Below are 56,925 nucleotides of genomic sequence, written 5' to 3'. Positions count from 1 at the left end.
CTACGCGGGGCGTGACCTGCGGGACGGCGTGACCCGCGACCTGTAGTCCGCGACACGGTCAGTCACACAGGCGCCAGGTCTCGCCGGACTGCTCGACGATGCCCTCACTGGCGAGCCACTCCAGGGCTTCCTCGACGAACTCGGGGTGGGCCTCGACGTCGCGACTGATCGTCCGGACGTCGCGGTCACCGGTGGCGAGCGCGCCGATGACGGCCGCGTAGAGGCGGCCGTCGTCGGTGCCGTCCTCGACGGCCTCGTCGATGTTCTCCCGGACCTCCGAGAGACTGCCCTGGACCCACCGCTGGGCCAGCGAGAGCTCGTTTTCGAGCTGTTTGAGTCGCTCGAGTTCCCTGGCGTGCCGTTTCAACGCCTCCGTATCGGCGTCGACGTCCTCACCGGCATCGTCGCCGGCGTCGTCGACGCTCGTCGCGCCATCGGTGCCGTCCCCGTCGGTGCTGTCCCCGTCAGCGCCGTCGACTTCGATGCTGACGTAACGACAGGAACTCACGTCGAAGCCCGGGTTCGCGGGGTAGGCGCTCTTCGCACCGAACTCGTGAGGCGAGACCTGGACCTCGAGGCGGAGGTTCCGTGCGATAGAGAAGTACTTGCGCCGCCGGTCGTCGGTGCGACTCTCGACCAGGCCGGCGTCGTCGAGTTTCCCGAGGTGGTCGATGACCGCCTTCGGACTGACGCCCAGGTACTCACTGATCTCGGTCACGTAACAGGGTTTGTGCGCGAGCAACCTGAGAATGCGACGGCGGTTCGCGTTCCCGAGCAAGTCGAGCAACTCGGCGGAGTCCATTCACCTGAGGATAGTGTCCCAGGACGGAAAAGCGTGTCTCCTCCGGCGCGCCGGTAGCCGACGCCGTCCCGCCGTCGTCTACTGGTTGGTTCGGATGTCGCGAATCGGTCGTCGAAACGGACCAGGCGCCGTCGGATCAGGCGCCGGCGGACCGGGGGTCGCTCGTCTAGAGACCGAGGAGGTCCCCGACGAGACCGTTGCCGGTACCGTTTCCACCGGCTCCGTTATCGGTGTCGCCGGTGTCGCTCCCGCTACTGTCCCCGTTTCCGTTTCTGTCACCGTTCCCGGAAGCGTCGTCGCCGTCGTCACCGGAGTCGGGATCGGCGGCGTCACCAGTGCCAGATCCCGCGTTCCCATTTCCCGGAACGTCACCGCTGTTTCCGGACCCGGTCACGTCGTCGGAGTCGCCGTCAGCACCGGTGCCGTCGGAACTACCGTTCCCGCTATTCGAGGCGTCACCGGATCCCGTACCGTCTGACCCGGTGCCCACACCCCTGTCGCTAGGGTTTGCGTTCCCACCCCCTTTCGAACTGCCAGTGGTATTCGTCACGTTCAGGTCGCCGTTCCCGAGACTCACGTTCCCGGTCAGGTTGCCGGCGTCGGTACCGTTCCCGCTGCCGGGGACGTCGGGACCGTTCCCGCGCTCACCTGGCAGGCCGCGGTCGGCCGGTGGGCCCTGCCCCCCGGCGACGACGTCACGGGCGACGCCCGCAGTCTCCGGGCCGGTCATGTTCCTAGCCTCGGTGCGGAGCGTGTCGAGCCGAGTGTCGTTGATCCCCGCCCGTTCGGCGGCCCGGTCGGTCTCGTCGACGCTCGTGCGGAGCGCCGCGATGCGGCCGGAGAGCTGACTGGACTGGGCGACGTACGCCGCCCGGTCGAGCGAGCCGTTCTCGTATCGCTCCGTGAGGGTCTGGTTCCGCTCCCGGAGACGCTCGAGTCGCTGTTCGAGCGAGCCCGCTCGCCGTTCGGCCATCTGGGCCTGTTTCGACTCGTTCGCACGCTCGAACCCGGCCGTCCACATGCCTGATTCGACCGTGTCGTTCGCTTCCGAAGCGCTACTCTGCATAAACGCCGTCATCTGGGTACCGAACGCGGCCGGCTCGTCGCCACTCCCTCTGTCGGTGGCGTTCGCCTCCGTGGCCGTCTCGTTCGGTTCCTCGACCTGTGCCGCGGAGTCCGCCGTCGTCGCCGCGACGGTGGGGAGCGCTGCACCGGCAACGCCCACCAGGACGACGACTGCGACCACCGCTACCTCCCGAGTGTTCATACTCGATTCATTCTATACCAGACACCTATAAAACGACAGTCACTGTTCTCACCGTTCAGCCCGCCCTCCGTCTCCGTTCGAACCGTTCACCGAGGGGGTGAAACGCCGCCAGGAGTTCGAAGAGCGTTTATCGACGTATTTCAGTCGCTCTGGTCCGCGACGCCGGCCCCCAGCGAGTACATCGCATCTCGCAGTTACGTTCGTCCTTCGACAGCGCCGACCCGGCCCGCCTGTCGACCGGTCGGATTGCCCGACGACAAAACGCTATGGGCGAGTGTTTATGTGTGTTAATGTCTAACAGCCAGTGAACAGCATGTTCGAACGATTCTCCCGGGGCTACTACCTCGGGCGGCTGTACGTCCAGCCCCATCCCGAGGGCGAACCGGCGATCTCCCGCGAACAACACGAACAGGTCAACCGCGAACTGTACGCGACCGGCGACGGCGTCGAACGGACGGACCATCCGCTCGTCATGAAACTCGACACTCACCACCTCGCCGTCCGGGGGGACGAGTCGGTCCCCGCGGACACGCTCGCGGTCCCACGCGACCTGCTCGAGGACACTTCCGTTCGCAACCCGCCGGCGCTCCACGAGGTACTCCTGGCGAAAGCCGACCGTGCGGAGCAGTTGCTCCCGGTCGCCGAAGGGACGGCGGTGTAGCCGACCGACCCACGGCTACGGTCGCTCTCCTGCAAGATTTTTACCGTCACACGCCGCCTTTCGAGTCGATGATCGACAGGTTGCTCGGCCGGGCGAGCCTGAAAGCGCGGATCGTGACGCTGGAGGAAGAGAAGCGCCACCTCGAACGCGAACGCGACGCCGAGTCCGAGCGCCGCACCGAGGCCGTGAGCGAACGCCAGGCGGCCCAGCAGCGCGTCAACCACCTGGAGGACCGCGTCACCGAACTCGAGGACCGCGTCGAGCGGCTCAAGCGCGACGATTCGACCGCCGACTTCCGACGCGAAGAACCCGTCGCCGGCGACCGGCGCGACGAGATACTGGACCGACTCGAATCCGTCGAGACCGGTCCCGAGGGCGTGTTCACTGCCTTCGTCGACGCGGAACACGACCTCCCGCCGGCCGTCCGCGACGCCTTCGGCGACCGCGCCGGGCTGGTCGCCCGCGCTGCCCCCTGCCTGGCCGTCACCGACGACGCCGGCCTCCTGGGCGCCTGCGTCTCCGTCCCCGTCCCGCCCAAACCCTTCGCCGCCTGGGACGACCGCGTCAGCCTCCAGCGCGGGTGGTTCGAACCCACCGGCGAGTACGCCCTCGCACTCGTCCGCTCGGATCTCTTCGCCCTCGGCGAGTACCAGGGTCGGGAGCGCACCGCCTTCCACGGCTTCGACGCCGACCTGAAGAGCCAGCACTCCAAGGGCGGGTTCTCCCAGGCCCGCTTCGAGCGCCTCCGTGACGCCCAGATCGATTCGCACCTGGAGCGGTGCAAGGCGGCGCTCGAAGAGCGGGACGCCGAACGCCTCTTCGTCGTCGGCGAGCGCAGCCTCCTCTCCCAGTTCGACGACGTCGCCGACGTGACACAAAGTGTCGACGCGACGGGCGAGCCGGAGTCTGCGCTTGGGGACGCCTTCCACGAGTTCTGGACCCTTCAGTTGCGAACGCTGTAGTTCTTGGAACCGGCTTTACGGAGAGCGACGGTACCAGAAACAACAGCCCGAAAGCCCCGACGCTCTCACCTCCCGTGACTCGTTGCGCTCCTCGCTCCCTGCGGTCGCTGCGGTGCTTACGTCGCCAGGGTTCGGTGAGAGCGTCGCCCCTTTCAGTCCCACCCGGTTCGGCCGATTAGCCAGGAGAAACGGGTGGGACTGAAAGGGGCCGCTGTGTCGGGGAAGACGGCTCCCCGTAGCACCGCAGGCCGAAGGCCGAGGAGCGCACGGGAGCCCTCGACCCGAGACAGCGGGGGCTTTCGGGCTGTTATCGTTGGTGGTGTAGTTCGATTCAGACAATCCAGTCGTTCTCCCTCACCGACGAACATTTAGGAGGCGTGCGGACGATTTCACAGGTATGCAAGTCGCCGTCCTCGCCCACGAATCGTTTCCCGACCGGGCAAAGACAGCCGTGGGCATCTTGCGCTACGGCGACCACGACGTCCGGGCCCTGCTGGACCGGGACACCGCCGGCGACCGGGTCAGCGACCACGTCCCGGACCTCCCGGACGTCCCGATCGTGGCCTCACTCGACGACGTCGAGGACGACCTCGACGCGCTGATCGTCGGGGTCGCGCCCATCGGCGGCGCGTTCGACCCGTCCTGGCGCGACGACGTTCGACGGGCGCTCGAACGGGGCTACGACGTCATCGCGGGTCTGCACGACTTCCTGGCCGACGACGAGGAGTTCGCCGCGCTGGCCGCCGAACACGGCGCCGAGCTACAGGACGTCCGCCGGCCACCCGACGACCTCTCGGTCTCCGAAGGGCGAGCGGGCGACGTCGACGCGCGCGTCGTCCACACCGTCGGGACGGACTGCTCGACGGGGAAGATGACCGCCGCCTTCGAGGTGCGCGACGCGGCGCGCGAGCGGGGCATCGACGCCGCCGTCGTTCCGACGGGCCAGACCGGGGTGATGATCGCCGGATGGGGAATGGTCGTCGACCGGGTGATTTCGGACTTCGCCGCGGGCGCCGTCGAGCGGATGGTCGTCGATGCCGCCGAGGACCACGACCTGCTCGTCGTCGAGGGCCAGGGCGCAATCGCCCACCCCGCCTACTCGGGCGTGACGACGAGCATCCTCCACGGCGCGATGCCCGACGCCCTCGTCCTCTGCCACGTCGCCGGCCAGGAGACGGTCCACGGTTACGAGTCCTTCGAGATTCCCGACCCCGCGAGCTACGCCACGCTCTACGAGGCGATGGCCGCGCCGGTCCGGCCGGCCGACGTGCTCGCCGGGATGGTCAACACGAGCGGTCTCGACGAGGGGCCCGCACACGAGGCCGTCGAATCGTTCGCCGACGAACTGGCCGCACCGGCGACGGACCCGGTCCGGTTCGGCGTCGACGACGCGGTGCTCGACGCGCTGCTGTGACCATGGACACGACGTTTCACCACCACGAGCTACCGGTCGAGGACCCGTTCACCATCGCGCGTGGCACGACCGGGACTGCCGACGCGTTCGTCGTCCGCCTCGAACGGGAGGGCGTCGTCGGCGTCGGCGGCGGCACGCCGAGCGCCTACTACGGCGAGTCCCCCGACTCCGTGGCCGACGTGCTTCCCGGCCTCCTCGCCATCGTCGAAGACGTCGACGACCCCCACGCCGGCCAGCGGGTCGCCGACCGTCTCTTTCAGCGGGCGCCCGACGCCCCGGCCGCCCGGGCCGCCGTCTCGTCGGCGCTGGCCGACCTCGCTGCGCGCGACCTGGAGGTCCCCCTGTATCGCCAGTGGGGACTGGACCCCGAGGTCACGCCATCCACGTCCTACACCGTCGGCATCGCCGAGCCGGGGGAGATGGCCCACCGGGCCGAAGCGGCCGTCGAGGCGGGTTTCGACCACCTGAAGGTCAAGCTCGGCACGGACGACGACCGCGCCCGATTCGACGCCGTCCGGGAGGCCGCGCCAGACGCGGAGATTCGGGTCGACGCCAACGAGGGCTGGGACGCCGACGAGGCAATCGAGAAGGCGGAGTGGCTCGCCGCAGCCGGCGTCGAGTTCCTCGAACAGCCCGTGCCCGCGAGCGACCTCGACGGTCTCCGAACGGTCGCCGCGGAGGCGTCGCTCCCGGTGTGTGCGGACGAAGCCTGCGTCACCGCGAGCGACGTCCCGCGGGTCGCCGACGCCTGCGACCTCGTCACGGTAAAACTGATGAAGTGCGGCGGGCTCCAGCCGGCCCTCGAACAGATCCACACCGCTCGCGCGCACGGACTGGAGGTCATGCTCGGCTGCATGGTCGAGTCGAACGCTTCAATCGCCCCGGCCGTCCACCTCGCGCCGCTGGTCGACTACGCCGACCTCGACGGGGCGCTATTGCTGGCCGAGGACGTCTGCGATGGGATTCCGGTCCAGGACGGCGCGTTCGACCTCAGTGCCGTGGCGTCGGGGACGGGCGCGCGGCTGGTGGATTGACGGGAGACACGAACAGAAATCGCTCGCGGCTCGCTACCGCCGGCTCAGATCAGGTCGAGCGTGCGAAGCGTCCGTTCGAGCTGGACCTCCTCCTGTTCGTCCATCCGCCAGAGCGGCCGGCGCATCGGGCCGGGGTCGAAGTCGACCTCCGGGTGCAGGTCGAGCGCGGACTTGACGCCGCCGAGGTAGGGACCCCGGTCGATGGCCTTCCAGATGTCGAAGACGGTGCTCTGGAGCTCCCGGGCGCGGTTCTCCTCGCCGCTGACGTAGGACTCGTACAGGTCCACGGTGAGTTCCGGGAAGACGTTGGAGACGGCGCTGACGAGGCCGGTACAGCCGATTTCGAGTTCAGCGAACAGCAGCGAGTCGAGGCCAGCGAGGTAGGTTAGTTCGGGGTTCTGGTCGATGGCCTGACCGAGCCAGGCGACGTCGCCGCTGGAGTCCTTGACGCCGACGATGCCGTCGAGGTCGGCCAGCCGGTCCAGGGTCTCCAGTTCGAGCTTGTTCCCCATTCGCGCGGGGAAGTGGTAGATGTACACCGGGATGTCGATGGCGGCGGTGACCTCCTCGTAGTGTTCGATGATCGCCGTGCTGTCGATGGGGTAGTAGTACGGAATCCCGACGACGGCGGCGTCGGCGCCGTTCTCTTCGGCGTCCTGAGCGTAGGAGACGGTGTTCCGGGTGCTCGGCGCGCTCACGCCGGCGATGACCGGCACCTCGTCGCCGACTTCGTCGACGACGGCCTCGATGACGGCCGCACGCTCGTCGGGCTTGAGCATCGGGAACTCGCCGTTGGTCCCCAGCGGGAAGACGCCGTGGACGCCCCGGTCGACGACGAACCGGGCGTGTGCGGCGGTCGCGTCGAGTGCCAGCTCCTCCTCGTCGGTGAACGCGGTTATCGTCGGCGGGATCACGCCGTGAATCGAAACGTCATGCGTCGGGCCGTTGGTCGTCATCTGTCGAATCCTTCGAAAACGGGTGATATGAATCTATCGTCACGTTGGCAGCTTGGGGATCCGACGCACAGTCGCGTGGTGGCCACTCTCGGGGAGTCTATCCCGTCTCGCGAGAACGAGTTACGACGGGAGCCAGTCGGCGAAGGAGTCCTCGGCCCGGCTCAGTTCGAAGTAGTCCCGCTGCATCTCGCAGATGGCGTCCTCGAGGGGCAGGCCGTCGTCGAGGTGCTCGCGAACACGACCGATCTTCCACGAACTCGGCGTCTCGCCCGCGGTCCAGCGGCGTTCCAGCGGGTCGAGGAACTCGTCGGCCCGCCCTTCGGGGACGTCCTGCGCGTCCAGCCCAGCGCGTGCGAGGGAGAAGATTTCGTCGTAGACGACGTCGTGGTCGGTGGTCCGCTCGCCGTCGGCGGTCACCCACGCCAGTTCCGCGTCGAGACCGTTGCGGGCCGCGTCGTAGAACGAGCGACGCGCGTCCTGCCAGGGGAGCTCGGCCAGCGGATGGCCGGTCGCGACCAGCCCCCGGACGAGGCCGGCGACGAGCACCTGCGTGCCGATGAGGTCCGCGACGGTCGGCTGGGTCGGGATCGGTCGGTACTCGATGCGGAGCGACTCCTGGTCGCCCGCGCCGTCGACCGGGTCGCCACCGACGACGCAGCGGAGCCAGCGCCAGTAGGTTCCCCGTTTGTGGTCGAACTCCCAGTGCTCGTCGTGGACGCCGCTCCGGGGCTCGTCGGTGATCCACTCGCGGAGGAACGGGGCGAAGCAGTCGTCTTCCACGACGCGGTCGACCACGTCCTCGCTCGTCTCGATGTCCCTCGGCACCCTGACTTTCGGGTTCTCGCTGGTGTTGACCGACTGCTCGAACGCCGCGATGCGGAGTTCGTGGTGGGTTTCCTCGAGCAGTCGGTACGGATCCTCGACCCGGTTGTACAGGTCCGCGGGGAGGAGCGGTGAGTTCGCCGTCAGCGCCAGGACGGGGCCGAGCGTGCGGATGGCGGCGTTGTAGTAATCGGGGAACTCCCTCGCGGTCGGCACCTGCAGATGGGGCTGGATCGACGTAGTGAGCGACTCGAAGAGGATGGTGGGGAAATCGTGTTCCGCCCCGGGCACGGAGAAGGAGATCTCGCCGCCAGCGTGGGCCAGCGCCTCGTTGTCCAGCGCGACGTACCGGGGGTACTGACGCATGTTCTCGGCGAGTACGACGCCGTCGCGCCGTTCGACGTCGGTGAAGTAGTCGAGGGTCCCTCCTTCGGGCGGGATGGTCCACATCGCATCGAGCACCATGTCGCGATGTTCGGCGAGCGCGGCGTCACGGGCCTTCTTGACGCGCATCTCGACCGACGTCGTCTGGACCTCCAGCCCGGTCGCACCGAAGGCGTCAGGGTCGGTGTTGATCTCCGCGTTGTGGACACCCAGTTCCTTCGCGGCCGGTCCCTCGAACACCGACTCGGGGAGTGCCGCAAGTTTGCCCTCCCACTCCTCGGGGTCCATGTACGGTTCGTCGACGTCGGGTTCTTCCTCAAGTGCGTCGTCATCTGCGGATTCGTCGCCGTCCACTGCACCGGCATCGGCCGCTCCGGGGTCTGGCACGGGATCTGCTGGTTCGAGCGACGGATCGAGCGCGGCGCTCGCACTGCTGCTCAGGTCGGCGTCGAGGGCAGCTCCGTCGGCGTCCGCCTCGTCGGCCTCCTCAGCGCCTGCTTCCGCTATCGCGTCGCCGTCTTCGGGGTCGTCCTCGACCGGTTCGGGCTTCTCGTTTATCGCGTAGACTTCGATCTCGAGGCCCACGGCGAAGTCCTCGTTGTCGAATCGCCCCGCGGCGATGGCCTCCCGCAACGCGGCGGCCTGCTCGTCGACGCGCGCGGTGAACTCCGCGTCCGTCTCGTCGGCGAGCGACCGGCGAACCAGGTCGACGACGTCGTCCATGCGCAGTGTATTGACGAGGGGTTGGTTTATACTGTCGGTTACCACACCCCCCGCCGGAGTCGCCCAACTCTCACTCGAAGAGGTCCTCGTGGCGCGCCGCGAGGTTGGCGTAGTCACCCGACGAGAACGCCTCGAACACCGAATCGGGGTCGATGTTCGTCTCCGACAGCGGCGTCACGGACGCGGGCATCCCCCTGACGAACGACTCCGGCGGGACGTCGTAGCCCGGCGGCACCACCGTCCCCATCGCGACGATGGACCCCGCGCCGATGGTCGCGTCGCTGACGGTCGAGTTGAACCCCACGAGCGCGCCGTCCTCGACGACGGAGTCGTTGAGCGTCGCGCCGTGGCCGACCATCACCCGCTCGCCGACGGTGGAGGCGTGGACCACCGCGTTGTCGCCGATGGCCGTCTCTCGACCGATTTCGACCGGCCCGACGTCTCCGCGTAACACCACGCCCGGCCAGACGTTCGCGTTCGGGCCGACGGTCACGTCGCCTACGACCGTCGCCTCGGCGCTGACGTGGGCGTACCCGTCGATCTCAGGCTCGCTCCCTTCGAAGCTGTATTCCCGACTGTCCATGCGTGAATAAACGTGTCGCGAAGCTATAAGGTGTCGCAACGGGACGCAAATCCCGTTTCTTACGAAGGCCTGTACTTCGGATATTCGGGAGCCTAAGAACCCTTCGCCGGTATCGGCCCCTGAAACCGGAGGGACTATTATAGGTAAGCGATTGTATATTTGAGACAGACCGAGTCCCGATCGGTACGCAAACGAACACAACCGATCTGGACTTGGTGGGCCTGGTGGGCCCAACAGCGCGGTCAAAGCGCGGTTGAAGGTTAACAATGAACGGGAAGGACATCGAACTTTCGCGACGGCGAGTACTGGGTGGTATAGCAACGGTCGGCGCAGCCAGCGCGGCTGTCGGTGCGGGTACGTATGCCGCTTTCAGTGATACCGAGGAAAGCACGGACAACACGATTTCAGCAGGTTCCCTGACACTAGACACGGTATCCGGGACCGAATTCAGCCTGGGGAAACTCTACCCAAATGAGTCAACCAGCGAAATCGAGATCACGACTGATTACCTGGGTAGTTTGTCGACACCCTTGCTGGATTGGGGGATACAGACGGGCAACGAAGCAGTACCCAATGGAAGTGGCAGCTTCGCAGACCAGCTAAATGTGGACAAAGCGTCTCTCTCAATCGAAGGGGTCGAGGTAGCAGATTACGGCGGAACAGACGTTGCTCTCTCTGGATTTACAGGTATCCGGGAGGCTGTAGTCGATTCGACCTCAACTCCGACACTGAACGAGGGGAACACTGTGTCGCTCACACTCCAGTTTAGCTTGGACGACGTTGGCAACGAGTTCCAAGAGGCGTCAATTGACTTTGGTGTCGCGTTCAAAGCCCGACAGTCGTCCGCTGATCCGCTCCAGAGCGTTACGGTCAACTCACCATAATCACGGTGGAGCCCACATCGGGGTTAGAGACGGTTACACAAGGCGTCCTGAAGAACAGTCACTAGCTGCTGTGGAGATAGACCAATGAGCGAGAGACAATTTCGTTTGACTCGCCGACGCCTCTTTGGCGGCATCGTCTCTGTCGCCGCTGCTAGCGCCGCCAGTGGTGCGGGAACAATGGCCTATTTTACCGACACCGAAACTAGCTCTGACAACACCATCAGTGCGGGAACTCTGAAACTCGATTTCGACGGGAGCGGCACCTTCGAATTCAACACAGCACTCGCCCCCACGCAGACGACAGAGGAGTCGGTCACGCTCATCAAAAACGGTTCCGTCAATGGCTCGCTCGACGTCGACGTCTCGTACAAAGAGAGCGACGGGGACAACAACGACCCTGAAGAAGACGTGACTGCAGACCAAGTCGCGGAGAATCTAGAGGTCGTGACGTTGGAGTACGGCGGAGATACCTTGCTGACAGAGGATCAGAACCTCTCCGGAACCCCGACATTGTACGACCTCGAGAACAACGAGCACGGGGCCAACGAGTCTACGCAGAACGACTTGATCAACCTGGACGACCCCGGAACCGGGGGCAAGGTGTTCACCGTCGGCTTCCGCCTCAAGGACGTCGGCAACGAGTTCCAGAGCGACGGCGTGAGCATTACCTTCGACTTTTACCTGAACCAGAATGACAGACAGTAACCCCAGCGATTCGGCGGACGTCGACTGGCGCCGGATAGCGAATCTCGTGGGACTGGCCGTGCTAGGTATCGTGGTCTTCCTCTTCGTCGCCGCGGCGGTGCCACAGGTCGTCGGGGTCGACGAGAGTTACGTCGTCCTCTCGGACAGCATGTCGCCGGCCATCGACGCCGGTGCGGTCGTGTTCGTGGGGGAGGTGCCCGCGAACGACATCAGCGAAGGTGACGTGATCACCATCGAACGAGCGGGTGGTTCGGGCGATTCTTCCCGCGTGACCCACCGCGTCGTCGAGGTGGTCGAAGAGGACGGCGAGCGGCGCTTCCGGACTAAGGGCGACGCGAACGAGGACCCCGATCCGTCACTTGTCGCGCCGTCGAACGTAATCGGCGTCGTCCAGTTCCACGTCCCCTACATGGGCTACGTCACGTCGTTCGCCCAGACCCGGCTGGGGATCCTCGCGCTCGTCGTCGTCCCGGCCGTGCTCCTGGTGGTCTCCGAAGTCTGGGACCTCCTGTCCGCGACGAAGGACGAGGAAGATGACGAGGACTCCGCACCGAGAGGTGAGGACGGGTCGTGACTGGGCCTACCCAACCGTTCCGCGAGGAGCCCGACGAACCCGAAGAGGTCGAGGAGTCGAGAGACGACAGGCGGTTGCTTGCCCTCCTGGCGCTCGTGTTGCTCGTCATCCTCGGCGCCGGCATCGGTACCATCGCGCTCCCCGGGACCGGACCCGACGAGGAACCGACGCCCACGCCGGGTCCCGTCACGATAACGCCGACGACGGCCACACCGACGCCGACGCCGGGCGCCGGCCCGCCCGCGGCGACGGCCACGCCCACCGCGACGCCGACGGCGGTCGACACCGCGACGCCGACCGAGACGCGGCGCGACGACCGCGACGACGCGGACGTTGACGACGGCGACGACGACCGGGATAGCGACGACGACAGCCCATCGCGCGTCGACCTGACGGCGGACGGGAGCGACGTCCTGGTGGAGGCCACTGGTCTCGCGCCCGGCCACGACGGACGGAACTCCGTCACCTTCGAGAACGCGGGGACCGTCGCGGGACGCCTGCTCGTGAACGACACCTCGGTCGTCGACCACGAGAACTCGCTGCTGGAACCGGAGAAAGCCGTCGGCGACGACGCGACCACGGGAGAACTCTCCGGCGCTCTCCAGGTGAGACTCTCCGTGACCTACGCCGACGGAACGACGGAGTACCTGTTCGGCTCGTCAAGCAAGTACGTGACCTTGCAGTCCCTCGACGGAGCGGACCGGTCGAGCACCGAGGCGCTCGGGGCCGGCGAACAAGCGACCGTCACGTTCGAGTGGCGACTCCCGACGTCGACCGGGAACGAGATCCAGAGCGACGGCGTCGAGTTCGACGTCGACTTCGTCCTCCGACAGGCCACCTGAGCGGGACGGGAGTTCGGTTTCGTCTACCTTGCTTCGCTCGCTCTTTTCGATACCGCTGGGACGGAATCGTTGTTGTGTGGGTGTGTGAATTGTGCAGGTGATTTAGTGAGTGGAGACTGGAAAAAAGAGACCGCCAACACCCAGAAAGCCCTCGGCGCGCTCCGGTCCCGGGGCTTGCTGCGCTCCTCGCTACGCTGCGGTGCTTGCTACGCCCGGGTTCCCGGAGCCCGCCTCGCCCTTTCAGTCCACCAGGGCCAGCACAGCACAACAGCCCAGCCCTTCCCCTGGTCGGCCGACGAGACGGCCTCCCGGCCTGGCAGTTTCCGAGCGGTCAGGAAGCGTGATTCGGCGCGGACGCGCCGAATTCGGGGAGGTTTGGTGGCCATAATCTCGAGCGCGTTACATCGCGCGAGCGAGGCTGATCCTGGCGGACTGAAAGGGCGAGGTGTGGTCGCCGACGTCCGACGACGTAAGCACCGCAACGAAGTGAGGAGCGCAGCGAGTCGCACGAGGCGAGCGCGCCGAGGGCTTTCGAGTTCTTTAATTTCGTGCGAAGAGCGTCAATCCCATAACCCACGGATCGATACGTAGCTCACCTGTACTAACCGATCGAGAGAGCCGGCAACGCGTAGGAGAACAGCGTCCCAGGACAGTTTCTCAGCCGAACAGCAGGCCCAGATTCATCCCGGTCACGACGACGCCGAACACCGTCAACACCGCCGGCGGGCCGTAGAACAGCACGGGGTCGTCGTCGAGGACGCCGCCCCAGAGGGAGATACCGATGCAGGCGTAGAGGACGAGGAGTTTCAGGCCGAGGAAGCCGCCGCCGCCGAAGGTCTCGATGGCCAGTCTGATCACCGGGTTTGCCTCGGTAAGCGTCGTGGTGAAATACACCATCGCGATCGTCGTCACCACGTCACCGACGCCGTAGGTGGCAGTGGCGACGAGCCACATGCGGGAGAATCCGTCGACGCTGAAGGAGGAGCCTTCGAGCGTGAGCCAGTTCGCGCGGGCTGTCGACATCTACACGAACGGTTAGCTGCCAGATACATATAGATGGCCGTTTCAGAATCAGTAATGATACTCTAGCGGAGGAACTGAGAGATATAATCGGACAGGCACTCGCAGTGTTGCTGTTTTCTGGCGACGGTCGCTGACTCGTACTGCATCAATATTCGGAATTATCGATATCGAAATGGAGTTCGAGAGTCGATTCGCGTCGGAAGTGAGGGCGCTACAGGACCGGCACCACTCAATCGATCCGGACGACGAGCACGGGCACTTCGGAGGACTTGACGACGCGCTCGGTGACGCTCCCGAGGTTAGCGACGCGGTCCCGCCCAGTCCGGCCGTGGGTCCCCATCGTGACGACGTCGGCGTCAACCTCCTCTGTGTAATCCAGGATGGTCTTGTGCGGAATCCCGTCGCGCATCTCAGTGACGACGTCGACGCCCGCCTCCTCTGCAGCGACCGATGCGTCGTCGAGTGCGAGCTCGCCCTCCTCCTCCAGGGACTGGATGACGTCGTCCTGGGTGTCCTTGTCCGCCGCGAGGTATCGCCGTCGGTCGACGACGTAGAGCACGTGGAGCGTCGCGTCGTTGTCGCGCGCCAGCGAGACGGCGTGGTCGATGGTCTCCCGGGACCCCTTGCTGCCGTCCGTCGTCAGCAACACCGTGTCGTATCGTACCATGGCCTGTCCGGAGGTTCGTCGCAGTGATAGATATGTCTGGTGCCGGCTCTCGGGAGCCGAGGTCCGGCGGGCCCTCACTTCGTTCGGGCCGACCCGCTGCTCGCGTGTCGCTCACTCCGTTCGCTCCCGCTCGCTCGTTCGGCGGGCCCTCCCTCCGGTCGGCCCCGCCCGCTGCTCGCGTGTCGCTAACGCTCCCGCTCGCACGAAAGATTGCGCCTCCCTGCGCTCTCACGGCTCGCGAGGCTCGCCGTTCGAGCAACCGCGGCACGAAGTGCCGCTTCGGTCGGCGCAATCCGCTCTCAATACACTTATCCCGACGTGCCGATTTATCCCGGGCATGAGCACGGTCACGGTCACGCTGCCCGACGGCTCCACCCTCGAGATGGAGGACGGAGCCACCGTCGAAGACGCCGCCTTCGAGATCGGTCCCGGCCTCGGTCGCGACACGGTCGCCGGCGTCGTCGACGGCGAACTCGTCGACAAGCACACGCCGCTGCACGAGGACATCTCCCTCGAGATCGTGACAGACCAGTCCGACGAGTACGTCGACGTCCTCCGGCACTCGGCGGCCCACGTCTTCGCGCAGGCGCTCCAGCGGGAGTTCCCCGGAGCGAAGCTCACGCTGGGACCGTGGACCGACGACGGCTTCTACTACGACGTCACCGGCGTCGACCTCGACGAGGACGACCTGGAAACCATCGAGGACGAGGCCCAGAATATCATCGAGGAGGACCTGCCAATCGAGCGCGTGATGCTCGACCGCGAGGAGGCCCTCGAGCGCTACGAGGACAACGAGTACAAGCGGGAGATCCTGGAGACGGAGGCCGCGGGCGAGGACCCCGTCTCCTTCTACGAGCAGGGGGAGTTCTACGACCTCTGCCAGGGCCCCCACGTCGAATCGACCGGCGAGATCGGCGGCTTCGCCCTCCTCGAGATTTCGGCCTCCTACTGGCGTGGCGACGAGACCAACGACACCCTCACGCGCGTGTACGGGACGGCGTTCCCGACCGAGAGCGAACTGGAGGACTACCTCGAACGCCGCCAGGAGGCTCAGGAACGAGACCACCGGAAGATCGGTCGGGAGATGGACCTCTTTTCGGTGCCCGAACACTCCCCCGGCTGTGCCCACTACCACCCCAACGGGATGGCCATCCGGCGAGAACTCGAGGAGTACGTCCGCACGAAGAACGACGAACTCGGCTACGACGAAGTGTGGACGCCGGAACTCAACAAGGCCGAACTGTGGAAGCCCACCGGCCACTACGACGCCTTCAAGGAGGAAGGCGAGATGTTCGCCTGGGAGCAAGACGACACCGAGTACGGCCTGAAGCCGATGAACTGCGCGAACCACGCGTACATCTACGCCAACCAGACCCGCTCGTACCGGGACCTCCCCATCCGCTTCTCCGAGTTCGGGACGGTCTACCGGAACGAGCAGTCCGGCGAACTCTCCGGCCTCCTCCGCGTGCGCGGGCTCACCCAGGACGACGGCCACGCCTTCGTCCGCCGCGACCAGATCGAGGAGGAGATCACCGAGACCCTCTCGATCATCGAGGACATCTACGGTCACTTCGGGCTGGAAATCCTCTACAAGCTGGAGACGAAGGGCGACAACGCCGTCGGGAGCGACGAGATATGGGACGAGGCGACGACGGCCCTCCGGAACGCCCTCGAATCACAGGGTCTGGACTACGACGTCGAGGAGGGCGAGGCCGCCTTCTACGGCCCGAAGATCGGCCTCGACGCCCGGGACGCGCTCGGCCGCGAGTGGACCATCGGCACCGTCCAGGCCGACTTCAACATCCCCGAGCGCCTCGATCTCTCCTACATCGGGAAGGACAACGAGGAACACCGCCCGGTGATGATCCACCGCGCCCTGCTGGGATCCTTCGAGCGCTTCATGGGCGTCCTCATCGAGCACTTCAACGGCAACTTCCCGCCGTGGCTCGCGCCGGAGCAGGTCCGCATCCTCCCCGTCTCCGACGACAACATCCCGTACTGCGAGGACCTCGCGGACGAACTCGGGCAGTTCCGCGTCGAAATCGAGGACCGCTCGTGGACCGTCGGCAAGAAGATCCAGCAGGCCCACGACGACCGCGTCCCCTACATGTTGATCATCGGCGATAACGAGGAGGAAGCGGGCGAGATCTCCGTGCGCGACCGCAAGGAACGCGAGGAGAAGAACGTCTCCCTCGACGCGTTCCGCGACCACCTCGAAACCGAGGTCGACCAGAAGCGGACCGCCGTGACGTTCCTGGTGTAGGTTCCGCCCGAAGGCGACGCGGTCACTGGATCGGAACCGGTACGTACCACGCATTTATGTGACGAGCGCGACGTTCCCGTCTATGGCCGCGCTCTCCGTCGACGTCCTCGTCGTCTTCGCGCTGATTCTCGTCGCCCTCTTTCTGTTCGTCAGCGAGCTCGTCCCGCCCGACGTGACCGCTATCGGCGTGCTCGTCTCGCTGGCCGTCCTCTCGCCGTTCACGAAGGTCCCCGCAAAGGAAGCGATCGAGGGGTTCGCCAGCCCCGCCGTCGTCACCATCATGGCGATGTACATCCTCAGTGCGGGCATCGAAGAGACGGGCATCGTCGAGCGCCTCGGGTCGATCCTGGCGGACGTCACCGGCGGCGACGAGGGGCTGCTGACCGGTGCGACCGTCGCGACGACCGGTATCGGCGCCGGCTTCGTCAACAACACGCCCATCGTCGCCGTCTTCATCCCGCTGATCACGGGGCTCTCGGAGCGCTACGGCATCTCGCCGTCGAAGCTCCTCATGCCGCTGTCCTTCGCCGCGATGCTCGGCGGGACGCTCACCCTCGTGGGCACGTCGACCAACCTGCTCGCCAGCGAGTACGCCCGGGAGTTACTCGGCGAGCCCCTGGGGATGTTCACGTTCACCCACGTCGGGGCCCTGGTGCTCGTCGTCGGCGTCGCCTACCTCCTGACGGTCGGCCGCCGACTCGTCCCGGCACGGATCCCCGCGGCCGCCGACTTCACCCAGGAGTTCGACATGGACCGGCACCTCTCCCAGCTGGTCGTCCGCGACGACTCGGCACTCGTGGGTCGGACCGTGAGCGAAGCGCTCGACGACGCACGCACCGTCCCGGACGGCGGTGTCGTCGCGGCCGACGCCAACGGGACTCCCGAGGCCGTCGCCGTCGCCATCGCCGACGACATCGACGTCGACGTCCTCCAGGTGGACCGCAACGGAGAGTCGTTCCTCGCGCCGGCCTCGGACGTCACCATCCAGGCCGGCGACGTGCTCACGGTCAGGGGAAACCCCCAGGCGGTCAACCGCTTCGCCGAAGCGTTCCGGCTCCGGCAGCTCACCAGAGAGACCGTCACCGAAGACGACCTCTCGGAGGGTCCCGGTGACGGGTTCCTCGTCGAAGCCGTGATTCCACCCAGCGGCTCGTCGGCCGGCCGGCCCCTGGCGACCCTCCGTCTTCGAGAACGATTCGACACGACCGTGCTGTCCCTCCGGCGCGGCGGGACGATTATCCGCGAGGAACTCGACGCGGTGGAACTCGCACCCGGCGACACACTGTTGCTCCAGACGACGACCGAGTCGATCCGGTACCTCCAGGAGGCGGGCTACCTGCTCGTCACCGAGGGGCCGGTCGAAGCCGCCGTCTCGACCGATCCCGCGGAGACGCCACCGCTCGACCCGAAAGCACCGATCGCGCTGGCGACACTCGTGGGCGTGGTGGTTGTCGCGGGGCTCGAACTGCTCCCCATCTACATCGCCGCGCTCGGTGGCGTCGTCGCGATGGTCGCCAGCGGCGTGTTGAACGCGAACCGGGCCTACGACGCCGTCGGCTGGAACGTCGTCTTCCTGCTCGCCGGCCTGCTTCCGCTCGGCGTCGCCATGCAGGCCACTGGCGGCGCGGCGGTCCTCGGCGGTCTCCTCGTCGGACTCGGCGACGTCTTGCCACCTGTCGCCCTGCTCGCGGCGATCTACCTGCTGACAGGCCTCCTGTCGAGCATCATCACGCCGGTGGCGACCGTGGTGCTACTGACGCCCGTCGCAGTCGACACGGCGAGTCGCCTCGACGTCGCAGGTATGCCCTTCTTGCTGATCGTCATGTTCGCCGCGAGCACGGCCTTCATCACCCCCATCGGCTACCAGACGAACCTGATGGTGTACGGTCCCGGCGGGTACAAGTTCACCGACTTCATGCGGGTCGGTCTCCCCCTGCAACTACTCTTGATGGTCGTCACCACGCTCGCCGTGGTGGCGACGTGGCCCCTCTGAACGCCCCGTCTCCGACCGACGCGCGACGGACCTGATTCGGACCAAACAGGTTTCCGGCGGCCCGCCGAACGTCCCGGTAATGACGTCGCCCGAGCGGTGGGAGTACCGGACGCTCCAGCCCCCACGCAAGGAAACCCAGAAGGAGGCCGAGGACCCGACCGAACTGCTGAACGACCTGGGTGCAGACGGCTGGGAGCTGGCGTCGACCGTCGACTACGTCGGCGGCGGCACGAAGTACCTCGTCATGAAGCGCCCCGTCGACGCAGCGGAGGGCGAGGATGAGTGAGGGCGAGCGAGACGACGTTAGCACCGCCGACACGATGCGGGACCGGTCGGGCGAGAGCAGCCTGAAGATCAGGCTCCTGCTCCGGACGCACCGGTTCGTGGTGACCGGCGTCCTCGCCGCGTTCGTCTTCGTCTCCTTCATGCTGTTCGCGGTGGTCCTCGACCCATCCCTCCAGTCCGAGATCCGGTCGACGGACACGATAGAGACCATCTTCTCGGCGATGATCGGCGTCCTGGTCACCGGGACGACGCTGGTCGTCAGCATCAACCAGCTCGTCCTCTCCCAGGAGACGGGGCCGCTGGGCGACCAGCGACAGCGCATGAGCGACGCGATGGACTATCGGACGTACGCCCAGGACCTGCTCGGCGAGGTCGTCCCCGTCGACCCGTCTGCGTTCCTGGCGGCGCTCGTCGCCGAGGCCGAACGCCGGTCCGAAGTGCTCGACCGGATCGTGGCCGGCGACGACGAGGAACTGGAACGCCAGGTGGGCGAGTTCGTCGACAGCGTCCACGGGAACGCCCAGCACGTCGAAGATCAGCTGGAGGGCGCCCAGTTCGGGACCTTCGACGTCCTGTTCGCCGCGCTCAACTTCAACTACTCCTGGAAGATATACCAGGTCGAACGGATGACCGAGGAGTTCGACGACGTCCTCGGTGACGACCAGCGCCAGGCCTTCGACGACCTGCGGACGGCGCTCTCGATGTTCGGGCCCGCTCGCGAACACGTCAAGACGCTGTACTTCCAGTGGGCGCTCGTCGAACTCTCACAGTACATCCTCTACGCCGCAGTGCCCGCGCTGGTCGTCGCGGGTGGGATGCTGACGTTCGTCGGGGCCGAGACGTTCGGTCCGGCGAGGTTCCTGTCGGTCCCCGTCGTCACCTGGGTGGTCGGCCTCGCCTTCACGATAACGCTCGTCCCGTTCCTGCTGTTCACCGCCTACATCCTCCGGATAGCGACGGTCGCCAAACGCACCCTCGCCATGGGTCCGCTCATCCTCCGGGAGTCACAGCGGTGACACGCCGAAGCGAACTGGTGGACCGACTTCGCCACCCGCTCTCTCCGACCGGATTCGCGTCGGGACGCCGCTGTCGACGGGGACCGACACAACTGCTAAGACGGGCGCCCACGCGTTCTTGCGCATGACGGCTATCGACGTCCAGGGGCTGACGAAGACCTACGGCGAGACCGTCGCCAACGACGACCTCTCCTTCGCCGTCGAGGACGGCGAGATATTCGGCTTCCTGGGCCCCAACGGCGCGGGCAAGACCACCTGCATCCGGACGCTGATGGGATTCCAGTCGCCCACCGAGGGCACGGCCACGGTGCTCGGCGCCGACGTCCGCGACGCCGAGGCGCTCCGCGAGGCTCGTGCCGACGTCGGCTACCTCCCGGCCCACCCGAGTTTCGACGGCGACGTGACCGGAGGCGCGTTCCTCGACTTCCAGGCGGACCTGAAGGGTGACGCCCGACGGGCCGAGCTCCTGGAGCTGTTCGATCCGCCGCTCGACCGGAAGATCCGGGAGTACTCGACCGGGAACGCGCAGATGCTCGCCATCGTCCAGGCGTTCATGCACGACCCGGACCTGGTCGTGATGGACGAACCGACGTCGGGGCTGGACCCGCTGAAGCAGGAGCGTTTCAACGAGTTCGTCCGCGAGGAGCGCGACCGCGGACTGACGGTCTTTTTCTCCTCGCACGTCCTCGCGGAGGTGCGCCGGATCTGCGACCGCGTCGGCATCGTCCGCGACGGCCACCTCGTCGCACTGGAGGACGTCGCCGACCTGCTTGGTCGCGGCGGCAAGCGCGTCCGCGTCCAGACCGCCGAACGAGTCGACCCCCAGGACTTCGCGTTCGAAGGCGTTCTCGACCTGTCCTTACACGGCGACAGCGCACACTTCACCTTCGCCGGCGACTACGACGACCTGATCGACCACCTCGACGACCTCACCGTCGTCGACCTGACGGTGGACGAACCGCCCCTCGAAGACGTCTTCATGCACTTCTACGGGGAGTCTGCTCCGTCGACGACCGGCCCCGAACCGGAGGACGGTCGTGTTTGAGATAACCCGCTACGAGACCCGTCGGCAGGTCCGCGGTACGCTCACGATGGCGGTGGGACTGGGCGCGTTCGCCGCGCTCATCGTCGGCATCTTCCCGTCGGTCGAGGCCTCCGGAGTGGACTTCCAGGACTACATCGAGAGCCTCCCCGAGGCGTTCCAGGCGAGCTTCGGCGTCGAATCGTTCGGCACTATCGAGGGCTTTCTCGCCGTCGAATTCTACCAGTTCGTCTGGGTCCTGCTGCTGGCGCTGTACGTCGCCTACGCGGCGGGCGACGCCGTCGCCGGCGACGTCGAGTCCGGGAAGCTCGACTTGCTGCTGGCGACTTCCGTCTCCCGGTCGCGGCTGCTCGTCGAGCGGTTCCTGGCCCTCATGACCCCCGTGGTCGTGCTCAACCTGCTCGTGCCCCTCGTCGTGTTCGGGAGCGTCCTCGCCGTCGGCGAGTCGCTCGACCCGGCGTCGCTCGTCCTCGTCCACCTGCTGTCGGTGCCGTACCTGTTCGTGGCCGCGAACGTCGGGCTCCTCTTCTCGGTGGTGTTCTCCCGGGGTGGCGTCGCCCAGCGCATCGCCATCGCCGCCGTCTTCATGCTGTTCGTCCTCGACTCCGTCACGGCCGGCACGAACTTCGAGTGGCTGGCCGCGCTCAGCCCGACGCGGTACTACGACCCGACCGAGATCCTCGTCGAGGAGACCGTCGACGTCGGCGGGGCGGTCGTGTTGCTGGCGGCCGGTCTGGGGCTGTTCGCCGTCACTCGCGCGCGCTTCCTCCGGCGGGACGTGTGACAATCGGCCAACGCTTATCTCGGGCCCGGACCCAGTCAAACGTATGGACAGGAGCCGGGATACCCGATGAAACGGGCCGCCCTCGTCTTCGCTCTCACCTGCCTGATACTCCTGTCGGGAGCCGCCGCGGCCGCCGTCTCGGGCAGTCCCCAGTTGTCCGTCCAGTTCGCGGACGACACAGTCACCCCCGGTGAGGAGACGACCCTCGACGTCGTACTCCTCAACGAGGGCGACGTCGACGCGAGTTCGGTGACGAACCCCGCGCTCACGAGCGAGGTCACGACCGCCCGCGGAGTGACGGTCAGGGTCGGCGACGGGGACGCGCCGTTCGAGGTGACGACCGGCCGCCAGGCCGTCGGCAACGTCCCCGAGGGCGTTTCGACCCCGATCTCGTTCTCGGTCGCCGTTCCGGCGGACGCCGAAGCGGGGACGTATCGCGTCCCGGTCACTGTCCGGTACAGCTACACTGACTACATCTCCGAGACGTCGGGCACCCGGACCCAGAGCAGCGTCTCCCGGACGTTCCGCGTCCCGGTGACGGTCGAGGATCGCGCCCGGTTCGAGGTAGTGGACGTCGCCTCCGACGCCAGCGTCGGGTCCGCCGGCACCGCCACGGTCACCGTCGAGAACGTCGGGTCGGCGACCGCCCGGGCGACTCGCCTCTCGCTCGCGTCGGGGAACCCGGCGCTGACAGTCGAAGGTGGCGAGAGCGCGTCCCGGTTCGCCGGCACCGTCGAACCCGGGGAGCGCCGGAACCTCAGCTACGAAGTCGCGGTGGCCGACGGCGCCGAGGCCGGCGAGCAGGCCCTCGCGCTCCGGGCCGACTACCGCGACGACACCGGTCGGGAGCGGACCGCCGGACCGACGTGGTTCGGACTGGAGACCGCCGGACCGGTCCGCGCCGACCTCTCGCTCTCCGAGTCGTCGGTGCGGGCCGGGGCAGAAGGTGCGGTGACAGGGACAGTGAGTGTCAGCGGCGGGCAGACGGCCAGGAACGCCGTCGTCGTGGTGACGTCACCGCCCGCGGGCGTCGTACTGGCGGAGACGCGCGTTCCCGTGGGCGACCTCCGACCCGGCGACGAGGCCGCCTTCGAGATCCCCGTGACGGTCGCACCCGACGCGAGGGGCGGCCAGCGCTCGATGGGGCTCGCGCTGGAGTACGACTCGGGCGACGGGAGCGCCGACCGTCGGACCGCCGGGTCACGCGTCGTCTCTCTCCCCGTCACCGAGGCGGACCCGGTCGCGCTCCGGGGCGTCAACGCGACCGTGCTGGTCGACAGCGACGACCGCCTCGAAGTGGCCGTCGAGAACGTCGGCGACCAGGAACTGCGCGAGGTGGAGGCGTCGCTGGCGCCCCGGCCGCCATTCTCGAGCGAGTCGCCGACCGCCTACGTCGGTCGTCTCGGTCCGGGGGAGTCGAAGACCGTCGGGTTCCACCTGTCGGTGTCGGAGGACGCCGTCGAGAGCACACAGGCGCTTCCCGTGAACGTGACCGCGGAGACGGCCGACGGCGACCGGCTCCACGCGGGCAACCACCGGGTCGCCGTCCACGTGACGCAGGAGGGACCGACGTCGAGCGACCCGGTGATACTGGCGATCGGCGTGGTCGTCGTCGCGGCCGTGCTGGGCGTCGGCTGGTACTGGCTCCGGGACTAGGACTGCTCGTCGTCCTTCAGTTCCTCGAGCTCGGCCTCGACCTCGCTGTCGTCGACGTCGGGCGTCTCGACGTCCTCGGTCGTCCCCTCGCCGTTGCCGGCGAGTTCCGCCTCGAGGTCCGCCTCTTCCTCGGTGTCGCCGCTCGTCTCGGTCTCCGGTCCGGCGTCACTCTTGCCCATCTCGCTCTTGAGCGTCTCGAGTTCGGCGTCGACCTCGCCAGAGGAAGCCATCTCCTCGAGTTCGCGGTCGATCTGGTCCTGGTCGCTGAGGGCGTCCTCGAACACGCCCGAATCCTGCAGTTCGTCCATCGCCTGCGAGCGGGCCTCCATCTCTTCGGTCTGTTCCTCGGCGCGCTCGATGGCGCGGCCGACGTCGGCCATCTCGTCGCCGGCGCCGGTCATCGCTTCGTTCACCCGCTTCGAGGCCTCAGCGGCCTCGTAGCGAGCCTTCATCGTCTCCTTCTTGGTGCGGAACTGCTCGATGCGCTGCTGGAGTTCGTCCTTCTGCTCGACGAGTGAGTCCTGCTGGGACTGGAGCTGGGCGATCTGGCCCTCGAGCTCCTCGATCTGGCTCATCTTCTGTTTCTTCTTCTCCAGGGCGCGCCGGGCCAGGTCCTCCCGGTCCTGTTCGACGGCCTGTCTCGCCTGGTCGTTGTGCTTCTCGACGTTCTCCTCGAGCCGGCGCTTCTGGATCTCCAGGCGCTTCTTCTGGGTCGTCAGGTCCGCGATCCCCTGCTTGACGTCCTGGAGTTCGTCCCGGAGCTGCTCGTAGGAGTAATCCAGCGTCTCGTTCGGGTCTTCGGCCCTGTTGAGCACGGCGTTTATCTTCGACCGAATGACGTACGACGTGCGCGAGAGGATTCCCATACCTCGGTCTTGGGGCTGACTGACTTAAAAAACTTACATGCGAGTATCACGTGCGCTCGCGTATGGACGCGATCGCGGTCCCCGGCGCGCGGGACGTCCGGGCCACGCTCGACGGTGACGAGGACGCCGACGCCGTCGTCGTCGCCTGCCCACCGCATCCCCAGTACGGCGGGTCCCGCACGGACCAGCGTCTCCGGGCCGTCAGCGACGCGCTGGTCGACCGCGGGTTCGCCTGTCTCCGGTTCGACTACGGCCCCTGGGACGACGGTCGCGGCGAACGCCGGGACGCCGTCAACGCCCTGGCGTGGGCCGACGAGCGGTTCGCGGCCGTCGGCCTGTTCGGCTACAGCTTCGGGGCCGGAATCGCGCTCCGGGCCGCTGGAGACGCGGACCTTTCGCCCGCGGCAGTCAGCGTGCTCGCTCCACCTGCCGACGCTGTCGACGCCCTGGACGGCGTCCCCTGTCCAGCCCAGATTATCTACGGAGAACGCGACGATACCGTCGATTCGACCACAGTAGCCCAGCGCGCCCGGGAACTGGGAATGCAGGTGCGGGAACTCCCCGCCGACCACCACTTCGTCGGACAGACCGATCGGGTCGCGACGGTGGTCGCGGATTTCTTCGACGACCTGTTCTGACCAGTAGTCAACCAGAAAACATATTACACGTGCTGAAAAATTGCCAGTTGCGTCGGCGGTTCCCCGCTGACGCGCCCACATCGATAGCCCCACCCTGGCCGGCGCGGCACTCCCCCGTGCCTGCCGTCGGCCCTTCGAAGCCTTTTGCGTGAGTCCGTCCGGATACGACCCTCTCCGCGCCCGTCGCTGGAGCGGCTGGAGCGAAGCCGTCAGTCCAGCGACTGCAACTCGACGTCCCCGTCGTCGGTGGTTATCCGCAACGTGTGCGTTCCCTCGCCGAGCGTGGTTGCGAGCCGCTCGACGTCTCCCTCCACGCCGAGCCGTTCGTCGAGCCCGGACGTGTCGACGTCGCCACCGTCCGTCTCCAGTACGAGCCGTGCGTCCAGGTCCGACCCGAGCCGTGCGATCACGTCTCCGTCGTCGACCTCGATGCGGGCGTCGTCACGTATCGCCGGCACGTCCACCGCAACGTCACCGTCGTCGCCGGTGACCGCGTCGAGCGCACCGACCGAGCGTGCGTCGACGTCGCCGTCGCCGGTCTCCACCGAGACCGCCCCGTCGACGTCCGACACGTCGGCGTCGCCGTCGTCGAGATCGATAGCCACGTCGCCGCCCACCCGCTCGGCGGTCACGTCGCCGTCGTCACCGGACACCGTGAGGTCCCCGCCGAGGCCCCGGTACGTGTGGTCGCCGTCGTCCGCGGTCACAGTGACGTCGCCGTCGCGGTCCCGCACGTCGACGTCGCCGTCCTCGACGTCCACCGTGAGCGCGCCCCCCGCGCCGTCGACGGTCACGTCTCCGTCGTCACCGGTGACCTCCGTGACGGCGACGCCCGACGGAACGGAGAGCCGAAGGTGAAGCCACGTCGCCTTGACGAACCGATCGTCACGCTCGTCGACGACCGACACCTCGAACTGTTCGTCCGTCGCCTCGGTCGCCACGCGAACGTTGTCGAAAGCGTCGTCGTTCCCGAGCCCATCGTGTTTCTCCGCGCGAACCCGGAGCGATTCCGCGTCCCCCTCCTCGACGGTGAGGTCACCGAGCGTGTTACTCACGACGACGTCCGTCCCTGTCGAGACGTCGAACTCGTGGGTCTCGGTCCTCGACGACGCGTCGACGCCCACGCAACCGGCTGTTCCGGTAACCGCGAGCGCAGCCGTCACGCCGAGAAATCGGCGTCGCCTCACAGGCGCTCACCCCCTCTCCGAGTGAGTTCGTCGAACTGTCGAACCAGTCGGTGAACCGGAGCAGTCGTGCTCATACGACGACCTGCGAACCGTGTGACGGTAAAAGCGGGCCGACGGTATACCGGCCGGAAGTTCTGGACAAGAATTAAATAGGAGTTGGTCGGGAAGGTCGGCGCCGGCCTGCTCGCGGGTCACTCCGTTCCCCGCTCGCTATAAGCTGGGACCTCGCTTCGCTCGGCGCCAGCCTGCTCACGGCTCGCTTCGCTCGCCGTTCGCCATAAGCTGGTTCCTCACTTCGTTCGGCGCCAACCTGCTCACGGCTCGCTTCGCTCGCCGTTCGCTCAACAGTTGGCCCCTCGCTTCGCTCGGCGCCAACCTGCTCGCGGGTCGCTAGCGCTCCCCGCTCGCTATAAGCTGGTTCCTCACTTCGTTCGGAACCAGCCTCTTCCCGAAATTGTTTTGAGCAACCCAACCCCACCGTCGGTATGCCAACGGATTCTGCGACGAACTACGACCCAGACCTGGGCCGGAAGTTCATCTTCGTCACTGGCGGTGTCATGTCGGGGCTCGGAAAGGGAATCACGGCCGCGAGCACCGGCCGGCTCCTGAAGAACGCCGGGTTCGACGTGACCGCGGTGAAGATCGACCCCTACCTCAACGTCGACGCGGGGACGATGAATCCCTACCAGCACGGCGAGGTGTACGTGCTCAAGGACGGCGGCGAGGTCGACCTGGACCTGGGGAACTACGAGCGCTTCCTCGACATCGACATGACCTTCGACCACAACGTCACGACGGGGAAGGTCTACCAGCAGGTCATCGAGGCCGAGCGGGCGGGCGACTACCTCGGCAAGACCGTCCAGATCATCCCGCACGTCACCGACGACATCAAGCGGCGCATCCGCGAGGCCGCCGCCGGAACCGACGTCTGTATCGTCGAGGTCGGCGGGACCGTCGGGGACATCGAGGGGATGCCCTACCTCGAAGCACTCCGGCAGTTCTCCCACGAAGAGGACGAGGACGACATCCTGTTCACCCACGTCACGCTCGTCCCCTACTCGATGAACGGGGAGCAAAAGACCAAACCGACCCAGCACAGCGTCAAGGAACTCCGTTCTATCGGCCTCCAGCCCGACATCCTGGTCGGTCGCTCCGAGGACCGCCTGGATCCGGACGTCAAGGAGAAAATCGCCCTGTTCTGCGACGTGCCCACTGACGCCGTCTTCTCCAACCCCGACGTCGAGGACATCTACCACGTCCCGCTGATGGTCGAGGAGGAGGGCCTCGACGAGTACGTGATGGAGCGACTCGAACTCGCCGACGAGGCGCTCCCCGAGAGCGAGCGGGACAACGAGTGGCGCGAACTCGTCACCCAGGAGACCGAAGGGACGGTCGACGTCGCCCTCGTCGGCAAGTATGGGCTCGAAGACGCCTACATCTCCATCCACGAGTCGCTCAAGCACGCCGGCCTCGACACCGGCGTCGACGTCAACGTCGAGTGGATCCACTCCGAGGAACTCGCCGACGGCTACAACGGCGAACTCGACGAGATGGACGGCCTCGTCGTCCCCGGCGGCTTCGGCGCCCGCGGGACGGAGGGCAAGATAGAGGCTATCCGCTACGCCCGCGAGAACGACCTCCCCTTCCTCGGCCTCTGTCTGGGCTTCCAGATGGCCGTCGTCGAGTACGCCCGCAACGTGCTGGGTCTCACCGGCGCACACTCGGCGGAACTCGACGAGGAGACCGACCACGCCGTCATCGACATTCTTCCCGAACAGAAGGACCTCGACGACATGGGCGGGACGATGCGACTGGGCTCACACGTCACCGATATCGAACCGGGAACCCTCGCCAACGAGATCTACGGCGACACGTCCTGCACTGAACGCCACCGCCACCGCTACGAGGTCAATCCCGAGTACATCGACGATCTGGAAGAGGCGGGCCTGGTGTTCTCCGGCAAGTCCGGTCGCCGGATGGAGATACTCGAACTGCCAGACCACCCCTACTTCTTCGGGACGCAGTTCCACCCCGAGTTCCGCTCCCGGCCCGGCCGCGCCAGCCCGCCGTTCGTCGGCTTCGTCGAGTCCATGCTCGCCGAGGACGAAGCGGTCGCGACGACGGACGCCCGCAACTGACTGCCGCCAGCGACCCCGGTAGTCCGTTTCGTTCGCCGACTTCTCTCCGCTGCCACACGGACCGACGAGCCGACCGCCACGGCACTGCCCCCGGTATTCGGAACCAGCCTGGTCCGTGCTTCGACTTAGCGAGTGTTTAATCTCTGTCGTATATGGTAAAAATATAACATTCCCCGGTGAGAATTTTCTGCCGCCCCACTGCGTCGTTCGGCTTCCGGGTGCAAACCGGGGTTCGGACGCCAGCGGGCAGCGAGAGAGATTACCGATGACAGAGGACACACACCAGCGAGACGGGGACGTATCGGAGGACGACCTGCGCGACGGAATCGACCGGCGCGACTACATGCGAGCGGTCGGCGCCAGTACGGTAGTGGGCCTGCTCGGCGGCGGCGCCGCGGGGACCGCGACGGCCCAGAGCGGATTCGACGAGGCGGCGGCCGACCAGCGGATCAGGGACAACCAGACCGGACCGCTGACCGTCGACGTCGTCGACGAGAACGGGAACCCGGTCTCCGGAGCGACGGTCGACGTCGAGATGACGGACCACGACTTCACCTTCGGCACCGCCATCGGCGCCGAAGTACTCATCGACCAGTTCAGCGAGGGCGAGCCGTTCCGCGAAAACCTGGAGGAGCTGTTCAATACGGCCGTGCTCGGCAACGCCCACAAGTGGGCCTTCTGGGAGGACGACCGGCAGCGGGCCGACGACGCCGTCGACTGGCTCGAGGAGAAGGGCCTCGACATCCGGGGGCACACCTGCGTCTACGGCGTCGACTACGCGGTTCCGGACGACGTCATGCAGGCGGTCGAGAACGACGACGGTGCGACGGTCCGGGAGCGCTCGATGCAGCACCTCCGCGACATCATCACCTACTACGGCGACCGGATCCAGGAGTGGGACGTCGTCAACGAGGCGACCCACCGGGGGCTACTCCAGGCCGCAGTGTACCCCGACCGGATGGACACGGACGACTTCGCCGCCGGTGAAGTCCAGCCCTGGACGTCGCCGCTGCTGGCGGAGTGGTTCAGTGAAGCGGAGTCGGTCATCGACGAGAACGGCCTGGACGTCGACGTCGTCACGAACGACTACAACACGCTGACGTGGGACGTCGAGAAGTACGTCGAGGAGGTCCAGTTCCTCCTCGACCAGGGCGTCGGCGTGGACGCCATCGGGCACCAGGCCCACATCGGAGCCACCGACCACAACGACCAGCCCTGGAACTACGCGCGAATCGAACAGGTGTTCGAGCGGTACGCCGACTTCCCGGCGGCCCAGCGTATCACCGAGTTCGACATGTACGGCGACAGCTGGTCCGACCAGCAACAGCGCGCCGACATCTTCCGACGGTTCCTCAAGACCGCCTACGGCCACCCCGACGTCGACGAGTTCATGATCTGGGGCATGTGGGACGAGAGTCACTGGCAGAACGAGGCCCCCTTCTTCGAGGCGGACTGGTCGGAGAAGCCGCCCCTCGACGTCTGGCGCAACCTCGTCTTCGACGAGTGGTGGACCGACGATTCGGGCACCACGGACGCCGGTGGCACCTACTCGACGGGCGCCTTCCTCGGCGAACACGAGATAACCGTCACGGCAGGAAGCGACTCCGTCACCCGGACGGTGTCGGTCACGAGCAACGGAGGCACGTCTGTCACGGTTTCCGTCGACGGGAGCGAGACCGAGACGGAGACAGAGACCGAGACAGAAACTGAAACGGACACCGAGACTGAGACCGATACGGAGACGGAAACTGACACCGAGACTGATACGGAAACGGACACCGAGACGGAGACTGAGACTGAGACGGATACCGACGATGGGGGGCCCTCCGGCGACCTGATCGCCTCGATCGATCCGGGGGCGACGTCCGGGTCGGTCGGCGACCTGATGCAATTCTGGATCGCCGACGAGACCGGCAACAGCACCTGGATCACCGACCTCCAGTGGGAGCTGGGCGACGGGTCGACCGGCGCTGGCTGGTACGCCGACAACCGCTACGGGTCGGCCGGCACCTACACCGTCACCCTCACCGCCACCGATAGCGCGGGCAATACGTCCACGGACGAGGTGACCGTCCAGATCTCCTGATCCTATCGGGGTCGAATCGAGAACACGACGCACGGTTCAATCCCATGGACACGCGGCGGCAGATCACGTTGAACTATCATTAAAATTTATAGGTGCTTGGTGTGATATTTTTGACAGGCGATACCATGCCCAGCGATCGTACGCGGTTCGACAGAGGTACCGAACGCGCAGCCAGCGAGACTCGAGCGTCAGGCGGACGGGGGGAGTCGCGCCGGTCGTTCCTCCAGTTGCTCGGGACCGGCCTGGTCGCCGCGGCGGGTGCCGGCGCGAGCGGCTCGGTGGCGGCCCAGTCCAGCGGCCCCGAGGTTACCACCCTCGACCTGCGGGTGACCGACGATCCGTCGCTCCCCGCAGTCGACGAACTGTTCGTGTTCGCCCACGGGTGGAACAGCGCCAGCTCCGGCCCCGACCTGACCGCGACCGTAGTCGACGGCCTCGCCGCAGCGGGCTACGAACCCGACGCGGCCGTCGCCCTCGTGTACCAGGCAGACGCCTCGGGCCCCAGCGGCGCCATCGACCAGTCGGCGGCCGCCGCCGCGGAGTTCGCGCCGGTCGTCGAGGATGCCATCGATGCGGGCGCCGGATCGGTCCGGCTCGCCGCCCACTCGCTGGGCGGCCGGGTCGTCCTCGGAACGCTCTCCGAACTCGGTCCTGGCTACGTCGTCGACACCGTCGCACCGATGGGCGCCGCGGCCAACGGCTCGACGGTCACGGAGGGCGGCCAGTGGTACGACGGCGTCGCCGAGAACGCCCGCGAGGTCCGGAACTACCACTCCCGGAACGACCAGGTCATCGGAGACGGCTTCGGCTCGGGCGGGACGAACGGCAATCCGGGCGACACCGCGCTCGGCGCCGAGGGCGTCCCGAACCCGTCGGCGGCGCCGGACACGTACACCGACGTCGACGTCACCGACTCCGTCAGCGGCCACGGCGGGTACATGAGCAGCCCGGCGGTCACGGGCGACCTCGCGGAGGCGATCATCCAGGACGACGGCGAAGACACGCCCACCGATACCCCTGACACGGAGACGCCAGACACGGAAACGCCGGACACGGAGACTCCCGACATAGAGACGCCAGACACGGAAACGCCGGACACGGAGACGCCGCCCTCCGGCGACCTGATCGCGTCGATCGATCCGGGAACGACGTCCGCAGGGACGGGCGAGCTGGTCCAGTTCTGGATCACCGACGAGACCGGTGGCAGCAGCTGGATCACCGATCTCCAGTGGGAACTCGGGGACGGTACGTCGGCCAGCGGCTGGTACGCCGACAACCGCTACGGGTCTGCCGGCACCTACACCGTCACGCTGACCGCCACCGATAGCGCGGGCAACACGTCCACCGACGAGGTGACCGTCCAGATCTCCTGATCGGCGACGCAATCGACCGTCTTCCACCGTTTCGTCGCATCGGCCCAGAGCCAGCCTGACCGGGCGCAGTTTCCAACGGGGGCGGTTCCGAAACCGTTTTGCCGCCGCCACTGAGAGCAACACTATGAGTATATTCCTCCAGATTACGCTCTCAGGAACCACCGCGGAGGGGAGCCACTGATGGTCGACGTCGACGAGTTCATCGACGAGAAGATAGAGGAGATATCGGCCGAAGTCGGCGATGCCAACGCCGTCATCGCCCTGTCCGGCGGCGTCGACTCCTCGACGGCCGCCGCGCTGGCCTACGAGGCCATCGGCGACCAGCTCACCGCCGTCTACGTGGACACCGGGCTCATGCGAAAAGGGGAGACCGAGGAGATCCGCGAGACGTTCGACTACATGGACTCGCTGCGTATCGTCGAGGCCAAAGACCGCTTCCTCGAAGTTCTGGGCGGCGTCACGGACCCAGAAGCGAAGCGCCACGCCATCGGCGAGCAGTTCATCCGCGAGTTCGAGACCGTCGCGAAGGACGTCGACGCCGACTACCTCGTCCAGGGGACCATCTACCCCGACCGCATCGAGAGCGAGGGAACGATCAAGTCCCACCACAACGTCGGGGGCCTCCCGGAGGTCGTCGACTTCGAGGGCATCGTCGAACCGATGCGGGACCTCTACAAGGACGAGGTCCGCGAGGTCGCCCGCGAACTCGACTTGGAGGAGATCATCTCCGAGCGGATGCCGTTCCCCGGCCCCGGCCTGGCAGTCCGTATCCTCGGCGAAGTCACCGATGAGAAACTGGAAGTCGCCCGCGAGGCCAATCACGTCGTCGAGGAAGAACTGGAAGAGCACGACCCCTGGCAGGCCCTCGCGGCCGTCATCGGCAAGGCCACCGGCGTCAAGGGCGACAACCGCGTCCACGGCTGGGTCATCGCCGTCCGCTCCGTCGAGTCGAGAGACGGCATGACCGCCCGTGCCCAGGAGGTCGACTGGGACACCCTCCAGCGCATCCAGAGCCGCATCACCGGCGAGAACGAGAACGTCTCGCGCGTCCTCTACGACGTCACCCACAAACCCCCGGCGACCATCGAGTACGAATGACGCTCCGAGTCACGCTGGTCGGCGCCGACGAGGGCGCCATCGCCAACGCCCTCGAAGCCGAGGGTCACGACGTCCAGATCGCACCGATCGGCAACCGGCCCGGCCTGGAGGAAGCCGGTATTCACGACGCCGACGTCTACCTCCTGACCGACCTCGAGCAGGCCACGTCCATCGCCGTCGCCAAGGACCTCGAGGACGACCTCCGCGTCGTCGTGTACGCCGAGGGCTCGCTTCCCGACTTTGCCAGCCGACAGACGGACCTCGTCGTGGACCCGAACCTGCTGGGTCCCGACGCCGTCGCGGAAGAACTGGAGTAGCGCCGCCCGGCACCGCCCTCTCACCGGTCGATCTGTCTCGCTTTCTCTCCGTTCGGATCGTCGCGTTGCACCCCGCCAGACTACGCGTCCGACGTGTCGTCACCGCTCGCCAGCGTGGCCAGCCGCTCGGCCTGCTCGACGACGATTTCGCTGACGCCGAGCCGGGCGGCGTCCGGGTCACCGGGGAGGCAGAACACCGGCGTTGCCTCGGCGATGCCGGCGGTCGCCCGCGTCCCGATGGCGTCGGTCCCGACCGACTCGGCGTACCGTCGCCGGAACAGTTCGCCGAAGCCCGGCAGCCCCTTGTCGATGAGCGGGTGAACCGCGTCGATGGTGACCGCGCGGGGACCGACACCGGTTCCGCCCGTCGTCACGACGACCGTAACGTCCTCGCGTCGGACGAGCGTGTCGACGGTCTGCTGGACCGAGTCGTGGGCGGTGCGCAGGACTTCCCGGGTGACGACGTCGTGGCCGGCGGCTTCGAAGGCGTCGACGACGGCTTCGCCGCCCGGGTCGTCGTCGTGCGTGCGTGTGTCCGAGACGCTGACGACTGCAGCCGAGATCACCGTCGTCTCCTCGTGATCCGCGGTGGCGGCCGCGGGGTCCTCGGACGAGTCGGGCTCGTCAGGGTCGACGTCGCCCTGGCCGTCGACGCTAACGTCGTCGTCGCTCGTCGACCGACCCCGGTTCGTGTCGCGGGACTGGAAATCGACCATGGAGAATCGTGAACGCCCGCCCGGAAAAGCCTCCTGTGTCTGTCGCACTGTCGATGAAGGACGTCGGTCGTCGCACTGACAGTATCGTCGCACCCGTCGGCAGTCGTCCGCCGTACGACTGTCTCGGGACTTCGTCCCACGGGTGAATTAACGTGGTGATAAGCTGGTTAATGGCGTATCAAAACGATTATTGTGTTAGTATTTCACGAACAGTTATGGGTGAACGGTTTCACTTCGTCTGTCACGAGTGTACCGAGGAAGGGGTGTACGAAGACCGCGACGAGGCTCTCGACGTGAAGAACGATCACGTCGCAGCGACCGAGCATCGGGTCAGCATGGAGAACATCTCGGAGCGGCCCGCCTGATAGTAGTGGGTGTAAGCCCGTCCCGGCGTCCACGCGAACGGAGCGAGCGTGGGCTCGACGGACGAGCGCAGCGAGTCTGCTGGCGTCCCGACGAGCATGGCGAGTCGGGGCTCGGAAGACGACCAGCGGGAGTCTTCCGGCGTCCGGCCGAACTGGGTGAGGCCGGGCTCGATAGACGGACAGAGTGAGTCTAACGGCGTTCTACGTGGCCCGTGCCGTCGAACGTCGGTACACAGTTACAACTACCCCGATGAACCGCTAGGGTTTTCCAGCAGCTACCCCCACGTGGGCGTATGCAACGAGGCCAGCGGGTCTGGCGTGCTCGGCCACAGTTCGTGCCTCGGACGACGACGGGGAATCCAGGCCGCGGGGTGACGGCTCGATGACGGGTGACCGGCGGGCAGATGGCGACGGAGACGGTGGGTACGTCCACCGGCCCAGCGGCGAACCGGCCGCGCCCGACGCGGACCGACGGTTCGACTGGCGAGGCTGGGTTCTCGTCGCCACCGTCGCGTTCTCGTTCCTCGTGGTTCCGGGACTGATCCTGCTCTTGCCGGGGTACGCTTCCTCGTTCGGCCTCTCCTTGCGGGACGCGTACCTCGTGTTACCACTGTTGCCAGCGTTTCTCCTCGGCGCCGTGGCCGTCTGGTCGGCAGTGCGTTCGCGAGGCGCCTGAGCGACGCCGGTTCGCACTGGCAGAGCCGTTGCGAACGGTCCGACTACGGAGTGACTCGTCTCGTTCCGTCACCTCCGACGCCATCCCCATCGTACCGTTTTGTGGATCCCTATTCGCAACGACTTAAAAAATAACGTCAGATTATCAACGAGTGCGAGTGCCTAAATCCGCGAGCTCAGACGCCGTCGTCGCCGACGTCGAACGACGACGTGCGTTAAAATTTGTAACTCGGATGGAAAGATGTTAAGTGCCGTTTTGCAAAGACCATTGACCTCCTGAATGCGAACGTGCCGAACGATAACTACACCAGACGACGAATCGTGAAGACAGTGACCGCTGCCGCCGCGACCGCGGGCCTCGCGGGCTGTGGCGAACCGGGCGGTGACGGCGGCGACGAGACGGAGACGGACGCGGGCGCCGGCGAAGAGACCGAGACGGAGGCCGGCGCCGGCGAGGACACCGAAACCGAGGCCGGCATGGGCGAAGAGACCGAGACGACGATGGGCGAGGAGACGGAAGACGAGGCCGGCGTGGGCGAGGAGAACGAGACCATGGGCGAAAACGAGACCATGGGTGAAAACGAGACCATGGGCGAAGAGAACGAAACTATGGGCGGCGAGAACGAGACGAACGCGACCATGGGCGAAGAGAACGAAACCATGGGCGACGAGAACGGGACGAACGAGACGAGCTAACCCCGCTATCCGCTCGGCCTGAATCGCCCTCCAGGCATCGGAAACCGGGCCGTTTTTCGCCGGCCGACGCGCGTTCGAGAGCCGTCGGTACGGCCTCCGAATCGACCGCCTCGGCCGGGGCTCGTCGCCAGCGCTCGGGCCCGTGACGGAAATCGATGGCCGGTCGTTACCGGAGAGTCACTCGCTCGTGTCCCGGCGAGCGGCGATCTCGAACCAGGGACACAGGCGAAGCTGCCGGTAGTACTTCGGATTCTCGTTGAAATACTCGTAGGGAACCCACATGAGGCCGGCGACCTCGTCGGGGTCCGGGTCGAGCGTGGTGTCGTGTAACGTGGCCTGAAGGACGGCACAGACCTCCCACTCGAGGCCCGCGTTCTCGTAGTAGCGCTTGTACTCGAACCGGTCGGTGACCCGCAGGTCGTCGTACTGGTCGGGAGTGATGCCGAGCTCCTCCTCGAGTCGTTCGCGCGTGGCCGCTTCCTGACTCTGTCCTTCGACGGGGTGGGAGGCGACGGTGCCGTCCCAGTGCGTGTCCCAGAGGCGCTTGCCGAACGCACGCTGGGCCAGCAGGATGTTGTCGTCCTCGTCGAACAGCAACGCGGTGAACGCCCGGTGCCGGATGCCGTCGCCGGTGTGGGCGTCGAGTCGGTTGACCGTTCCCTGCGGTTCGTCGTTCTCGTCGACCGCGATCACGTCCTGGAGGGCGTTCGCGTGGGCTTCCTCAGTGCTGTCCTCGCTCATGAGTGTCTCATCGGACACCGGGGTCATACTCCCTTCGACTGCGTCCGGACTCATGACGGTTACCTCTCACGTCGGCACCGTAGCCCTTCTGGGTACCACGCGGCTTACCTCGATCCCTGGGGTGATGGTTCGTAGGTCTCCCCGACGGGGAGCCAGAGCGTCCGTTCCCAGACGTCGAAGGTGAGGTGGGACTCGGTGAGGATCTCTCCGTCGACGCTGATGTCGTCGGGTTCGCCCGACAGCTCGATCTCGAGCCGGCGCGTCTCGAACCGACTGACGTGTTCCGCGTCGTTGCCCAGCGCCGCCTGGAGCGACTCCTCGATGAGGTCCAGCGTCGACACGTCCTCTATCACGGCGACCTCGAGCAGGCCGTCCTCGACGTTTCCCTGTGTGCGGCCCGTACTGGGAAAGCTCCGCGCGTTTCCGACGAACACGATCTTGGCGTCACACGACAGCGGTTCGTCGCCGTCCGGTTCGATCCGCACTCGCAGGTTGTCGAACTCCCGGAGCGTCTCCGCCGTCGTCATCGCGTAGGCCAGGGTTCCCCACCGCTCCTTGGCCTCGGGTTCGGTGTCCGCGCTGGCCTCGGCCGTCAATCCGGCGACGACGGAGTTGAGGAACGGCGTCTCGTTGACGAGGCCGACGTCTATCCGGCGCCGGTCGCCGTGGTCGATCACGTCGAAGCCGTGTTCGATGCCGGTTACGCCGACGTTTCCCGCGAAGTTGTTGCCGGTTCCGACCGGGACGACGCCGAACAGCGTGTCCTCGAACGCGTCGGCCCGGGCCAGGCCGCGGACTGCGCGGGTCAGCGTCCCGTCGCCACCAGCGGCAGCGACGACGTCTGCCTCCGTGGCAGCGGTCGCCGCCTGCTCCACGATGTCCTCGGCCGACTCGGTCTCGCGGACTTCGTAGCCCCGTTCGTCGGCGAGCCGACGGATCTGGTCGCCGTGACTGGCGTCGCCGGACGCGGGGTTGTGGACGAGTATCCGCCGGGGCGTTCCCGGTGGGTCGTCGACCGGAGAGGTCACGTCTCTAACCAGGCAGTCCGAACGCAAAAGTGTGTCTGCGCCGTCACGTGAACCGTGTACGTCGTCGACCTCCACACCCACACCCGGTTCTTCCACGGCTTCCGGTCGCGAGCGACGCCGTTCGACCCGCTCGGAGCCCGATTGCTCGACGGCATCGCCCACCGTCGCGACGTCGACGGACTCGCGATAACCAACCACGACTACTGTTATCGGCCCGGCTCCACCCGGTCTGTCGTCGTCCCCGGCATCGAGATAACGACGACCGAGGGCCACCTCCTGGTCGTGGGCCCGGACCCGCCCGAGGCGACCATCCCGGAGCGGCTGACGCCGGTCGAGGCCGTCGAACTTGCCCACCAGCACGACTGCGCCGCGATCATGGCCCACCCGTTCAGGAACAGCATGTTGCCAGGGAGCAGCGCCGACTTCGACGCCGTCGAGGTCAACGGCAAGCACACCGGTAACGTCGAGCGTGTCGAATCGCTCGCCCGACAGCGCGAACTGCCTCTCGTCGGCGGGAGCGACGCACACTACCCCGTAGAAGTCGGCCGCGCGGTCACCCTCGTCGACGCCGAGCGGCTGACCCCCCGGAGCGTCGTCGAAGCCATCCGCGACGGTCGCGTGGAACCGGCGGTGCGGAACCACCTCACCGACCGGGTGCTTCGCAAGCTCTATCGGCGAGTTCACCGGCTCAAGGGCCACGTCGTGGAGAAGACACCAGGTCAGTCGGGGTCGCAGTGACTCCCGTCAATCGGGGTCGCGGTTATCCTCGTCGGTCGGCCGATACGCAGTCACGCTACTGTCGGCTGGGGCCCCCTCGTCGCCGGCGACCGGGTCGACCCCGACTGTCCCCGACAGTTCCTGCAGAGTCGACTGGCTGAGGCCGACGCCGTTCTCCTGACATCGCTGGACGACGCGCCGGAGAAAGGTCGTCCGGATCCGGTAGCGCTGTGAGCGCTTCTCGATGGGGAAGAACGCTCTGGCGGTGACGACGACCTCGGACTCGAGGAGGTCGGTCACCCGGACGGTCGGGGCTGGCACGTCGACGAGTTCGTCGTACTCGGCCGCGACCGTCTCGATCGTGGCGACGGCCTCGTCGAGTTCGTCGTGCTGGACCGCGAACTCGTAGGAGAAGCCGACGGGGTCGTGGGACGTGAGGTTGCGAACGACGGTCGTCGAGAGCTCCTTGTTCGGGACGACGATGATCTCGTTGTCGAGCGTCCGCACCCGCGTCACCCGGAGGTCGATGCCGGTGATGATCCCCTCCTCGTCCTCCCACCGGATCCGGTCGCCGATGTTGACGTCGGGGTCCTGGACGAGGAAGGCACCGGCGACGAAGTTCCCGAGGACGTCCTGGGCACCGAGGCCGACGGCCAGGGTCACGCCGCCAGCGATAAGCGCCGAGCCGGCGAACGCTCCCCGGAAGTCGGCGGCGCTGGCCCCGACGACGACGGCGAGCAACACCACGGCGAGGCGGAGGAAGCTCAGCACGCCGTCGGCCATCGTCTCGTCGAACTTCGAGCGCTGGAGCGCGATTCGCCCGACCGTCTCGACGAGCGCCCGTCCGACGACGTAGAGGCCGAGCGCGATAACGGCGAACTCGACGATGTTCTGGAGCAGGTTCGAGTAGGTCGCCAGGACGTCCACGAGGAAGTCGGGGCCGAACTGCATATCCCGAGTTGTCGCTGCAGCGGCAAGAACCTCGGTCCGATGCCCCCGGGCGCCGGCGCGGACGGCGGTCGAGTTCTCTCCCTGACAACTTTGGCCGTGGCGCCCCAAAAGGAGTCGAACATGGCTACAGACGATTCGGAGGCGACGACGGCGAACCCCGGCAGCGCGCCGGCCGACAGGATACCCGAGGGAGAGTCAGCAGTGGCGAGCCTGACCGGCGAGTTCTACCGGGGGGAAGTCGACCGGATGGCGACCTGGCGCGGTCGGCTGGACCAGACGACGAACTGGGCCGTCGTCGTCGTGGCGGCGATACTGACGTGGGCGTTCACGAGCGCCGACAACCCACACTACGTGATACTCATCGGCGTGTTCGGCGTCACCGCCTTCCTCGTGATGGAGGCGACCCGGTACCGGGAGTACGACATCTGGCGGAACCGGGTCCGGGTTCTCCAGCAGGACCTGTTCGCACAGATGTACGCGCCCGACCCGTCGGACGAGTCGGACTGGCGCACGGAACTGGGCGACGAACTCCGCAATCCCAGGTTCGAGATGAGTTTTCAGCAGGCGCTCACCCACCGGCTGCGGCGGTCGTACCTCGCGCTCCTGTTACTCCTGCTCGCGGCCTGGATCGCCCGTATCACCGTCTTCGAAGCGTCGGAATCCTGGGAGCAGACGTCGTCGATCCTCACGATCTCCGGTGAAGTCGTCACCGCCGTGGTCGTGGGGTTCTACGTCGTCGTCGTTGCCATCGCTGCCTACTCCGCCCGCGGCGGGAGAGTCCGGGAGTTCGAGGAGTAGAACCGACCGGCGTCGGTCCGTCATGGGCCCGTCCGGGTCCCGCAACCGAGTCGCTCGTCGGTACAGGTCGCTGCACGCCCCCGGTTTCGGAGTTACCGGCTCGATCCGCTGTCGGTCAGCCGAGCTGTTCGTCGAGAATCAGCCTCGTCTTGGTACTCACGACGTCGTCGAGTTCCCGGGCCTGCGTGATCAGTTCGTTGACGCCCTCAGTGTCGGCGCAATCGACGACGAGGACGATGTCGTCCTCGCCGGAGACCTGCCAGACGAAGTCTACTTCGGGCCACTCGGCCACCTGGTCGCAGACGGCCTGCGTGTCGACGTTGACGTCGACGCCGACCTCGATCATCGCTTTGACGTTACCCGTCTGCGTAGCGATGGTGAAGCGTTCGATCACGCCCTGGTCCATCAATCGCTCGACGCGGTTGCGGACGGTGCCCTCAGAGGTACCGACGCGGTCGGCTATCTCCGTGTACGGCGTGCGCGAGTCCCGGCGGAGGATGCCGAGGATCTCCCGGTCGAGGTCGTCCATCGAGGTCGGACACTACCGTGGGTCCGTACTTGAGGATTGCGAAATTCGTAACTCGGCTTCGAAAGCAACCCTTATACGCCGCAACTCTGTACGTATCTCGTAATGGCTGACGCATACGTCGCGCTGGAGGGCGAACGCGTCGTGGAGGCACGCTCGCGCGCACCCGGCCAGGCGCGTGGCGAAGTCGTGTTCACGACCGCGTACACGGGCTACGAGGAGAGCCTGACCGACCCATCCTACGAGGAACAGATCCTCACGTTCTCCTACCCGCTGATCGGTAACTACGGCGTCCGGGAGGAACGCTTCGAGTCCGACCGCGTCCACCCGCGCGCCGCCGTCGCCCGGGAACTGACCGACGACGTCGCCGAGTGGCTCGAATCGGAGGACGTCCCCGCCGTCGACCACCTCGACACCCGCGACGTCGTCACCGAGATTCGCGACGAAGGGGCGATGAAGTGCGGCATCTCGGCCGGCCCGGACGCGAGCGAGGAGGAGGCCCTCGAACAGCTCCGCCAGTGCAAGCACATGTCCGACCACACGACTATCGGCGAGCAGGTCAGCGTCGACGAGGTCGAGGTCCACAACGAAGACGGCGACGGCGCGACCGTCGCGCTCGTCGACTGCGGCGCGAAGGGATCGATCATCTCCTCGCTCGTCGAGCGCGACGCCGTGGTCCACGTCTTCCCCCACGACGCCACGCGGGACGACGTCGAGTCTGTCGACCCGGACCTGCTGTTCATCTCGAACGGCCCCGGCGACCCGGTGAACTTCGGGGCCGCCGGCGAACTCGTCGAACAGAAAGTGGGCGAGGTTCCCCTCGCCGGCATCTGTCTCGGCCAGCAGGTCGTCGCCAACGCGCTCGGCGGCGAGACGGAGAAAATGGAGTTCGGCCACCGCGGCGTCAACCAGCCGGTCCGAGATCTGCGCTCCGGCCGCGTCGTCATGACGACCCAGAACCACGGCTACACCGTCGCGGACCCCGGCGAGAAGCTCGACGTCACGCAGGTCAACGTCAACGACGACACGCCGGAGGGCCTGGAGAACGGCGACCTGGACATCATCACGCGACAGTACCACCCCGAGGCGAATCCGGGGCCCAACGACTCGCTCGATTTCTTCGACGATGTCCTGGCGATGGCTAGCAAGAGCTGAGCGAAGCGAAGCTCTTGGAAAATCGAACGGCGACTGCAGGGAGCCGTGAGAAGGTGAGAGCCGAACGTAGTGAGGCTCTCGGGAATTGCGAACGGGGAGCGAAGCGACCCGTGAGCGGGCAAGCGCTGAGCGAAGCGACGCCCTCGGAGAGTTCTTGTGGGTGAGGGTGGAGATGGTCCCGTCAGGAATCCCATCGCGAGATGCATCACACTGGAAAGCGGGTCGTTCCCGGTCGATAAATGCGAAATTAATGCCGGATCGTCCGCCACCCGTCGCCTTATCTTCAGTATAAGTAACTGTGCAAAATGAGGATACCCGCCCGCATCAAGCAGGCCCTCGTGTCGGGAGAGTCACCGCTCGGTCCCTGCTGATGACCGATACCCATGAGACAACGACTCAGATCCTCCATCGTAGCGGCAGTCGCACTGGCAGTACTGATATCGACGGTGAGCGTCGCTGCGTCGACGCAGGCGTTCGCCCAGACTGAAGTCGAACAGTCCGACAACTCGTCGGTTTCGGCCGACGAGACGACGCCGGCGTTCAGCGCCAGTTCCGGTGCCTCGACGGTGACGACTGACGACGGCCCTGCGCCGTACGCGTCCCCCTCCTGGAGTGACAGCTTTACGGGCGAACCGACTGACGACCCGGTGATAGTCGATGATACAGCGTACGTCGGCGTCGCCACCGAACGCACCGTCGACACGCAAGTCGGTGCGGTCGCGGCGTACGATACCGATGCCGGCGCGCTTCGGTGGGACCGAACCGGGCTCGGTATTCCCGGTGGGTCACCGACGGTCGTCGACGACACCGTCTACGTCGCCACCAGCGCGGAAGTGCCGCGGAACCCGTCGATGGACCCCGAGGACGGCGAGGGAGGCCTCTACGCTCTCGATTCGGAGACGGGTGAAACGAACTGGGTCCGGAACGAGACCGAACTCTGGTACGGACCGGTCGTCCACGAGAACGACCGTCTCTACGCGACGCGCGGGCCCGACATGGTCGACGTCGAGAATCGAACGGGACCGACGAAGTCACCGACCATCGGCGAGAGCTCGGTGGTCTCGCTGAACCCTGACACCGGTGAGACGCTGTGGTCCGTCGCGGCAGACGACCTCGTCGGTGTCACCGGCGACACCGCATACGCGTGGTCCGACGACGACATCGTCGCGTACGATGCCGAGACCGGCAACCAGCGCTGGTCCACGGCTGCAGACCGGTTCATCGGTGTCACGAACGGTACTGTCTATACGGCGGCCGGTGGCGACCTGGTCGCCTCCGACGCGGCGACTGGCGACGAACTGTGGCGTACCGCGCTTCCCGAGAACGTGAACCTCGACACGGCGACGGTGACGACCGATGCCATCTACGCCGTGAGTAACGAATCCGCCGACGGGGCGAGGACGTACGCGTTCTCGACCGCGGACGGATCTGTGCGGTGGAACGTCGAGGTCGCGAGCGACGCGACGTCGGTGAACGGTCCGACCGTCGCCGACGGTGACGTGTTCGTCGTCGCCGAGAACGGAAGCCGCCACTCGTACGACGGGGGCGCCCTCGTCCGCCTCGACGCAGCCACCGGAGCCGAAGAGTGGCGCTTCGAACCACCGACGCGCGGCCTGTACGGCGCCGCGTCCGTCGCCAACGATAGCGTCTACGTCGCAGGGAACGCGCTCACGGAGGCCGGCGAACCGGGTGAAGCCGACGAACCGCCGAGTGCCGCTCTCTACGCCATCGACCGGCAGAGCGGTGACCAGCTGTGGGGATACGCCGCCGGTTCGTTCACCTACCGCTCCACCACGTACGAGACGCCGACTGTCGTAGACGGCGACCTCTACGTGCTCTCCCACGGTGACACGGTGTATCCACAGGATAGCAGCGCGGCGTTCCAGGTCATGACCGGTTCGTCGACGCCGCCCGACGAGCAGCACCTGCCATCGGATGGGTTCTTCGAGGAGGATACGGCGCCCAGGGCAGCGATCTCCACGACCGAGACGAACCCCGACGACGAGTTCGGCGAGAACAAGACGGTCGTGTTGAACGCGAGCGCGTCGTCGGTCAATCGCGGCAATATCACTACCTTCGAGTGGGACGTCGACGACGACGGTACCTTCGAGCGGACGGGTGAGGAGATTTCCGTGACGCTCGAACCGTGTACGTTCCGAACGGTACGGCTCCGGGTGACCACTGACGGGGGTGCGACGGACACCGAATCGGTCGACCTCTCCAACGGCTAGCCGTCGAGCGCGGGACCGATTGCGTCTCGGACTCCCATCGAGAGTCGTACGGAGCCACCGGCGACTGACGTCGTCTCGTCGGTTATCCGTCTCCGTTCGCGGTCCACCACGAACGGCCGCGGCGAGGTAGACTTTTCACGCTCTCTCACCCACTATCACCGAATGCGCCTCGTCGACACACACACCCACGCATGGGGTCACGACACCGCCGAGCTGCCCTGGTACAGCGCCGACCTGCCGCCGGAGTGGGAGGGGTCCTACACCCACGCCGACCTGATCGCCGACATGGACGCCGCCGACGTCGACGAGGGAGTCCTCTTGCCCACGTCGATATACGGACGCGGTGAGCGAGCCAACGAGTACACGCTCCGCGCCGTCGAGGCCCACCCGGACCGCCTCTGGGGCGTCGGTGTGGCCAAGTACTTCGGCGACGAGGCCGAGCAGCGGCGACGCGTCCGGCGCGTGACGGGCCACGAGCGCATGCTCGGGGTGCGTTTCCACGCCTGCTTCGAGTACGGGCCGACGCCGGGGGAGATGAACCGCGAGGCGGACTGGGTCGCGGACGACGCGCTCGACCCGCTGTACGACGAACTCGCCGCCCAGGACGGGGCCGTCTTCGTCCTCCCGAAGCCCGAACAGCTCTCGCTACTCGCCGACGTCGCCGACGCCCACCCCGACGTGCCCATCGTGGTAGAGCACGTGGCGTGGCCCGACGAGGACACGTCTCCGGACGAAGCGCCGTGGACCGACTTCGCGGCGCTGGCCGAGCGCGACAACGCCTACGTCAAGGTGAGTTCGATCCCACGCACGTCGGGGGAGCACTGGCCGTATGCGAACGTCGAGGGATACGTCACGAACCTCCTGGAGTGGTTCGGCCCGGAGCGACTCATGCTCGGGTCGGACTACCCGTGGCTCGACAGCACCGCGACGATGGACGAGTGCCTCTCCTGGGTCGAGGAGGCCGACTACCTCTCGGCGCGCGACGTGGCCTATCTCTCGTACCGGACCTTCGACGACCTACGGGCCTAGCGAGACGGCGTCGAACAGCGACCGGATCCCGCCCCATCTTTTCCTCGCCGTAAATCTCGAATTAAGCCATATAGTATCTCAATAAGGAAACCGATCTGTCGTGAACGCGCGCCTGACGGGCGACCCGATCGGTTCCTGCAGTTCGTCCGCCCGAACACACGCACTATGAAAGCGCAGACACGCACGCTATCGATAGTTGCGCTCGCGGTGCTACTCCTGGTCTCGGCGGCTGTCGCCGGGCTTCCCGCGAGTGTACTTGCACAGACGACGGAATCGACCGAGACGAACGAAACCCAGACGGCGCCGCAGGCGGCCGACGGGTCGTGGTCGACCGACCGCGGAAACGCCGGTCGCACGGCCGCGACGTCGGCCGACGGACCCGAACCGTACGGAAAACACAGTTGGCACGGCGGGTTCAGGGGTATCCCAACCGGGGCGCCGACAGTCGCGAACGACACCGCCTACCTCCCGGTGCTAACCGAACGGGACAGCTACGAGATAAACGGTTCTGTCGTCGCCTACGACGCCGCCACCGGGGAAGAAAAGTGGGAACGCACCGATATCGGCGAGCCGAGCGGCGCACCGACCGTCGTCGACGGCACCGTTTACGTCTCGACGACGGCGTTCTTGCCGCCGAACCCGGCCTCCGTGGACCGGAACGGCGACGGCGGGCTCTACGCACTGGACGCCGAGACCGGAGCGGTCGAATGGGTACGAAACGAGTCAGTCGACTGGCCGTTGGCCCCGGTGTTCTTCGGCGGCGAACTGTACGCGATAGAGGGGCCCGAGGCACTCGACATCGAGAATCGGACGTCGGCGAACAAGACCGTCGGTTCCGAATCCCTGGTCGCGCTGAACCCGGAGACGGGCGAGACGACGTGGTCGGTGCCGGCCGACCGCCTGCTCGGCATCGCGAACGGCACGGTCTTCGTCGCTTCCGACGGCGACATCGTCGCCTACGATACCGAGACGCGTGAACGGCTGTGGACTGCCGATTCGACCGGAATGTCGTCCAGGGCCGGGTTCGCCGTCACCGAGGGTGCCATCTACGCGGTTGCAGATTCCGACGACGGCGTTCGTGCTGCCGCGTTCTCGACGGCCGACGGCTCAGTCCAGTGGAACTGGACTCTTCCGAACGCGACGTCGGTGAGCGAGTCGGTCACGGTCGGTGACGGTGGCGTATTCCTGACTGTCGACCGACGAGCGAACGGAACAGCGGTCGTTCGACTCGACGGCGACACCGGGGCCCAAGAGTGGCGATTTTCACCACCCGTCGGTGAACTCATCGGTGGGCCCACCGTCGCGAACGACAGCGTTTACGTCGGTGCGATGGCCCTCCCAGAGTCGGGAGAAACCAGGGAAGACGGACCGGATTACTCGATCCCCGCGGTGTTCGCAGTCGACGTGAGCGATGGCGCCCAGGAATGGGGGCACAGCTTTGCGGAGGGGCCGAAGATCAACACCGCTGCGCGGGCGCCGTCGGTAGCGGGCGGCCAGTTGTACCTTCCCTTCTACGAGTCGGGACTCCACGCCGGCCGGCTGTCTGCGGACTTGCACGCGCTCGAGGCGTCGACGGACCGGCCCGGTCAGGATAGTAGACCCTCTGACGGCGTCCACGAGCGGGCCAACCCGGAACCATCCGTCGAGGCGAACATCACGTTCCGAGAGGAAGTCGGCAACGACCTGGCGTTTTCGGGGTTCGCGTACAATGACGAGTCCGCCGCGACGAACGCGACCATCGCTTCCGCCGAGTGGGACGTCGATGGAGACGGGACCTTCGAACACAATCGTTCCAGCGTGGAAATCTGGCTCGAACCGTGTGAGACCCAGACCGTCACGCTACGGGTGACGACCGAAAGTGGCCTCACAGACACCGAAACGAGGACCTTCAAGAACGGTATCTGAAGGGCCCCAGCGGAGGTCCGATCTCTCGAAGGTTCCGACGAGCGGAACGTCGACGACGAGGCACTCGTAAGGGCCCCACCGGCGAGGGAGCGGACGCCACGACGGGAGCCGTTCTCGCCGGGGAACGAGCACGTTCGAGCGGCCCTCGTTTCCGTCTTTCAGCGTTCTGAACACCGACGGACGCGTCCGGCCCGCGGGAGCGTCCGACGAACGTGGCAGGTAATTCCCTCGAGCTCACCGCCTCTACCCAGGTCAGTACACGAGTAACTGCACTATAGCTACGACTGGTAGCCAGGAGGATCCGGGTATCACTCGATTGCGGGCCTCTTGTCCCTCACAACGGGAAATCATATCCCCAGACCTGAGAGTGAAATTCCATGGACTTGCCGGCGATTCCGAGACCAAACAGGGACGCACTCGATCAACTCGCGGGATTCACGGGACTCGGGTGGACGACGTCGATACTCGGATTTCTCAGCACCGCGATGGGGTACGGGAACGCCCTCGTCAGCCGGTTCGTCACCGACTCTCGCTCGTTGCTGTACGTCGGCGTCGTCTTCTTCCTGGCGACGCTCGGCCTCGACAGGCTCGCCAACGCGGCGCGTGAGAACTGACCCACTGGTCCGGTCGACGGTGGTGAACGACTGGTGTTCGGCCATCCCGTCGTCGAGCGACACGTTCGAAAGTACGAGCAGGGGGTACATTTTTACACAGTCGGTGGGTCGAGATGAACGCGTGACGACATCTGAACGGACCAAAGAGGCGCTCGGGTTGTTCGTCGTCTTCGGCTCCGGCCTCGGGATGGTCGCACTCCACGTCGTCCACGTGTTCCGTGACGACGAGAACTTCGTCACCTTCCTCTCCGGAATCTTCATTCCGATGATCCTCTCGCTGGGGCTGGTCGCGGGCGGACTCTGGCTCTGGCAGTCTGAGGTGTCCGGGTGGGCGGTCCTTCGCGTCGGAGCCTGGTGTCTCGTCGGCAGCGCCGTCCTGGGGGCCGGCGCGACGTTGATCGTCATCTATCAGCAGGCGAAAGGGGTCGTGCTGGACGACACGCTGTTCGTCGTCGGCGACGCCGTCTCGATCGGTTCCGTCGCCGGGTTCGTCGTCGGAATCTACGACACCAGACAGCGGTGGGCTCGCGAGGCGGTCGCCGTCGAGCGCGACCGGTCCTCACGACTGAGCAGGCAACTCTCCGTCGTGAACCGGATCCTCCGCCACGACATCCGGAACGGGGCCAACGTGATCAGCGGGCGCGCCGAACTCATCGCACAGAACGGACGGGCAGACGACGAACACGTCGACGCCATCAAGGACCGAGCCGACGCCCTCGCCGCACTCGGCGAGCACGCCAAGTCCATCGAACAGATGCTCCGCGAGGAGTCAACGGAGCGACAGGCCGTCGACCTGAAGCCCGTCGTCGAATCCGTCGGAGACCGCGTGCAGCAGTCCTACGACGCCGTCGATGCGGAAGTCGCGACGCCGGAACGCGCTCGCGTCACCGCGCACCCGATCGTCGACCTGGCGGTCGAACACGTCGTCGAGAACGCGGTCGAACACAACGACGCCGAGCGCCCGTCCGTGGAGATAGACGCCAGACACGTCACCCGCGACGGCGAGGCGTTCGTGGAAGTTCGCGTCGCCGACGACGGTCCGGGCATCCCGGAGTCCGAGGTGAACGTGCTGGAACGGGGGTACGAGACCCCGCTCGAACACGGCAGCGGCCTGGGCCTCTGGATCGTCAACTGGATCGTGACCGAGTCCGGCGGCGAGGTCTCTTTCGGCGAGAACGATCCGCGTGGGAGCGTCGTGACGTTGCGCTTCGAGGCCGAGACCGACGGAGAGACGTCCTGACGCGCCGCTCGTTCACCGTCCCGTCGCACACGGGAAAAGAAGTCCGAAAGAAGCCGGTCAGACCGGGCTCACGCGCAGTTGCCGTCCCAGCCGGGGTCGAACCCGGACTCGTCGATGTACCCCCAGTCGTCGTGGTCGACCTCGGAGTTGGTGCCGTCCGAGTAGTCGATCAGTCCCTGGGCGTTGTAGTTCATCGCGCTCGGGTACTGCTCGACGGTGTAGCGGGTGCTGTCGATGCCGTCGAACACGTCGGTGAGCCCCAGCGAGTGACCCAGTTCGTGCATGAAGACGTAGTCCTGGCTGACCGGCGAGATGACGCTGAAGGCGCCGTTGCCGCCGTATCCCGCGGCGTCACCGAGGTCCCGGTCGGTGACGACCGCGTAGTGGTAGCCGGCACACTGGTAGGTCTCGTTCGCGTAGTTCCCGTAGTACTCACCAGGCTGGAACGTCCCCAGCTGGTCGACCTGCTCGTCCCTGACGAAGTGGACGGCGATGCCGTTCTCGCCGTCGGGGTTCTCGACGGGCGCGTTCGCGTGAGCCTCGCGCACGTTGGCCAGCTCCTCGTCCGTCATGGGGAACTCGTCGTCGATCCAATCGATCTCGACGTAGACGTCGTAGTGGAGCGGGTCCGCGTCGGGCAGCAGCGCGTCTTCCTCGACTTCGGCGCCGTCCGGGAGTCCGTCGCCGTCGGTGTCGGGGTCCTCGGGGTCGGTCCCGAGTTCGCTCTCCTCGCAGTCGGTCAGCCCGTCGTCGTCCGAGTTGACGCCGGTGCCGTCGCAGTCGGCGATCTGCTCGCCGTCACCGTCTGAACCGTCGTCGGTCTCCGACTCGGTCGCAGTCTCGGTGTCGGTTTCGGTCTCCGTCTCCGTCTCCGTTTCAGTTTCCGTGTCGGTCACCGTGTCAGTCTCGGTCTCAGGTTCCGATTCGGTGTCGGTTTCCGTCTCAGTTTCCGGTTCGGTGGTCGTCTCAGTTTCCGTCTCAGTTTCCGATTCGGTGGTCGTCTCAGTTTCCGTTTCGGACTCCGTCTCGGTACCGTTCGTCTCCGTGTCGGTTTCCGTCTCAGTCTCAGTGTCGTCGGTCTCTGTTTCCGTGTCAGTCTCCGTCTCGATTTCCGTCTCCGTCTCGGTGTCAGTCTCCGTGTCCTCCTCCGTGTCGGTGTCGTCGGTCTCTGTCTCGGTATCGTCCGTCTCTGTCTCGGTCTCGTTCCCGTCCGTCTCCGTTTCGGTGTCTTCTGTCTCGGTTTCCGTCTCTGTCTCGTCCGTCTCGGTTTCCGTGTCGTTCGTCTCCGTCTCCGTCTCGGTGTCGTCCGCGTCCTCGTCGATTTCGACGAGCCGGAACAGCTGGTTGTCGCCACCGTGGTAGGCCCACTGCTGGACGCTCGTGCCGTTGCGCTCGGCGCCGAACGGGACGTCGAGGACCTTGCCGCTGTTGACGTTCTCGATGGCGTACTGTCCGTCCGCTATCTCGTGGAAGCGCCACAGCTGGTTGTCACCACCGTGGAAGCCCCACTGGAGGACGTTCGCGCCGTTCTTGTGCGACCAGGCGGCGGCGTCGAGGACCTTGCCCGAGTGCTGTGCTTCGATTCGGTACTCGCCGTCGCCGACGTGTTCGACGCTCCAGCGCTGGTTCTCACCGCCGTGATACCCCCACTGAATGACATCGCTGCCGTTGTGCGCCGATTCGCCCTCGACGTCCAGTACCCTGTCGTTCGCGACGGATTCGATGCGATAGACGCCCTCGTCGACCCGGACCGTCGAGTCGTCGGGGAGTTCTGCGTCGGCGCCGTTCGGCCCGTCGTTCGTCTCCTCGCGCCCGTCGTGGTCACCCCAGCCCCATCCATCGGAGACGTTGGCGCCCCAGCCGAAGCCGCCGTCACCACTGCCCCACGTGAAGCCGGTGGCGCCGGCCTCCGCGTGGTCGACCTGTGCCGGGCCGCCGTGTGTCTGTGCGACCGCCGGTGCCGTCAGCGTCAGTACCGCGGCCGCCAGGGCCACGATAGTCCGCCAGCTAGTGAATGTACCAGGCATACACCGGTCGTTCGATACGTCAGTTGTAAACTATTTACACGGTAACGATCGAAAAATCAACGTTAAGTCCGGTGCAGTATGTAACGAGATGCTAAACACTCTTCGTGCTCGTGAGAACAATCACGTCTCCGAACGGGACGTCCGGGCCGAGAAAAGTGAACGGTGAGACGGTAAACCAGGCGTCCGCTCGTGTCCTCAGCGGCCCCACTCGCGCTGATTCTTGGGGCGGGCCTTCACGTCCTGCACCGAGAGGGGCTGGTCGTTGGCGTTGATGGCCTCCAGCGCGGCTTCGGCGGACTCCAGAGTCGAGAAGTAGGTGATCGTGTTCTCGACGCAGGCTTCGAGCACCTCGCGGTCGCGGGAGAGCACGAGGTCGACGTCGCCGTCCTGGATGGCCTGGATGATCGCGTCGGTGTCTGCGAAGTCGTCGAAGTCGCGCACGTCGAAGTGCTCCTCGAAGCCGAGTACCGGCAGGTCGACGATGGCGGTGCCCTCGAGGGGGATCGGCTTGCCGACGCACTGCTGGGCCTTCTGGTAGGCCTTGCCGAAGGAGCCGGCGGTGCCCATCACCTCGCCCGTGGACTTCATCTCCGGGCCGAGGCGCGGATCCGAGCCCTTCAGGCGGTCGAAGGGGAGGACGACCTCCTTCACGGAGACCTGCTCGGGGATCTGCTCCTCGTAGTCGAGTTCGTCGAGGCTGGCCCCGGCCATGACCTTCGCCGCGATCTTGGCGATCGGGACGCCCGTGGTCTTCGCGATGAAGGGAACGGTGCGCGAGGAGCGCGGGTTCGCCTCCAGCACGTAGACCTCGCCGTCGCGGACCGCGAGCTGGACGTTCAGGAGGCCGACGGTGTCGAGCGCGTCGGCGATCTCTTCGGCGATCTCGCGGATGCGCGGCATGACGGCCTCGATCTCGTCCGAGCGAGGCGGGATCATGCAGGCGGAGTCGCCGGAGTGGACGCCGGCGGTCTCGACGTGTTCCATCACGCCGCCGATGAGCACGTCGTCCTCGTCGGCGACGGCGTCGACGTCCAGTTCGACGGCGTCAGAGAGGAACTCGTCCACGAGAATGGGTTTATCGGGACTGACGCGGACGGCCTCCTCGATGTATGTCTTCAGGTCCTCGTCGTTGTAGACGACGTCCATCGCGCGGCCACCCAGCACGTAGCTCGGGCGCACGAGGACGGGGTAGCCGATGTCGTGGGCGAGTTCCAGGGCCTCCTCCTCGGAGAAGGCGGTCCCGCCCTGTGCCTGGGCGATGCCCAGGTCGTCCATCAGACTGTTGAACCGCTCGCGGTCCTCGGCCAGGTCCATCGCGTCGACCGAGGTTCCCATGATCTCACAGTCGAGGTCGCGGCGGTCGAGTTCCTGTTCGAGCGGGTGCCCGATGTCGACGGAGGTCTGCCCGCCGAACTGGACCATCACGCCGTCTGCGTCGGTGGCCTCGACGACGTCGGCGACCTCCTCGGCGGTGACGGGTTCGAAGAACAGGCCGTCGGAGGTGTCGTAGTCCGTCGAGACGGTCTCTGGGTTGTTGTTCACGACGTGGGCGTCGATGCCAGCTTCCTCCAGCGCGCGAACGGCGTGGACCGAGCAGTAGTCGAACTCGACGCCCTGCCCGATGCGGATGGGGCCGCCGCCGACCACGACGACGCTCTCGACGTCCGGGTCGATCTGGAGTTCGTTGCGGTCGATGCCCGAGACGGGGTCCCGCGTCGAGTAGTAGTACGGCGTCGTCGCCTCGAACTCGCCGGCACAGGTGTCGACGAGCTTGAAGTCGCGGTCGACGGTCTCTGCCTCGACGTCGTCGACGGTGACCCCGCCGCCGTCTGTCGCGGCCTCGACCTCGTCCTCGCCCTTCTCGGCCAGGTCCTCCTCCGGGACCCAGGAGGCGTGGGTGTCGTTGAACTCGCCGCCGGCCATCGCGGTGATCTCCTGGTCGGTGAAGCCGGCCTCGGCGGCCGTCGGGAAGTCGCCCTCCTGGGCGGCCTCCGCCGCTTCCTCGATGCGGGCGAAGCGTTCGACGTACCACCGCTCGATGTCGGTCAGCTCGACGATGTCGTCGACGGTGTAGCCGCGAGCGAACGCCTCGAAGATGGCGTAGGGGCGGTCCGGCGTCGGACGAATCAGGTACTCCTCCTCCAGTTCGTCGTCGCCGAGTTCGTCCCAGTCGACGGCCGGGTCGTACTCGGAGGAGCGCAGCGCCTTGAGCATCGACTCCTCGAAGGTGCGGCCGATGGCCATCGCCTCCCCGGTGGACTTCATCGCCGTCGTGAGCTCGAACTCGACGTCGGCGAACTTGTCGATGGGCCAGCGCGGGACCTTCGTCACGACGTAGTCGATGGCCGGCTCGAAGGCCGCGGTAGTCTGGCCGGTGATCTCGTTGGTGATCTCGTGGAGGCGCTTGCCCATCGCGACCTTGGCGGTGACGCGAGCGATGGGGTAGCCCGTCGCCTTGGAGGCCAGCGCCGAGGAGCGGGAGACGCGCGGGTTCACCTCGACGACGCGGTACTCGCCGCCGGGCGTGCCGTCGTCGCGCCAGGCGTGCTGGATGTTACAGCCGCCCTCGATGCCGAGTTCGCGGATGACCTTCAGCGCGGAGTCGCGCATCTGCTGGTGGCCCTCGTCGGGGATGACCTGCGAGGGCGTGACGACCGTCGACTCTCCGGTGTGGATCCCCATCGGGTCGATGTTCTCCATGTTGCAGATGATGATACACGAGTCGTCTGCGTCGCGCATCACCTCGTATTCGAGTTCCACCCAGCCGGAGATGGACTCGGTGACCAGCACCTCGCTGTTGCGCGAGAGGCGCAGGCCCTTTCGGACCCGCTCGACGAGTTCGTCCATGTCGTCGACGACGCCCGAACCCGACCCGCCGAGGGTGTACGTCGTCCGCGAGATGACCGGAAGGCCGCCGACCTCGTCGACGGCGTCCTCGACGCGCCCGCGGAACGCCTCCTCGTCGAAGTCGGTGACCGACTCGTCCTCGTCCAGCGAGATGGTCGTCGAGCGGGCGACCGGCTCACCGATGTTCTGCATGCGCTGGCGGAACAGGTCCCGGTCCTCCGTCGCGTAGATAGTGTCCAGCGGCGTCCCCATCACGTCGACGTCGTACTCCTCGAGGACGCCCTCCTCGGCGAGTTCGGCGGTGACGTTCAGCCCCGTCTGGCCGCCGAGGCCGGCGATGACGCCGTCGGGGTTCTCCTTGCGGATGATCTCCGAGATTGCCTCGGTGTTGATCGGTTCGAGGTACACCTTGTCGGCCATCTCCGGGTCGGTCATGATCGTCGCGGGGTTCGAGTTCACCAGGACGACCCGTGCACCCTCTTCCTGCAGGGCACGGCACGCCTGTGCGCCGGAGTAGTCGAACTCGGCGGCCTGTCCGATCTGGATCGGGCCGCTCCCGATAAGCAGTATCGTGCGGTCCTCGTCCTCTGTCATTACCAGAGGAAGTTCGCTCATCGTAATAAGCCCGGCGAAAGGTTACGAACTCCGCAGGGAGATTTCGAAGATCGTAATGTCTGGTGGTACCACGGTACCGGTTCACGGAGAGAGACCGAACTGACGGGCGTTGGCCTCACTTCCGGTCGGTCGCCAAAACGACTGTCGATCCGGTACAGCGGTGCTTCGTGGATCTACCGACTCACGGTGTTATCGTTCGCGCGTTCGCGACCGCGCGCAGACGGTAAACGAGACTCTACACAATGTGCCGAGAGCGAGCGATCTGGGAGTTCCGGAGCAAAAACGGATCAGTTCGGGGGCGTCGTAAACTGGTACCGGTAGGGCCGGTCGCGGATGATCTCCACGTCTCCCCGGTCGGCCCGCCGGCCGAGCACCGTCGCCACCTCGTGGGCGCTCTCGAACTCCTCGCCGTGGGCCTCGAGGACCGAGAGGATCTCCCGGGCCGTCAGCGGTTCGTCGACGTCGGCGGCGGCCACGACCGACCGGATCCGCTGGAAGTCGCTGTGACGGATGGCCATGTGTCAACTGATAGTGACGCAGCAACATATAATCGCGTCAGACGCGCGTCAGACGCTCCGCCACCCGGCGGTTTTCGGTAGCGACCGACCGCCTCGGGGCGACCGTCGACCGAGGTCAGATGGCCGTGTCGTGTTCGGTCTCCAGGTTCCGCTCGGCGCGGTACTGCTCGACGAACGCGTCGACGTCGAACTCCAGCATGTGGGCCTCGAACTCGTCCATCACCGCCTCGTCCTCGGCGTGGCTGATGGCGTGTTCCATCAGTTCGACCAGTAGCTCGACGATAATCTCGTGCAACCGGCGCGAGTCGAACTGTGTCGCCCACACCAGCGCGTAGCCGACGGTGCCGTCCTCGGCGACGTCGGCGGCGACGACTCGCTCGGGGAACTCCTCCATCACGCTGCCCATCGCGTGGGCGGTGGTGAACTCCTCGAACTCGTCGGCGGGTTCGACCGTCTCCTGGAGCACCTCCACGAGGAACTCCGGTACCCACCGCGAGAGGGGGTGCATGTCCATCACGACGGCGTGGGTCTCGCCGCACTCGCAGTCGAACTCCCGCAGCCCCATGTCCAGGTCCCGGACCGCCTTTCGCGCCCCGCAGGGCAGTTCCAGCACCTTGCCACCGCCCGGTGCCTCCGAGTCACTCATTGGTCGAGATTGCGCGTTCGCGGGGTTAAATGGCGCGACTTCGACTTCGAACTCGGAATCTAGTAGTAAGGTTCTTAAAATTCACTGCTGGAATCATGACTAGAAACGTAATGTTCGAAAACGTCGGTACCCTCCTGACGAATCCCGGCCGGTTCTTCGACGGCCGCGCGGACGACCCGTCACTCAAAGAACCCACGCTCGTGGTGTTGAGCATCGTCGTCATCTCTGCCATCAGCGGCGCCGTCACGATTTACCAGTTTATGCAGATGGTACCTGAAAACGTCCAACTCTTCCTCCTGATCGGAGGTATCGTTGGCATCGTTATCGGTTCCGTCGGCCCGTTTATCACGTGGTTACTGTACGCAGTCGCCTTCCAGATCATCTCCTACTTCTTCGGTGGTGAGGGCGAATTCCGTGATACATTCGCACTCACTGGCTGGGGGTTCGTCCCTCGCATCTTCGGCGCCATCCTCTCGCTCGTGGCGACCGTCTACGTTATTCAGACTCTCCAGGTATCCGGTGATCCGGCAGCGTTCCAGACTTTCAACAGTCGGCTCACACAACAGACCTTCTACCAATTGGCAACCGGAGTCGGTATCCTGTTCTCGCTGTGGAGCGCGTATATCTGGATACCCGCCGTCCAGCGCGCACGTAACGTCACGCGAAATCAGGCCATCGTCACTGTCGCAATTCCGGTCCTATTCGGTATCCTCCTGACCGTAGGTAGTCTCGCGATCACCGGTGGCCTCTAGAGCGACCCCAAAGCCGCCTCCGCCATCGCTTCGGTCAGGTAGACTTCTATCCACGCCGCGACGACGATGCCGACCGCGGCGACCAGAAAGAGAACCGCTATCTCGAACAGTTCCTGTCTCGTGATCACGCCGTCGTCGACTCCCCTGAGGTAGTTCACCAGTCGGTGGGTGACGCGGAAGGTCGTGCCGGCGACGAGGAAGAAGGCGCCCAGTTCGAGCCACCCGTGGGGAGCGATGAGAGCGACGGCTTCGAGTAGCGCTCCGTCTGCGGCGGCTCCGGCGACGACGAGTCCGATGATGAACCCGTTGAACAGCAGGACGGCCCCGGATATCGCGCCGAACGAGACGAACCCGAGCGTCAGGATGACGAGCACCCGGAGGTTGTTCAGCGCGACGAACCCGAACGTTATCTCGTCGGGAAACATCGGACTCAGTCCCTCCGAAACGTCCTGGAGGCCGCTCAGGTCCGTTACGGCCATCGCGACGGCGCCGAGGACGCCACCGAGCGCGAAGACAAGCAACGCTGCCAGAAAGTACCGGCCGAACCACCGGCGGAACTGCGCTTCCGCGAACCGACGGCCGGGGTCGAACGAACGCACCCTGCGAGCGAGGCTCATGTCCGGACACTCCGCTCACGAGCACTTAATCGTTGGCGGACACGCCCCGGAATTTAGGGACGAAGGAGTGCTGGGTTACGGGTCGCAATTTCGCTCCGGACGGCCCGAAATCGGTCGCCCAGCCGACTCAGAACTGTTCTTCCGCTTCGACCGCTTCGCGAACCTGCTCGAAGGCGTCGGTCACCACGGCGATGCCGAGAACCTGGAATATCGTTGCGAGGACCACGCCGAGGAGCGAGACGAGCGACTGCGGACTCCCCAGGGTCGAACCAGTCGTCGCGGCCATGCTGCCATCGAGCACGAAGAACGTGAGGAGGAATGGCACGCCGGCGGCGACGAGAAAACTGGAGAACCCGAGGCCAAACAGGATACCCGCGATGGGAATTGGGTCTTCCATGAACAGTTCGAAACTCCGACTCAGCGTGCCGGCCCACCCCTGGTCTTCGAGGGCGATGACCTGCCGCAGGAAGA

The 56,925-nt window shown here is 66.2% G+C and carries 54 protein-coding genes (2 of these 54 running past the window's edge); 34 read left to right on the top strand and 20 right to left on the bottom strand.

The window, feature by feature from the left end:
• Window positions 1-46, top strand: the end of a protein-coding gene (locus BM337_RS05985; RefSeq protein WP_089814873.1) for a hypothetical protein. The gene continues 527 nt to the left of window position 1, outside the view; the window shows 46 of its 573 coding nt (coding positions 528-573); the start codon falls outside the window, past its left edge; the stop codon is at window positions 44-46.
• A gap of 12 nt (window positions 47-58) precedes the next feature.
• On the opposite strand, the gene BM337_RS05980 is transcribed toward BM337_RS05985, so the two are convergent.
• Both BM337_RS05980 and BM337_RS05975 read right to left on the bottom strand, forming a co-directional pair.
• Entirely contained in the window at window positions 59-802 is a 744-nt protein-coding gene (locus BM337_RS05980) for an ArsR/SmtB family transcription factor (RefSeq protein WP_089814871.1), read from the bottom strand.
• Window positions 803-968: 166 nt separating this feature from the next.
• Entirely contained in the window at window positions 969-2,069 is a 1,101-nt protein-coding gene (locus BM337_RS05975) for a hypothetical protein (RefSeq protein WP_089814869.1), read from the bottom strand.
• A 313-nt stretch (window positions 2,070-2,382) separates the two neighbouring features.
• On the opposite strand from BM337_RS05975, the gene BM337_RS05970 reads away from it, so the two are divergent.
• The 4 genes from BM337_RS05970 (at window position 2,383) to BM337_RS05955 (ending at window position 6,140) form a co-directional block, all read left to right on the top strand.
• Complete coding sequence (locus BM337_RS05970; protein WP_089814867.1) at window positions 2,383-2,730, top strand: DUF5802 family protein; 348 nt, start codon at window positions 2,383-2,385, stop codon at window positions 2,728-2,730.
• Between the two features lie 68 nt (window positions 2,731-2,798).
• Window positions 2,799-3,692, top strand: coding sequence for a Vms1/Ankzf1 family peptidyl-tRNA hydrolase (locus tag BM337_RS05965; protein ID WP_089814865.1), 894 nt, complete (start codon window positions 2,799-2,801; stop codon window positions 3,690-3,692).
• 397 nt (window positions 3,693-4,089) lie between these two features.
• Window positions 4,090-5,106, top strand: a complete 1,017-nt coding sequence (locus BM337_RS05960) for an N-acetyltransferase DgcN family protein (protein WP_089814863.1) — start codon at window positions 4,090-4,092, stop codon at window positions 5,104-5,106.
• A 2-nt stretch (window positions 5,107-5,108) separates the two neighbouring features.
• The gene (locus tag BM337_RS05955) at window positions 5,109-6,140 is read left to right on the top strand and encodes a dipeptide epimerase (protein WP_089814861.1); all 1,032 of its coding nucleotides are present in this window, start codon (window positions 5,109-5,111) and stop codon (window positions 6,138-6,140) included.
• Window positions 6,141-6,184: 44 nt separating this feature from the next.
• Here the strand turns inward: BM337_RS05955 and BM337_RS05950 are convergent, their stop codons facing one another.
• The 3 genes from BM337_RS05950 to BM337_RS05940 all read right to left on the bottom strand — a co-directional run bounded on the left by BM337_RS05950 (window position 6,185) and on the right by BM337_RS05940 (window position 9,608).
• Window positions 6,185-7,096, bottom strand: a complete 912-nt coding sequence (locus BM337_RS05950; RefSeq protein WP_089814859.1) for a dihydrodipicolinate synthase family protein — start codon at window positions 7,094-7,096, stop codon at window positions 6,185-6,187.
• 120 nt (window positions 7,097-7,216) lie between these two features.
• Entirely contained in the window at window positions 7,217-9,025 is a 1,809-nt protein-coding gene (locus BM337_RS05945; RefSeq protein ID WP_089814857.1) for a glutamate-cysteine ligase family protein, read from the bottom strand.
• Window positions 9,026-9,095: 70 nt separating this feature from the next.
• A complete protein-coding gene (locus BM337_RS05940; protein WP_089814855.1) occupies window positions 9,096-9,608 on the bottom strand; it encodes a gamma carbonic anhydrase family protein in 513 nt (170 codons plus the stop codon).
• A gap of 266 nt (window positions 9,609-9,874) precedes the next feature.
• Between BM337_RS05940 and BM337_RS05935 the strand changes: the two genes are divergently transcribed.
• The 4 genes from BM337_RS05935 (at window position 9,875) to BM337_RS20995 (ending at window position 12,613) form a co-directional block, all read left to right on the top strand.
• Window positions 9,875-10,492 carry a TasA family protein gene (locus BM337_RS05935; RefSeq protein ID WP_089814853.1) on the top strand — a complete coding sequence of 206 codons (618 nt, stop codon included), beginning with the start codon at window positions 9,875-9,877 and terminating at the stop codon, window positions 10,490-10,492.
• A gap of 84 nt (window positions 10,493-10,576) precedes the next feature.
• Window positions 10,577-11,197, top strand: coding sequence for a TasA family protein (locus BM337_RS05930; protein WP_089814851.1), 621 nt, complete (start codon window positions 10,577-10,579; stop codon window positions 11,195-11,197).
• Window positions 11,184-11,771 (top strand): signal peptidase I, encoded by a 588-nt coding sequence (locus tag BM337_RS05925; RefSeq protein ID WP_089814848.1) that lies wholly within the window; start codon window positions 11,184-11,186, stop codon window positions 11,769-11,771. Before BM337_RS05930 ends, BM337_RS05925 begins: the two co-directional genes overlap by 14 nt.
• Window positions 11,768-12,613: a hypothetical protein gene (locus tag BM337_RS20995; protein WP_089814846.1), complete on the top strand. Its 846-nt coding sequence runs from the start codon at window positions 11,768-11,770 to the stop codon at window positions 12,611-12,613. The genes BM337_RS05925 and BM337_RS20995 overlap by 4 nt, the downstream gene beginning before the upstream one ends.
• A gap of 657 nt (window positions 12,614-13,270) precedes the next feature.
• On the opposite strand, the gene BM337_RS05915 is transcribed toward BM337_RS20995, so the two are convergent.
• A complete protein-coding gene (locus tag BM337_RS05915) occupies window positions 13,271-13,636 on the bottom strand; it encodes a DUF5658 family protein (RefSeq protein ID WP_089814844.1) in 366 nt (121 codons plus the stop codon).
• A gap of 229 nt (window positions 13,637-13,865) precedes the next feature.
• Entirely contained in the window at window positions 13,866-14,303 is a 438-nt protein-coding gene (locus BM337_RS05910; protein ID WP_089814842.1) for a universal stress protein, read from the bottom strand.
• Window positions 14,304-14,640: 337 nt separating this feature from the next.
• Here BM337_RS05910 and thrS point away from each other — a divergent pair, with 337 nt between their 5' ends.
• From thrS to BM337_RS05875, 7 genes are all read left to right on the top strand, one after another.
• Window positions 14,641-16,566 carry a threonine--tRNA ligase gene (gene thrS, locus BM337_RS05905; RefSeq protein WP_089814839.1) on the top strand — a complete coding sequence of 642 codons (1,926 nt, stop codon included), beginning with the start codon at window positions 14,641-14,643 and terminating at the stop codon, window positions 16,564-16,566.
• An 82-nt stretch (window positions 16,567-16,648) separates the two neighbouring features.
• Complete coding sequence (locus tag BM337_RS05900) at window positions 16,649-18,559, top strand: SLC13 family permease (protein ID WP_089814837.1); 1,911 nt, start codon at window positions 16,649-16,651, stop codon at window positions 18,557-18,559.
• Window positions 18,560-18,638: 79 nt separating this feature from the next.
• On the top strand, window positions 18,639-18,845 hold the full coding sequence (locus BM337_RS05895; protein ID WP_089814834.1) for a Sp36 family protein: 207 nt from the start codon (window positions 18,639-18,641) through the stop codon (window positions 18,843-18,845).
• Window positions 18,838-19,860 carry a DUF7972 family membrane protein gene (locus BM337_RS05890; protein WP_089814832.1) on the top strand — a complete coding sequence of 341 codons (1,023 nt, stop codon included), beginning with the start codon at window positions 18,838-18,840 and terminating at the stop codon, window positions 19,858-19,860. The genes BM337_RS05895 and BM337_RS05890 overlap by 8 nt, the downstream gene beginning before the upstream one ends.
• Before the next feature lie 124 nt (window positions 19,861-19,984).
• Window positions 19,985-20,905: an ABC transporter ATP-binding protein gene (locus BM337_RS05885; protein ID WP_089814829.1), complete on the top strand. Its 921-nt coding sequence runs from the start codon at window positions 19,985-19,987 to the stop codon at window positions 20,903-20,905.
• Window positions 20,898-21,686 (top strand): ABC transporter permease subunit, encoded by a 789-nt coding sequence (locus tag BM337_RS05880; protein WP_089814827.1) that lies wholly within the window; start codon window positions 20,898-20,900, stop codon window positions 21,684-21,686. Before BM337_RS05885 ends, BM337_RS05880 begins: the two co-directional genes overlap by 8 nt.
• Before the next feature lie 66 nt (window positions 21,687-21,752).
• Complete coding sequence (locus BM337_RS05875) at window positions 21,753-23,342, top strand: COG1361 S-layer family protein (RefSeq protein WP_089814825.1); 1,590 nt, start codon at window positions 21,753-21,755, stop codon at window positions 23,340-23,342.
• On the opposite strand, the gene BM337_RS05870 is transcribed toward BM337_RS05875, so the two are convergent.
• Entirely contained in the window at window positions 23,339-24,208 is an 870-nt protein-coding gene (locus BM337_RS05870; RefSeq protein WP_089814823.1) for a PspA/IM30 family protein, read from the bottom strand. The two genes, BM337_RS05875 and BM337_RS05870, sit on opposite strands and share 4 nt — an antisense overlap.
• Window positions 24,209-24,270: 62 nt before the next feature.
• Here BM337_RS05870 and BM337_RS05865 point away from each other — a divergent pair, with 62 nt between their 5' ends.
• Complete coding sequence (locus BM337_RS05865) at window positions 24,271-24,846, top strand: alpha/beta hydrolase (RefSeq protein WP_089814821.1); 576 nt, start codon at window positions 24,271-24,273, stop codon at window positions 24,844-24,846.
• Window positions 24,847-25,055: 209 nt separating this feature from the next.
• Here the strand turns inward: BM337_RS05865 and BM337_RS05860 are convergent, their stop codons facing one another.
• Window positions 25,056-26,033, bottom strand: a complete 978-nt coding sequence (locus tag BM337_RS05860) for a DUF4097 family beta strand repeat-containing protein (protein WP_089814819.1) — start codon at window positions 26,031-26,033, stop codon at window positions 25,056-25,058.
• Window positions 26,034-26,518: 485 nt separating this feature from the next.
• On the opposite strand from BM337_RS05860, the gene pyrG reads away from it, so the two are divergent.
• The 5 genes from pyrG (at window position 26,519) to BM337_RS05835 (ending at window position 33,045) form a co-directional block, all read left to right on the top strand.
• Window positions 26,519-28,171, top strand: a complete 1,653-nt coding sequence (gene pyrG, locus BM337_RS05855) for a glutamine hydrolyzing CTP synthase (RefSeq protein ID WP_089814817.1) — start codon at window positions 26,519-26,521, stop codon at window positions 28,169-28,171.
• Between the two features lie 265 nt (window positions 28,172-28,436).
• Window positions 28,437-30,257: an endo-1,4-beta-xylanase gene (locus BM337_RS21505; protein WP_089814815.1), complete on the top strand. Its 1,821-nt coding sequence runs from the start codon at window positions 28,437-28,439 to the stop codon at window positions 30,255-30,257.
• A gap of 125 nt (window positions 30,258-30,382) precedes the next feature.
• Window positions 30,383-31,630, top strand: coding sequence for a PKD domain-containing protein (locus BM337_RS05845; RefSeq protein ID WP_089814814.1), 1,248 nt, complete (start codon window positions 30,383-30,385; stop codon window positions 31,628-31,630).
• A 180-nt stretch (window positions 31,631-31,810) separates the two neighbouring features.
• On the top strand, window positions 31,811-32,728 hold the full coding sequence (guaA, locus tag BM337_RS05840; RefSeq protein ID WP_089814812.1) for a glutamine-hydrolyzing GMP synthase: 918 nt from the start codon (window positions 31,811-31,813) through the stop codon (window positions 32,726-32,728).
• Window positions 32,725-33,045 (top strand): DUF7126 family protein, encoded by a 321-nt coding sequence (locus tag BM337_RS05835; RefSeq protein ID WP_089814811.1) that lies wholly within the window; start codon window positions 32,725-32,727, stop codon window positions 33,043-33,045. Before guaA ends, BM337_RS05835 begins: the two co-directional genes overlap by 4 nt.
• An 80-nt stretch (window positions 33,046-33,125) precedes the next feature.
• Here BM337_RS05835 and BM337_RS05830 read toward each other — a convergent pair whose 3' ends face one another.
• A complete protein-coding gene (locus tag BM337_RS05830) occupies window positions 33,126-33,761 on the bottom strand; it encodes a MogA/MoaB family molybdenum cofactor biosynthesis protein (protein ID WP_089814809.1) in 636 nt (211 codons plus the stop codon).
• A 215-nt stretch (window positions 33,762-33,976) separates the two neighbouring features.
• Between BM337_RS05830 and BM337_RS20985 the strand changes: the two genes are divergently transcribed.
• From BM337_RS20985 to BM337_RS05820, 3 genes are all read left to right on the top strand, one after another.
• Window positions 33,977-34,126 (top strand): hypothetical protein, encoded by a 150-nt coding sequence (locus BM337_RS20985; protein WP_177227205.1) that lies wholly within the window; start codon window positions 33,977-33,979, stop codon window positions 34,124-34,126.
• 382 nt (window positions 34,127-34,508) lie between these two features.
• A complete protein-coding gene (locus tag BM337_RS05825) occupies window positions 34,509-34,802 on the top strand; it encodes a DUF7977 family protein (protein WP_089814807.1) in 294 nt (97 codons plus the stop codon).
• A gap of 329 nt (window positions 34,803-35,131) precedes the next feature.
• The gene (locus BM337_RS05820) at window positions 35,132-35,497 is read left to right on the top strand and encodes a hypothetical protein (RefSeq protein ID WP_218155512.1); all 366 of its coding nucleotides are present in this window, start codon (window positions 35,132-35,134) and stop codon (window positions 35,495-35,497) included.
• A gap of 177 nt (window positions 35,498-35,674) precedes the next feature.
• Here BM337_RS05820 and BM337_RS05815 read toward each other — a convergent pair whose 3' ends face one another.
• Together BM337_RS05815 and BM337_RS05810 are read right to left on the bottom strand one after the other, a co-directional pair.
• Window positions 35,675-36,238 carry an NUDIX hydrolase gene (locus BM337_RS05815; RefSeq protein ID WP_089815593.1) on the bottom strand — a complete coding sequence of 188 codons (564 nt, stop codon included), beginning with the start codon at window positions 36,236-36,238 and terminating at the stop codon, window positions 35,675-35,677.
• 104 nt (window positions 36,239-36,342) lie between these two features.
• Complete coding sequence (locus tag BM337_RS05810) at window positions 36,343-37,266, bottom strand: diacylglycerol/lipid kinase family protein (protein ID WP_177227203.1); 924 nt, start codon at window positions 37,264-37,266, stop codon at window positions 36,343-36,345.
• Window positions 37,267-37,320: 54 nt separating this feature from the next.
• Between BM337_RS05810 and BM337_RS05805 the strand changes: the two genes are divergently transcribed.
• The gene (locus tag BM337_RS05805; RefSeq protein WP_089814801.1) at window positions 37,321-38,004 is read left to right on the top strand and encodes a PHP-associated domain-containing protein; all 684 of its coding nucleotides are present in this window, start codon (window positions 37,321-37,323) and stop codon (window positions 38,002-38,004) included.
• A gap of 6 nt (window positions 38,005-38,010) precedes the next feature.
• Here the strand turns inward: BM337_RS05805 and BM337_RS05800 are convergent, their stop codons facing one another.
• Entirely contained in the window at window positions 38,011-38,934 is a 924-nt protein-coding gene (locus BM337_RS05800) for a mechanosensitive ion channel family protein (protein ID WP_089814798.1), read from the bottom strand.
• Window positions 38,935-39,054: 120 nt separating this feature from the next.
• Between BM337_RS05800 and BM337_RS05795 the strand changes: the two genes are divergently transcribed.
• Window positions 39,055-39,732, top strand: coding sequence for a DUF2270 domain-containing protein (locus tag BM337_RS05795; protein WP_089814796.1), 678 nt, complete (start codon window positions 39,055-39,057; stop codon window positions 39,730-39,732).
• A gap of 115 nt (window positions 39,733-39,847) precedes the next feature.
• Here BM337_RS05795 and BM337_RS05790 read toward each other — a convergent pair whose 3' ends face one another.
• Complete coding sequence (locus BM337_RS05790; protein WP_089814794.1) at window positions 39,848-40,261, bottom strand: Lrp/AsnC family transcriptional regulator; 414 nt, start codon at window positions 40,259-40,261, stop codon at window positions 39,848-39,850.
• Window positions 40,262-40,363: 102 nt separating this feature from the next.
• Between BM337_RS05790 and carA the strand changes: the two genes are divergently transcribed.
• From carA to BM337_RS05760, 6 genes are all read left to right on the top strand, one after another.
• On the top strand, window positions 40,364-41,413 hold the full coding sequence (carA, locus tag BM337_RS05785) for a glutamine-hydrolyzing carbamoyl-phosphate synthase small subunit (protein WP_089814792.1): 1,050 nt from the start codon (window positions 40,364-40,366) through the stop codon (window positions 41,411-41,413).
• 446 nt (window positions 41,414-41,859) lie between these two features.
• Entirely contained in the window at window positions 41,860-43,644 is a 1,785-nt protein-coding gene (locus BM337_RS05780) for an outer membrane protein assembly factor BamB family protein (protein ID WP_177227199.1), read from the top strand.
• Window positions 43,645-43,806: 162 nt separating this feature from the next.
• Window positions 43,807-44,673: an amidohydrolase family protein gene (locus tag BM337_RS05775; protein ID WP_089814789.1), complete on the top strand. Its 867-nt coding sequence runs from the start codon at window positions 43,807-43,809 to the stop codon at window positions 44,671-44,673.
• A gap of 165 nt (window positions 44,674-44,838) precedes the next feature.
• Window positions 44,839-46,578, top strand: coding sequence for an outer membrane protein assembly factor BamB family protein (locus BM337_RS05770; RefSeq protein WP_089814787.1), 1,740 nt, complete (start codon window positions 44,839-44,841; stop codon window positions 46,576-46,578).
• 377 nt (window positions 46,579-46,955) lie between these two features.
• A complete protein-coding gene (locus BM337_RS05765) occupies window positions 46,956-47,192 on the top strand; it encodes a hypothetical protein (protein ID WP_089814786.1) in 237 nt (78 codons plus the stop codon).
• Between the two features lie 121 nt (window positions 47,193-47,313).
• Window positions 47,314-48,432, top strand: coding sequence for a sensor histidine kinase (locus tag BM337_RS05760; protein ID WP_089814784.1), 1,119 nt, complete (start codon window positions 47,314-47,316; stop codon window positions 48,430-48,432).
• A 68-nt stretch (window positions 48,433-48,500) separates the two neighbouring features.
• On the opposite strand, the gene BM337_RS05755 is transcribed toward BM337_RS05760, so the two are convergent.
• The 4 genes from BM337_RS05755 to BM337_RS05740 all read right to left on the bottom strand — a co-directional run bounded on the left by BM337_RS05755 (window position 48,501) and on the right by BM337_RS05740 (window position 55,085).
• Entirely contained in the window at window positions 48,501-50,459 is a 1,959-nt protein-coding gene (locus BM337_RS05755; protein ID WP_089814782.1) for an RICIN domain-containing protein, read from the bottom strand.
• A 195-nt stretch (window positions 50,460-50,654) separates the two neighbouring features.
• A complete protein-coding gene (gene carB, locus BM337_RS05750; protein WP_089814779.1) occupies window positions 50,655-53,900 on the bottom strand; it encodes a carbamoyl-phosphate synthase large subunit in 3,246 nt (1,081 codons plus the stop codon).
• Between the two features lie 308 nt (window positions 53,901-54,208).
• The gene (locus BM337_RS05745) at window positions 54,209-54,439 is read right to left on the bottom strand and encodes a hypothetical protein (RefSeq protein ID WP_089814777.1); all 231 of its coding nucleotides are present in this window, start codon (window positions 54,437-54,439) and stop codon (window positions 54,209-54,211) included.
• A gap of 115 nt (window positions 54,440-54,554) precedes the next feature.
• Window positions 54,555-55,085: a DUF5815 family protein gene (locus BM337_RS05740; protein ID WP_089814775.1), complete on the bottom strand. Its 531-nt coding sequence runs from the start codon at window positions 55,083-55,085 to the stop codon at window positions 54,555-54,557.
• Window positions 55,086-55,195: 110 nt separating this feature from the next.
• On the opposite strand from BM337_RS05740, the gene BM337_RS05735 reads away from it, so the two are divergent.
• Window positions 55,196-55,837 (top strand): Yip1 family protein, encoded by a 642-nt coding sequence (locus BM337_RS05735; RefSeq protein WP_177227197.1) that lies wholly within the window; start codon window positions 55,196-55,198, stop codon window positions 55,835-55,837.
• Here BM337_RS05735 and BM337_RS05730 read toward each other — a convergent pair.
• Window positions 55,834-56,454 carry a stage II sporulation protein M gene (locus tag BM337_RS05730; RefSeq protein WP_089814769.1) on the bottom strand — a complete coding sequence of 207 codons (621 nt, stop codon included), beginning with the start codon at window positions 56,452-56,454 and terminating at the stop codon, window positions 55,834-55,836. The genes BM337_RS05735 and BM337_RS05730 overlap by 4 nt on opposite strands.
• A gap of 127 nt (window positions 56,455-56,581) precedes the next feature.
• Window positions 56,582-56,925, bottom strand: the final stretch of a protein-coding gene (locus tag BM337_RS05725; protein ID WP_089814767.1) for a hypothetical protein. It continues 484 nt past the right edge of the window; 344 of the gene's 828 nt are visible here — the last part of the coding sequence; the start codon falls outside the window, past its right edge — the gene reads right to left on this strand; the stop codon is at window positions 56,582-56,584.

The sequence above is a fragment of the Halomicrobium zhouii genome, assembly GCF_900114435.1.
Classification (GTDB): domain Archaea; phylum Halobacteriota; class Halobacteria; order Halobacteriales; family Haloarculaceae; genus Halomicrobium; species Halomicrobium zhouii.
Note: the sequence above shows the minus strand (reverse complement) of the source record. Positions and strands in the feature narration are given on the sequence as shown.

Bases quoted from the DNA above. Each gene is read 5' to 3' on its own strand.
- BM337_RS05980 (WP_089814871.1), bottom strand. From the start codon at position 802: ATGGACTCCGCCGAGTTGCTCGACTTGCTCGGGAACGCGAACCGCCGT.
- BM337_RS05975 (WP_089814869.1), bottom strand. From the start codon at position 2,069: ATGAACACTCGGGAGGTAGCGGTGGTCGCAGTCGTCGTCCTGGTGGGC.
- BM337_RS05970 (WP_089814867.1), top strand. From the start codon at position 2,383: ATGTTCGAACGATTCTCCCGGGGCTACTACCTCGGGCGGCTGTACGTC.
- BM337_RS05965 (WP_089814865.1), top strand. From the start codon at position 2,799: ATGATCGACAGGTTGCTCGGCCGGGCGAGCCTGAAAGCGCGGATCGTG.
- BM337_RS05960 (WP_089814863.1), top strand. From the start codon at position 4,090: ATGCAAGTCGCCGTCCTCGCCCACGAATCGTTTCCCGACCGGGCAAAG.
- BM337_RS05955 (WP_089814861.1), top strand. From the start codon at position 5,109: ATGGACACGACGTTTCACCACCACGAGCTACCGGTCGAGGACCCGTTC.
- BM337_RS05950 (WP_089814859.1), bottom strand. From the start codon at position 7,096: ATGACGACCAACGGCCCGACGCATGACGTTTCGATTCACGGCGTGATC.
- BM337_RS05945 (WP_089814857.1), bottom strand. From the start codon at position 9,025: ATGGACGACGTCGTCGACCTGGTTCGCCGGTCGCTCGCCGACGAGACG.
- BM337_RS05940 (WP_089814855.1), bottom strand. From the start codon at position 9,608: ATGGACAGTCGGGAATACAGCTTCGAAGGGAGCGAGCCTGAGATCGAC.
- BM337_RS05935 (WP_089814853.1), top strand. From the start codon at position 9,875: ATGAACGGGAAGGACATCGAACTTTCGCGACGGCGAGTACTGGGTGGT.
- BM337_RS05930 (WP_089814851.1), top strand. From the start codon at position 10,577: ATGAGCGAGAGACAATTTCGTTTGACTCGCCGACGCCTCTTTGGCGGC.
- BM337_RS05925 (WP_089814848.1), top strand. From the start codon at position 11,184: ATGACAGACAGTAACCCCAGCGATTCGGCGGACGTCGACTGGCGCCGG.
- BM337_RS05915 (WP_089814844.1), bottom strand. From the start codon at position 13,636: ATGTCGACAGCCCGCGCGAACTGGCTCACGCTCGAAGGCTCCTCCTTC.
- BM337_RS05910 (WP_089814842.1), bottom strand. From the start codon at position 14,303: ATGGTACGATACGACACGGTGTTGCTGACGACGGACGGCAGCAAGGGG.
- thrS (WP_089814839.1), top strand. From the start codon at position 14,641: ATGAGCACGGTCACGGTCACGCTGCCCGACGGCTCCACCCTCGAGATG.
- BM337_RS05900 (WP_089814837.1), top strand. From the start codon at position 16,649: ATGGCCGCGCTCTCCGTCGACGTCCTCGTCGTCTTCGCGCTGATTCTC.
- BM337_RS05895 (WP_089814834.1), top strand. From the start codon at position 18,639: ATGACGTCGCCCGAGCGGTGGGAGTACCGGACGCTCCAGCCCCCACGC.
- BM337_RS05890 (WP_089814832.1), top strand. From the start codon at position 18,838: ATGAGTGAGGGCGAGCGAGACGACGTTAGCACCGCCGACACGATGCGG.
- BM337_RS05885 (WP_089814829.1), top strand. From the start codon at position 19,985: ATGACGGCTATCGACGTCCAGGGGCTGACGAAGACCTACGGCGAGACC.
- BM337_RS05875 (WP_089814825.1), top strand. From the start codon at position 21,753: ATGAAACGGGCCGCCCTCGTCTTCGCTCTCACCTGCCTGATACTCCTG.
- BM337_RS05870 (WP_089814823.1), bottom strand. From the start codon at position 24,208: ATGGGAATCCTCTCGCGCACGTCGTACGTCATTCGGTCGAAGATAAAC.
- BM337_RS05865 (WP_089814821.1), top strand. From the start codon at position 24,271: ATGGACGCGATCGCGGTCCCCGGCGCGCGGGACGTCCGGGCCACGCTC.
- pyrG (WP_089814817.1), top strand. From the start codon at position 26,519: ATGCCAACGGATTCTGCGACGAACTACGACCCAGACCTGGGCCGGAAG.
- BM337_RS21505 (WP_089814815.1), top strand. From the start codon at position 28,437: ATGACAGAGGACACACACCAGCGAGACGGGGACGTATCGGAGGACGAC.
- BM337_RS05845 (WP_089814814.1), top strand. From the start codon at position 30,383: ATGCCCAGCGATCGTACGCGGTTCGACAGAGGTACCGAACGCGCAGCC.
- guaA (WP_089814812.1), top strand. From the start codon at position 31,811: ATGGTCGACGTCGACGAGTTCATCGACGAGAAGATAGAGGAGATATCG.
- BM337_RS05835 (WP_089814811.1), top strand. From the start codon at position 32,725: ATGACGCTCCGAGTCACGCTGGTCGGCGCCGACGAGGGCGCCATCGCC.
- BM337_RS05830 (WP_089814809.1), bottom strand. From the start codon at position 33,761: ATGGTCGATTTCCAGTCCCGCGACACGAACCGGGGTCGGTCGACGAGC.
- BM337_RS20985 (WP_177227205.1), top strand. From the start codon at position 33,977: ATGGGTGAACGGTTTCACTTCGTCTGTCACGAGTGTACCGAGGAAGGG.
- BM337_RS05825 (WP_089814807.1), top strand. From the start codon at position 34,509: ATGACGGGTGACCGGCGGGCAGATGGCGACGGAGACGGTGGGTACGTC.
- BM337_RS05815 (WP_089815593.1), bottom strand. From the start codon at position 36,238: ATGAGCGAGGACAGCACTGAGGAAGCCCACGCGAACGCCCTCCAGGAC.
- BM337_RS05800 (WP_089814798.1), bottom strand. From the start codon at position 38,934: ATGCAGTTCGGCCCCGACTTCCTCGTGGACGTCCTGGCGACCTACTCG.
- BM337_RS05795 (WP_089814796.1), top strand. From the start codon at position 39,055: ATGGCTACAGACGATTCGGAGGCGACGACGGCGAACCCCGGCAGCGCG.
- BM337_RS05790 (WP_089814794.1), bottom strand. From the start codon at position 40,261: ATGGACGACCTCGACCGGGAGATCCTCGGCATCCTCCGCCGGGACTCG.
- carA (WP_089814792.1), top strand. From the start codon at position 40,364: ATGGCTGACGCATACGTCGCGCTGGAGGGCGAACGCGTCGTGGAGGCA.
- BM337_RS05775 (WP_089814789.1), top strand. From the start codon at position 43,807: ATGCGCCTCGTCGACACACACACCCACGCATGGGGTCACGACACCGCC.
- BM337_RS05770 (WP_089814787.1), top strand. From the start codon at position 44,839: ATGAAAGCGCAGACACGCACGCTATCGATAGTTGCGCTCGCGGTGCTA.
- BM337_RS05765 (WP_089814786.1), top strand. From the start codon at position 46,956: ATGGACTTGCCGGCGATTCCGAGACCAAACAGGGACGCACTCGATCAA.
- BM337_RS05755 (WP_089814782.1), bottom strand. From the start codon at position 50,459: ATGCCTGGTACATTCACTAGCTGGCGGACTATCGTGGCCCTGGCGGCC.
- carB (WP_089814779.1), bottom strand. From the start codon at position 53,900: ATGACAGAGGACGAGGACCGCACGATACTGCTTATCGGGAGCGGCCCG.
- BM337_RS05745 (WP_089814777.1), bottom strand. From the start codon at position 54,439: ATGGCCATCCGTCACAGCGACTTCCAGCGGATCCGGTCGGTCGTGGCC.
- BM337_RS05740 (WP_089814775.1), bottom strand. From the start codon at position 55,085: ATGAGTGACTCGGAGGCACCGGGCGGTGGCAAGGTGCTGGAACTGCCC.
- BM337_RS05735 (WP_177227197.1), top strand. From the start codon at position 55,196: ATGTTCGAAAACGTCGGTACCCTCCTGACGAATCCCGGCCGGTTCTTC.
- BM337_RS05730 (WP_089814769.1), bottom strand. From the start codon at position 56,454: ATGAGCCTCGCTCGCAGGGTGCGTTCGTTCGACCCCGGCCGTCGGTTC.